The sequence below is a fragment of the Rhodococcus cercidiphylli genome (genome assembly GCF_033042225.1).
GTDB lineage: Bacteria > Actinomycetota > Actinomycetes > Mycobacteriales > Mycobacteriaceae > Rhodococcoides.
Genome location: NZ_JAWLKE010000001.1, coordinates 634388 through 692058, shown reverse-complemented (window position 1 = coordinate 692058; position 57671 = coordinate 634388). Strand labels below are relative to the sequence as shown.

At 65.9% G+C, this 57671-nt stretch carries 50 protein-coding genes (2 of these 50 running past the window's edge); 17 read left to right on the top strand and 33 right to left on the bottom strand.

From position 1 onward, the window contains the following. The 3 genes from R3P95_RS03300 to R3P95_RS03290 all read right to left on the bottom strand — a co-directional run. Nucleotides 1-1020, bottom strand: the 5' portion of a protein-coding gene (locus R3P95_RS03300) for an AAA family ATPase (RefSeq protein WP_262498334.1). 351 nt of this gene lie to the left of the window's left edge; 1020 of the gene's 1371 nt are visible here — the first part of the coding sequence; it begins with the start codon at nucleotides 1018-1020; its stop codon lies off the left edge, out of view. Nucleotides 1021-1141: 121 nt separating this feature from the next. Further along, nucleotides 1142-2671, bottom strand: a complete 1530-nt coding sequence (locus tag R3P95_RS03295) for an NlpC/P60 family protein (protein WP_149405816.1) — start codon at nucleotides 2669-2671, stop codon at nucleotides 1142-1144. A 439-nt stretch (nucleotides 2672-3110) separates the two neighbouring features. After that, nucleotides 3111-3653 carry an Rv1476 family membrane protein gene (locus R3P95_RS03290; RefSeq protein ID WP_149405817.1) on the bottom strand — a complete coding sequence of 181 codons (543 nt, stop codon included), beginning with the start codon at nucleotides 3651-3653 and terminating at the stop codon, nucleotides 3111-3113. Nucleotides 3654-4001: 348 nt separating this feature from the next. Between R3P95_RS03290 and R3P95_RS03285 the strand changes: the two genes are divergently transcribed. Both R3P95_RS03285 and R3P95_RS03280 read left to right on the top strand, forming a co-directional pair. After that, nucleotides 4002-6812, top strand: coding sequence for an aconitate hydratase (locus tag R3P95_RS03285; RefSeq protein WP_149405818.1), 2811 nt, complete (start codon nucleotides 4002-4004; stop codon nucleotides 6810-6812). A gap of 113 nt (nucleotides 6813-6925) precedes the next feature. Further along, entirely contained in the window at nucleotides 6926-7501 is a 576-nt protein-coding gene (locus tag R3P95_RS03280) for a TetR/AcrR family transcriptional regulator (RefSeq protein ID WP_068282405.1), read from the top strand. Nucleotides 7502-7515: 14 nt separating this feature from the next. Here the strand turns inward: R3P95_RS03280 and R3P95_RS03275 are convergent, their stop codons facing one another. Continuing rightward, nucleotides 7516-9147, bottom strand: a complete 1632-nt coding sequence (locus R3P95_RS03275) for an ABC-F family ATP-binding cassette domain-containing protein (protein ID WP_068050503.1) — start codon at nucleotides 9145-9147, stop codon at nucleotides 7516-7518. A 155-nt stretch (nucleotides 9148-9302) separates the two neighbouring features. Between R3P95_RS03275 and R3P95_RS03270 the strand changes: the two genes are divergently transcribed. From R3P95_RS03270 to ku, 3 genes are read left to right on the top strand one after another with little or no spacing between them, the layout of a single operon-like run. Then, nucleotides 9303-10091 carry an SDR family oxidoreductase gene (locus tag R3P95_RS03270; protein WP_068050504.1) on the top strand — a complete coding sequence of 263 codons (789 nt, stop codon included), beginning with the start codon at nucleotides 9303-9305 and terminating at the stop codon, nucleotides 10089-10091. Next, nucleotides 10088-11233, top strand: coding sequence for a lycopene cyclase family protein (locus tag R3P95_RS03265; protein WP_149405819.1), 1146 nt, complete (start codon nucleotides 10088-10090; stop codon nucleotides 11231-11233). Before R3P95_RS03270 ends, R3P95_RS03265 begins: the two co-directional genes overlap by 4 nt. Nucleotides 11234-11284: 51 nt before the next feature. Further along, complete coding sequence (gene ku / locus R3P95_RS03260) at nucleotides 11285-12223, top strand: non-homologous end joining protein Ku (RefSeq protein WP_149405820.1); 939 nt, start codon at nucleotides 11285-11287, stop codon at nucleotides 12221-12223. A 21-nt stretch (nucleotides 12224-12244) separates the two neighbouring features. Here the strand turns inward: ku and R3P95_RS03255 are convergent, their stop codons facing one another. Genes R3P95_RS03255 through R3P95_RS03225 form a run of 7 tightly spaced genes read right to left on the bottom strand, consistent with a single transcriptional unit; the run spans nucleotide 12245 to nucleotide 18650 of the window. Continuing rightward, nucleotides 12245-12631 carry a metal-sulfur cluster assembly factor gene (locus R3P95_RS03255; RefSeq protein WP_068050507.1) on the bottom strand — a complete coding sequence of 129 codons (387 nt, stop codon included), beginning with the start codon at nucleotides 12629-12631 and terminating at the stop codon, nucleotides 12245-12247. Then, complete coding sequence (gene sufU, locus R3P95_RS03250) at nucleotides 12628-13125, bottom strand: Fe-S cluster assembly sulfur transfer protein SufU (protein ID WP_094641859.1); 498 nt, start codon at nucleotides 13123-13125, stop codon at nucleotides 12628-12630. Before sufU ends, R3P95_RS03255 begins: the two co-directional genes overlap by 4 nt. Continuing rightward, nucleotides 13126-14427: a cysteine desulfurase gene (locus R3P95_RS03245; protein WP_149405821.1), complete on the bottom strand. Its 1302-nt coding sequence runs from the start codon at nucleotides 14425-14427 to the stop codon at nucleotides 13126-13128. Between the two features lie 2 nt (nucleotides 14428-14429). Continuing rightward, complete coding sequence (sufC, locus tag R3P95_RS03240) at nucleotides 14430-15206, bottom strand: Fe-S cluster assembly ATPase SufC (protein ID WP_094641863.1); 777 nt, start codon at nucleotides 15204-15206, stop codon at nucleotides 14430-14432. 40 nt (nucleotides 15207-15246) lie between these two features. Then, entirely contained in the window at nucleotides 15247-16437 is a 1191-nt protein-coding gene (gene sufD, locus R3P95_RS03235; RefSeq protein ID WP_094642369.1) for a Fe-S cluster assembly protein SufD, read from the bottom strand. Between the two features lie 24 nt (nucleotides 16438-16461). After that, nucleotides 16462-17907, bottom strand: a complete 1446-nt coding sequence (gene sufB, locus R3P95_RS03230) for a Fe-S cluster assembly protein SufB (protein ID WP_032377835.1) — start codon at nucleotides 17905-17907, stop codon at nucleotides 16462-16464. Next, on the bottom strand, nucleotides 17904-18650 hold the full coding sequence (locus tag R3P95_RS03225; protein ID WP_317810418.1) for a helix-turn-helix transcriptional regulator: 747 nt from the start codon (nucleotides 18648-18650) through the stop codon (nucleotides 17904-17906). The genes sufB and R3P95_RS03225 overlap by 4 nt, the downstream gene beginning before the upstream one ends. Nucleotides 18651-18867: 217 nt before the next feature. Between R3P95_RS03225 and mptB the strand changes: the two genes are divergently transcribed. From mptB to R3P95_RS03205, 4 genes are read left to right on the top strand one after another with little or no spacing between them, the layout of a single operon-like run. Further along, nucleotides 18868-20640 (top strand): polyprenol phosphomannose-dependent alpha 1,6 mannosyltransferase MptB, encoded by a 1773-nt coding sequence (gene mptB, locus R3P95_RS03220; RefSeq protein ID WP_149405822.1) that lies wholly within the window; start codon nucleotides 18868-18870, stop codon nucleotides 20638-20640. Continuing rightward, nucleotides 20637-21581, top strand: coding sequence for an ABC transporter ATP-binding protein (locus R3P95_RS03215; RefSeq protein ID WP_176460513.1), 945 nt, complete (start codon nucleotides 20637-20639; stop codon nucleotides 21579-21581). Before mptB ends, R3P95_RS03215 begins: the two co-directional genes overlap by 4 nt. 2 nt (nucleotides 21582-21583) lie before the next feature. After that, complete coding sequence (locus R3P95_RS03210; RefSeq protein ID WP_373557666.1) at nucleotides 21584-22378, top strand: ABC transporter permease; 795 nt, start codon at nucleotides 21584-21586, stop codon at nucleotides 22376-22378. A gap of 55 nt (nucleotides 22379-22433) precedes the next feature. Continuing rightward, the gene (locus tag R3P95_RS03205; protein ID WP_149405823.1) at nucleotides 22434-23438 is read left to right on the top strand and encodes a COX15/CtaA family protein; all 1005 of its coding nucleotides are present in this window, start codon (nucleotides 22434-22436) and stop codon (nucleotides 23436-23438) included. A 139-nt stretch (nucleotides 23439-23577) separates the two neighbouring features. Here R3P95_RS03205 and R3P95_RS03200 read toward each other — a convergent pair whose 3' ends face one another. Further along, nucleotides 23578-23949, bottom strand: coding sequence for a hypothetical protein (locus R3P95_RS03200; protein WP_149405824.1), 372 nt, complete (start codon nucleotides 23947-23949; stop codon nucleotides 23578-23580). A gap of 136 nt (nucleotides 23950-24085) precedes the next feature. Here R3P95_RS03200 and R3P95_RS03195 point away from each other — a divergent pair, with 136 nt between their 5' ends. Continuing rightward, nucleotides 24086-25051 carry a quinone oxidoreductase family protein gene (locus tag R3P95_RS03195; RefSeq protein ID WP_149405825.1) on the top strand — a complete coding sequence of 322 codons (966 nt, stop codon included), beginning with the start codon at nucleotides 24086-24088 and terminating at the stop codon, nucleotides 25049-25051. A gap of 24 nt (nucleotides 25052-25075) precedes the next feature. On the opposite strand, the gene R3P95_RS03190 is transcribed toward R3P95_RS03195, so the two are convergent. Next, a complete protein-coding gene (locus R3P95_RS03190) occupies nucleotides 25076-26083 on the bottom strand; it encodes a heme o synthase (protein WP_149405826.1) in 1008 nt (335 codons plus the stop codon). A 411-nt stretch (nucleotides 26084-26494) separates the two neighbouring features. Here R3P95_RS03190 and tkt point away from each other — a divergent pair, with 411 nt between their 5' ends. The 5 genes from tkt to pgl are packed head-to-tail and all read left to right on the top strand — an operon-like array spanning nucleotide 26495 to nucleotide 32929. Further along, nucleotides 26495-28594, top strand: coding sequence for a transketolase (gene tkt / locus R3P95_RS03185; protein ID WP_149405827.1), 2100 nt, complete (start codon nucleotides 26495-26497; stop codon nucleotides 28592-28594). Between the two features lie 3 nt (nucleotides 28595-28597). Then, the gene (gene tal / locus R3P95_RS03180) at nucleotides 28598-29722 is read left to right on the top strand and encodes a transaldolase (RefSeq protein ID WP_149405828.1); all 1125 of its coding nucleotides are present in this window, start codon (nucleotides 28598-28600) and stop codon (nucleotides 29720-29722) included. Between the two features lie 6 nt (nucleotides 29723-29728). Then, nucleotides 29729-31285 (top strand): glucose-6-phosphate dehydrogenase, encoded by a 1557-nt coding sequence (gene zwf / locus R3P95_RS03175; protein ID WP_149405829.1) that lies wholly within the window; start codon nucleotides 29729-29731, stop codon nucleotides 31283-31285. Then, nucleotides 31282-32190, top strand: a complete 909-nt coding sequence (gene opcA / locus R3P95_RS03170; RefSeq protein WP_170946023.1) for a glucose-6-phosphate dehydrogenase assembly protein OpcA — start codon at nucleotides 31282-31284, stop codon at nucleotides 32188-32190. Before zwf ends, opcA begins: the two co-directional genes overlap by 4 nt. Then, complete coding sequence (gene pgl, locus R3P95_RS03165) at nucleotides 32183-32929, top strand: 6-phosphogluconolactonase (RefSeq protein WP_149405830.1); 747 nt, start codon at nucleotides 32183-32185, stop codon at nucleotides 32927-32929. The genes opcA and pgl overlap by 8 nt, the downstream gene beginning before the upstream one ends. 224 nt (nucleotides 32930-33153) lie before the next feature. Here pgl and ppc read toward each other — a convergent pair whose 3' ends face one another. The 15 genes from ppc to rpe form a co-directional block, all read right to left on the bottom strand. Further along, the gene (ppc, locus tag R3P95_RS03160; protein ID WP_149405831.1) at nucleotides 33154-35985 is read right to left on the bottom strand and encodes a phosphoenolpyruvate carboxylase; all 2832 of its coding nucleotides are present in this window, start codon (nucleotides 35983-35985) and stop codon (nucleotides 33154-33156) included. A 51-nt stretch (nucleotides 35986-36036) separates the two neighbouring features. Next, nucleotides 36037-36270, bottom strand: a complete 234-nt coding sequence (gene secG / locus R3P95_RS03155; protein WP_068050526.1) for a preprotein translocase subunit SecG — start codon at nucleotides 36268-36270, stop codon at nucleotides 36037-36039. Nucleotides 36271-36389: 119 nt separating this feature from the next. Further along, nucleotides 36390-37175 (bottom strand): triose-phosphate isomerase, encoded by a 786-nt coding sequence (gene tpiA, locus R3P95_RS03150; RefSeq protein WP_068050527.1) that lies wholly within the window; start codon nucleotides 37173-37175, stop codon nucleotides 36390-36392. A 3-nt stretch (nucleotides 37176-37178) separates the two neighbouring features. Next, nucleotides 37179-38390, bottom strand: coding sequence for a phosphoglycerate kinase (locus R3P95_RS03145; RefSeq protein WP_032377823.1), 1212 nt, complete (start codon nucleotides 38388-38390; stop codon nucleotides 37179-37181). Nucleotides 38391-38395: 5 nt separating this feature from the next. Next, nucleotides 38396-39415: a type I glyceraldehyde-3-phosphate dehydrogenase gene (gene gap / locus R3P95_RS03140; protein WP_032365753.1), complete on the bottom strand. Its 1020-nt coding sequence runs from the start codon at nucleotides 39413-39415 to the stop codon at nucleotides 38396-38398. 120 nt (nucleotides 39416-39535) lie between these two features. Further along, entirely contained in the window at nucleotides 39536-40519 is a 984-nt protein-coding gene (gene whiA, locus R3P95_RS03135) for a DNA-binding protein WhiA (protein WP_068050529.1), read from the bottom strand. Then, nucleotides 40510-41535 carry a gluconeogenesis factor YvcK family protein gene (locus R3P95_RS03130; RefSeq protein ID WP_149405832.1) on the bottom strand — a complete coding sequence of 342 codons (1026 nt, stop codon included), beginning with the start codon at nucleotides 41533-41535 and terminating at the stop codon, nucleotides 40510-40512. The genes whiA and R3P95_RS03130 overlap by 10 nt, the downstream gene beginning before the upstream one ends. Further along, entirely contained in the window at nucleotides 41532-42425 is an 894-nt protein-coding gene (rapZ, locus tag R3P95_RS03125; RefSeq protein ID WP_094642373.1) for an RNase adapter RapZ, read from the bottom strand. The genes R3P95_RS03130 and rapZ overlap by 4 nt, the downstream gene beginning before the upstream one ends. Before the next feature lie 56 nt (nucleotides 42426-42481). Continuing rightward, nucleotides 42482-44572, bottom strand: a complete 2091-nt coding sequence (uvrC, locus tag R3P95_RS03120; RefSeq protein WP_149405833.1) for an excinuclease ABC subunit UvrC — start codon at nucleotides 44570-44572, stop codon at nucleotides 42482-42484. A 71-nt stretch (nucleotides 44573-44643) separates the two neighbouring features. After that, entirely contained in the window at nucleotides 44644-45102 is a 459-nt protein-coding gene (locus R3P95_RS03115) for a PH domain-containing protein (RefSeq protein WP_068050542.1), read from the bottom strand. Between the two features lie 29 nt (nucleotides 45103-45131). After that, nucleotides 45132-45629, bottom strand: a complete 498-nt coding sequence (gene ribH / locus R3P95_RS03110) for a 6,7-dimethyl-8-ribityllumazine synthase (protein ID WP_032398003.1) — start codon at nucleotides 45627-45629, stop codon at nucleotides 45132-45134. Beyond that, a complete protein-coding gene (locus R3P95_RS03105) occupies nucleotides 45626-46879 on the bottom strand; it encodes a bifunctional 3,4-dihydroxy-2-butanone-4-phosphate synthase/GTP cyclohydrolase II (RefSeq protein WP_149405834.1) in 1254 nt (417 codons plus the stop codon). The genes ribH and R3P95_RS03105 overlap by 4 nt, the downstream gene beginning before the upstream one ends. Nucleotides 46880-46965: 86 nt before the next feature. Further along, nucleotides 46966-47577: a riboflavin synthase gene (locus R3P95_RS03100; protein WP_300524378.1), complete on the bottom strand. Its 612-nt coding sequence runs from the start codon at nucleotides 47575-47577 to the stop codon at nucleotides 46966-46968. Next, nucleotides 47578-48609 (bottom strand): bifunctional diaminohydroxyphosphoribosylaminopyrimidine deaminase/5-amino-6-(5-phosphoribosylamino)uracil reductase RibD, encoded by a 1032-nt coding sequence (gene ribD, locus R3P95_RS03095; RefSeq protein WP_149405836.1) that lies wholly within the window; start codon nucleotides 48607-48609, stop codon nucleotides 47578-47580. It lies immediately after the preceding gene. Further along, complete coding sequence (gene rpe / locus R3P95_RS03090) at nucleotides 48609-49283, bottom strand: ribulose-phosphate 3-epimerase (protein ID WP_300521304.1); 675 nt, start codon at nucleotides 49281-49283, stop codon at nucleotides 48609-48611. Before rpe ends, ribD begins: the two co-directional genes overlap by 1 nt. 36 nt (nucleotides 49284-49319) lie before the next feature. Here rpe and R3P95_RS03085 point away from each other — a divergent pair, with 36 nt between their 5' ends. Beyond that, nucleotides 49320-49709 (top strand): MmcQ/YjbR family DNA-binding protein, encoded by a 390-nt coding sequence (locus R3P95_RS03085; protein ID WP_283346936.1) that lies wholly within the window; start codon nucleotides 49320-49322, stop codon nucleotides 49707-49709. Nucleotides 49710-49726: 17 nt separating this feature from the next. Here the strand turns inward: R3P95_RS03085 and R3P95_RS03080 are convergent, their stop codons facing one another. From R3P95_RS03080 to R3P95_RS03070, 3 genes are all read right to left on the bottom strand, one after another. Continuing rightward, entirely contained in the window at nucleotides 49727-51196 is a 1470-nt protein-coding gene (locus tag R3P95_RS03080) for an RsmB/NOP family class I SAM-dependent RNA methyltransferase (protein WP_317547273.1), read from the bottom strand. Continuing rightward, nucleotides 51193-52116, bottom strand: a complete 924-nt coding sequence (fmt, locus tag R3P95_RS03075; RefSeq protein WP_269594161.1) for a methionyl-tRNA formyltransferase — start codon at nucleotides 52114-52116, stop codon at nucleotides 51193-51195. The genes R3P95_RS03080 and fmt overlap by 4 nt, the downstream gene beginning before the upstream one ends. An 87-nt stretch (nucleotides 52117-52203) precedes the next feature. Further along, nucleotides 52204-52926 (bottom strand): PadR family transcriptional regulator, encoded by a 723-nt coding sequence (locus R3P95_RS03070; RefSeq protein WP_269594239.1) that lies wholly within the window; start codon nucleotides 52924-52926, stop codon nucleotides 52204-52206. 191 nt (nucleotides 52927-53117) lie between these two features. Here R3P95_RS03070 and R3P95_RS03065 point away from each other — a divergent pair, with 191 nt between their 5' ends. Continuing rightward, nucleotides 53118-54950, top strand: a complete 1833-nt coding sequence (locus R3P95_RS03065; RefSeq protein WP_283346937.1) for a diguanylate cyclase domain-containing protein — start codon at nucleotides 53118-53120, stop codon at nucleotides 54948-54950. On the opposite strand, the gene R3P95_RS03060 is transcribed toward R3P95_RS03065, so the two are convergent. After that, nucleotides 54866-55717 (bottom strand): cyclase family protein, encoded by an 852-nt coding sequence (locus R3P95_RS03060; RefSeq protein ID WP_283346938.1) that lies wholly within the window; start codon nucleotides 55715-55717, stop codon nucleotides 54866-54868. The genes R3P95_RS03065 and R3P95_RS03060 overlap by 85 nt on opposite strands. A gap of 79 nt (nucleotides 55718-55796) precedes the next feature. Beyond that, nucleotides 55797-57671 carry the 3' portion of a primosomal protein N' gene (locus R3P95_RS03055; RefSeq protein ID WP_283347154.1) on the bottom strand. It continues 93 nt past the right edge of the window, so 1875 of the gene's 1968 nt are visible here — the last part of the coding sequence; its start codon lies off the right edge, out of view; it ends in the stop codon at nucleotides 55797-55799.

The window sequence follows — 57671 nt, the reverse complement described above, 5'->3', positions numbered from 1 at the left end:
CTCCGGGGTCACCTCGTCGGCCAGAGCGTCGTAGGACAGCACGAGACGGTGCCGGAGCACGTCGGGGATGACCTCGAGAACGTCCTGGGGAACGACGTAGTCGCGACCACGGAGCAGAGCCAGTGCGCGAGAGGCGGCGATGATGCCGAGCGTCGCACGCGGCGATGCACCGTAGGCGATCCAGCTGGCCACGTCGTCCATGCCGAACTGCTCGGGAGTTCGAGTAGCAGAGATGACCCGCACCACGTAGTCGACGAGCGCATGGTGCACGAACACCGAGCTGGCCAGATTCTGCAGGCGAACCAACTCGACCGGGTCCAGGATCTGCTTGGGCTCGGGGGCTTTGATTCCCATGCGGTAGACGATCTCGCGCTCTTCCTCGACCGTCGGGTAGTCGACCACGATCTTGAACAGGAATCGGTCTCGCTGCGCTTCGGGAAGGGGGTAGACACCCTCGTTCTCGATGGGGTTCTGCGTTGCCATCACCAGGAACGGATCCGGCATCGGGAACGTCTTGCCGCCGATGGTCACGTGTCGTTCTGCCATGACCTCGAGCAGAGCGGACTGAACCTTGGCCGGTGCACGGTTGATCTCGTCGGCCAGCACGAAGTTGGCCACGACGGGTCCGAGTTCGGTGTCGAACTCCTCACGACCCTGACGGTAGATGCGAGTGCCGACGAGGTCGGTGGGAACAAGGTCGGGCGTGAACTGAACTCGCGAGAACGAGCCACCGACCACACGTGCGAACGTCTCGACGGCAAGGGTCTTCGCGACGCCGGGAACACCCTCGAGCAACACGTGTCCGCGGGCGAGCAACCCCACCAGAATGCGCTCTACCAGCCGATCCTGACCGACGATCACGCGCTTGACCTCGTACACGGCTTTCTCGAGAAGCTGGACGTCCTCGGCCAAGGCCGGACTGTCCACCCGCTTCGGCTCCACACCCGGTGGATTCGACGTCTCGGACTCGACTCGCGTCGACCCCTCGTCGTTCGAAATCCGGCCGTCACGTGATGTCACCAAGAATTCACCGCTTTCAGTCGATCGTCGTCGGGCACGTTTCATACCGCCGCAATCAACTATTCCAGGTGTTCGGCACGCGCGCCGAAAGGCACCCCCGACGCGCGCGCCGGATCCGCGCTCAGGACACCATGCGCACGGCGTACGGCGTCATTCCGCTGTATCGCACGTCGGACACCTTGACCACCGAACCCGACTGCGGAGCTTCGAGCATCTTGCCGTCGCCGAGGTAGAGCGCGACGTGTTGGCTGGCGTTGGGTCCGTAGAAGATCATGTCGCCCCGCTTCATCTCCGAGGACGGCACCTGCTTACCCGCTGTGTACTGGTAACCGGTGTAGTGCGGCAGCGAGATCCCCAGGCCCGCGAAGGCGTAGATCATCAGCCCCGAGCAATCGAAGCCGACCTTGTTGTAGTCGCCGTAGCTGTCCGCGACTCCGCCGTCCCTGATGCCTTTGGTCGGTCCGTTCTCGTCGCCGCCACCCCACGAGTACGGCACGCCGAGTTGACTCATGCCGCGGTCGATCGCCAATTCGACGGCTGCGCTTCCGGTCACCGACGGGGTCGTGGACGTCTTCGGTTTGGCGGGCGTCTTCGGCGTGGTGGGAGTGCTCGGCGTGGTCGGGGTGGTCGCGGTGGAACTGTCCGAGTCGGTCGATGCGCTCGAATCCTCGTCCACGTCCACGTGTGAACGCTGGCCCTCGGCGATGGCCGCCGCGCGTTGCTGCGCCGCCAGGTTGGCCGATACTCGCGCCGCTGCCTGCACGGCAGCTTCCTTCGCTGCGGCCGTGGCGGCGGCGATGGCCGCGTCCTCGGCCGCCTTCTGCGCCTCCCAGGTGCCGTACGCCGCACGCTGATCCTGCAGACCGGCGACGTTGCTGCGGGCGGCGTCGAGTTCGGACTGCGCCGAGTCGCGCTGTGATTCGATCGTGGCCTTACGATCGGCCTCTGCCTGCAGCGCTGCCTGCGCCTCGGCGATGGCCTGTTCGGCCTCTGCTTTCTTGGCCTCGGCTTCCGAGGCGGCCGCGTCGGCCTGCTGCTTGGATTCACGCGCCGCCGAATCGCGGTTCGCCTGCTCGGTACGGGCCCGTTGCAAGCCGTCGAGTACCGCGTTCTGGCTGTTGGAGAGCACCTTGAGGACCTGGGCGCGGTCCAGGACATCGTCGGGTCCGCTGGATCCGAGGAACGATGCCATCGAGGCAACCCCGGAGCCCTGGGTGTAGCTGGATTTGGCGAACTCGTCGAACTTCTTCTGGGCTGCCTGGATCTGGGTGCCCGCATCGGCAAGAGCCTGCTGCGCGGCACCGACGACGGCCGCAGCGACATCGGCCGCGTCACGCGCATTCTGCAGATCGACGAGGGCCTTGTTGACGCCTTCCCGCTTCGACGCCACCTCGTCGTCGAGTTGGGCGAGTTGCTGGTTGGCCGACGCGATCGCGTCGATCAGCTGACCCACCTGGCCGAGGCTCGAATCGACGGCGCTGCCTGCGGCGGCGAGATCGGTGTCCGAGGGGTTGGGCGGTGGCGGAGGTACCGCGGCGGCAACCCCGGGAAGGGTCGCCGTCAACGCGAGAACGAGGCCTACGCCCACCAGCACGAATCGGGTACGGACGAGTGCACGGCGGTGAGTTCCGCGGACTTGACGTCGGCTCACAAATGTCTCCCTCGGGTCCGGCACTCACTCGGGTTCGCGTCGAACCGTCGTGCCGTCGAGGTGCTCTCCGTCCTCCACCCCGATCGCAGGTGACGGTGAGCGTTCTCGCCGGGCAGGAAAGAAACACGCAGCGATACGACAGGTGCGAACCACGTCAGTCACACCCGAAGCAGTGGCCTCCCGAGTTCCCCACGGATGACAACCGCCTTCTGCGACACTCCTTCCCCAGCAGTGCCAATGGCACCGTACGACACTTCGCACCCTAAGGAAACTCCAGTCACAAATGACACATTGGTAATTCCACCAGGCACAACGCCGTGAACTCGGGGTTTACCGGAAACAATTTTTCCGACTTTTTCGGACGACCTCACGGTCATGATCGCGACCGGGTCCGACAGTGCGGGTGTCGGTCACTCGAACGACACGCGCAGGAGAGCGCTCAGTCGCTGACGGACTCGCTGTGAGCGTGATCCTTCGACTCCGAACGAGAGCGGTATCTGCGGACCTTGACGGCAGCGGTCAGGGTCGCAACCGCGGCGACAACGATGACCAGGCCGCCGGTGAGCAGGCCCCACGGCGTCTGGTCCTCGACGAGGGTGTCGACGAAGTTGTCCGCGGCGACGACGTGGTTGCCGGTGTAGGTACGGTCCTGGCCTGCTTCGAGGGTCACCCGACTGATCGAGTCGCTGAACGTGCCCACCTGACCGGGACTGAGCACGAGAACCGTGCCACCCTCACGCGCTCCGACAGCGGTGGCGAGGTCGCGAAGTTGCGAGTCGTGACGAGGTTCGGTCGGCACGATCACGATGCTCAGGTCGATGCCGTGGTCCTCGGCGCGCGCAACGGCCGCAGACAACCCTGCTTCTTCGTCGGCGGGGGCACTGACACCGGACTCGCGGACCGTGGCGACGATGCTGTCGACGTCCAGACCTGCCGGTATGTCGGTGGCAAGTGGGGAAACGGCGTGAATCGGCTCAGGCATCTCTCGTCCAGTCGGTAGGAACCAGTCGGATCGAACCCTACGTCACCGCCGCGCCCGTACCTGGTAGGCCCGCAGGTCCGACGCAACTACTGAGGTCGCCCTTCATTGCGCAGCCGGGAGCACTACGTGAGGATCGTCCTGTGGATCGGTCTCGCGACACCCACCGAGGACCGGACCGCAGGTTTTCACAGGACAAGCGTACTGTTAGACTTCCATCGAGACACCGACTGTGCGTCCGCCTCGAACTCTCGTTACCGAGATTCGAGGCCGAGGCCCGCAGCCGGAGCCTCGCTTCAACCGTCGACACAGCCCCGTCGGCGGTGTGCCTCATAGACGAGTGGAGCTGAAGTGACCGCAAGTAAAGATTCATTCGGTGCAAAGGGCACCCTCGAAGTCGGCGAGAACTCGTACGAGATCTTCCGACTGTCGGCTTTGCCCGGTGCCGAGAAGTTGCCCTACGCACTGAAGGTCCTCGCGGAGAACCTCCTTCGCACCGAGGACGGTGCGAACATCACCGCCGACCACATTCGTTCGATTGCCTCGTGGGATCCGTCCGCAGAGCCGAGCTTCGAAATCCAGTTCACCCCTGCACGCGTCATCATGCAGGACTTCACCGGTGTTCCGTGCATCGTCGACCTCGCCACCATGCGTGAAGCCGTCACCACTCTGGGCGGCGACCCCAACAAGGTCAACCCCCTCTCCCCCGCCGACATGGTCATCGACCACTCGGTCATCCTCGACGTCTTCGGCCGCGCCGATGCTCTCGAGCGCAACGTCGACCTCGAGTACGAGCGCAACGGTGAGCGCTACCAGTTCCTGCGTTGGGGACAGGGCGCATTCGACGACTTCAAGGTCGTCCCCCCGGGCATGGGCATCGTGCACCAGGTCAACATCGAGTACCTCGCACCGACGATCATGACCCGCAAGGGCCAGGCCTACCCCGACACCTGCGTCGGCACCGACTCGCACACCACGATGGTCAACGGCCTCGGCGTGTTGGGCTGGGGCGTCGGCGGCATCGAAGCAGAGGCGGCCATGCTCGGTCAGCCCGTCTCGATGCTCATCCCCCGCGTCGTCGGCTTCAAGCTCTCCGGTGAGATCCAGCCCGGCGTCACCGCGACCGACGTGGTGCTGACCGCAACCGAGATGCTGCGCAAGCACGGCGTCGTCGGCAAGTTCGTGGAGTTCTACGGCGAAGGCGTGGCCGAGGTTCCGCTGGCGAACCGCGCCACCCTGGGCAACATGAGCCCCGAGTTCGGTTCCACCGCAGCGATCTTCCCGATCGACGAGGAAACCATCAACTACCTGCGCCTGACCGGCCGCAGCGACGAGCAGCTCGCTCTCGTCGAGGCGTACGCCAAGGAACAGGGCATGTGGCACGACCCGAAGAACGAGGCCGTGTACTCCGAGTACATCGAACTCGACCTCAACACGGTCGTTCCGTCCATCGCAGGCCCGAAGCGCCCGCAGGACCGAATCCTGTTGTCCGAGTCCAAGGTTGCGTTCCGCAAGGACATCCACAACTACGTCGAGGAGAACCACCCCAAGCACGAGGGTGACAGCAAGCTCGACGAGGCCCTCGACGAATCCTTCCCGGCCAGCGACTCCGCTTCGCTGAGCTTCGCCGAAGAGGATTCCGTCGACGTTCGTTCTGCCGCATACGGTTCCGAAGGGCGCCCGAGCAAGCCGGTCCGCGTCACCACCGACGAGGCAGGCGAATTCGTGCTCGATCACGGTGCCGTCGTGGTCGCGGGCATCACCTCCTGCACCAACACCTCGAACCCGTCGGTCATGCTCGGTGCCGCACTGCTCGCCCGCAACGCCGTCGAGAAGGGCCTGTCCACCAAGCCCTGGGTCAAGACCAACATGGCACCCGGCTCGCAGGTCGTCACCGACTACTACGAGAAGGCCGGCCTCTGGCCGTACCTCGAGAAGCTCGGCTACTACCTGGGCGGTTACGGCTGCACCACGTGCATCGGCAACACCGGTCCCTTGCTCGAGCCGATCTCGAAGGCGATCAACGACAACGACCTCTCGGTCACCGCTGTGCTGTCGGGTAACCGCAACTTCGAGGGCCGCATCTCCCCCGACGTCAAGATGAACTACCTGGCCTCACCGCCGCTGGTCATCGCGTACGGCCTCGCGGGCACGATGGACTTCGACTTCGAGACCGACGCCCTCGGTGAGGATCACGATGGCAACCCGGTGTTCCTGAAGGACATCTGGCCGTCCACGCAGGAGATCGAAGAGACCATCCAGTCCTCGATCAGCCGGGACATGTTCACCAAGTCCTACGACACCATCTTCGCCGGCGACAGCCGTTGGCAGAACCTGTCGACCCCCGAGGGCGACACGTTCGAGTGGGATCCCAACTCCACGTACGTACGCAAGCCTCCGTACTTCGACGGCATGACGATGGATCCGGCTCCGGTCGAGGACATCAAGGGTGCACGCGTGCTGGCCCTGCTCGGCGATTCGGTCACCACCGACCACATCAGCCCGGCAGGCCCCATCAAGGCAGGCACGCCTGCTGCGCAGTACCTCGATTCGCACGGTGTCGAGCGCAAGGACTACAACTCGCTCGGTTCGCGTCGCGGAAACCACGAGGTCATGATTCGCGGAACGTTCGCGAACATTCGCCTGAAGAACCAGCTCCTCGACGACGTCTCGGGCGGTTACACCCGTGACTTCACGCAGGACGGTGGACCGCAGTCCTTCATCTACGACGCGTCGCAGAACTACCAGAAGGCCGGCATCCCGCTGGTCGTGCTGGGCGGCAAGGAGTACGGCAGCGGCTCCTCGCGCGACTGGGCGGCCAAGGGCACCTCGCTCCTCGGAGTCAAGGCCGTCATCACCGAGTCGTTCGAGCGCATCCACCGCTCCAACCTCATCGGCATGGGCGTCGTTCCCCTGCAGTTCCCGGCCGGTGAGAGCGCAGCGTCGCTCAAGCTGGACGGCACCGAGACGTTCGACATCGTCGGCGTCGCGAAGCTGAACGAAGGCACCACCCCGAAGACGATGACCGTCATCGCCACCAAGGAAGACGGCACGAAGGTCGAATTCGAGGCCGTGGTTCGCATCGACACCCCGGGTGAAGCGGACTACTACCGCAACGGCGGCATCCTGCAGTACGTGCTGCGCAACATGATCAGAGGCTGAGTGCGCGTCGTCTGACGTATGCCTCGAACGGCGATGGGCCCGGAACCGACAACGTGTTTCCGGGCCCATCGCCGTATCGGTCGAGGCCCTCATCGAAAGTAGGAAACCCACACGTGCCCAAGGTCAGCGAAGACCACCTGGCCGCCCGTCGAAGCGAAATTCTCGACGGCGCGCGCAAGTGCTTCGGCGAGTTCGGTTACGAGGGCGCGACGGTACGGCGCCTCGAAGAGGCCACCGGCCTGTCGCGCGGAGCGATCTTCCACCACTTCAAGGACAAGGACGGTCTCTTCCTCGCGCTGGCGCAGGAAGATGCCCGACGCATGGCCGAGGTCGCGTCCACCCAGGGTCTGGTGCAGGTGATGCGAGACATGCTGGCGCAACCCGAACAATTCGAGTGGCTCGGAACGCGGCTCGAGATCACCCGACGACTACGCACGGACGCGGACTTCCGGAGCAGCTGGGCCGAACGGTCTGCAGAGCTGACCGACGCGACGCTGGGGCGACTAGAGCGTCAGAAGACCGCAGGAAGACTGCGCGACGACATACCCAACGACGTCCTCGCCGACTACCTGGATCTCGTGCTGGACGGCCTGGTGGCGCGCATCGCGTCGGGCCACGGTAGGTCCAACCTCTCGGCGATCCTGGACCTGGTCGAGGAGTCGGTTCGCAGGCAAGACCGATCGGAATGACCCTGGCGAGCGGGTCAGGCCAGCTGGATCAGTTCCAGGTACTCCTGCGACCAGTGGTCCTCGGTACCGTCGGGAAGCAGAATCACCCGCTCGGGTGAGAGCGCTTCGGCGGCACCGGGATCGTGGGTGACCAGTACGACGGCACCCTTGTAGCTGCGGAGCGCGTCGAGGACCTGCTCGCGTGAGATCGGGTCGAGGTTGTTGGTCGGTTCATCGAGCAGCAGCACGTTCGCCGCCGAGGACACCAATCCGGCGAGTGCCAGGCGGGTCTTCTCACCGCCCGACAGTGTCCCTGCAGGCTGGTCGAGCTGGGGACCGGTGAACATGAAGGCTCCCAGGAGCGACCGCAGTTCCTGCTCGCCGGTGTCCGGTGCGGCGTGCCGGATGTTCTCCCAGACCGACGCGTGGTCGTCGAGGGTGTCATGTTCCTGTGCGAAGTACCCGACGCGCATGCCGTGGCCCGGCTCGATCTCGCCGGTGTCGGCCTTCTCGGTTCCGGCCAGGATTCGGAGCAGCGTCGTCTTGCCCGCACCGTTGAGCCCGAGCACCACAACGCGGCTGCCTCGGTCGATCGCGAGATCGACGCCCGCGAAAATTTCCAGCGATCCGTACATCTTGGTCAGGTTCTTCGCCATCAGCGGCGTCTTGCCGCACGGTGCGGGCTCGGGGAAACGAATGTGGGCGACCTTGTCGGACACCCGTTCGGCGTCGAGGTTGGCGAGCAGCTTGTCCGCGCGTTTCGCCATGTTCTGTGCCGCAACGGCTTTCGTTGCCTTGGCCCCCATCTTGGCGGCCTGCACCCGTAGCGCGCCGGCTTTCTTCTCCGCGTTGGCGCGCTCACGGCGGCGGCGTTGCTCGTCCGTGGCGCGGGCGTCGAGGTACTTCTTCCAGTTCATGTTGTAGATGTCGGCTTCGCCGCGTACTGCGTCGAGGAACCACACCCGATTCACCACGTCTCCGAGCAGTTCGACATCGTGACTGATCACGATGAGTCCGCCCTCGTGGCTCTGCAGGAATCCGCGCAACCAGGTGATGGAGTCGGCGTCGAGGTGGTTGGTGGGCTCGTCGAGCAGCAATGTGGTGTTCGAGCGTCCGCCACTGCCGTCGGACGCGGCGAACAGAATTCGAGCCAGTTCGACGCGTCGGCGCTGACCACCGGAGAGGGTCCGCAGCGGCTGACCGAGGATGCGGTCGGCCAGACCGAGGCTGTTGCAGATTCGGGCCGCCTCGCTCTCGGCCTCGTAGCCGCCGAGGGATGCGAACCGCTCTTCGAGTTCGCCGTACTTGCGCACGGCCTTGTCGAGCAGCGCCTCGTCGGCCACCTCGGCCATCAGTGCCTGCTGCTTCTCCATGCTGTGCAGGAGGGTGTCCAGGCCCCGGGCCGAGAGCACTCGATCCTTGGCCAGCACGTCGAGGTCGCCTTCTTTGGGATCCTGCGGAAGGTAGCCGAGCTCTCCGGTACGCACGACCTCGCCCGCGTACGGCTCTCCCTCACCTGCCAGGATGCGCAGCGTGGTGGTCTTGCCTGCACCGTTGCGGCCCACCAACCCGATGCGGTCGCCTGCCTGTACGCGGAGCGCGGGCCCCTCGGTGGACAGAAGGGTCCGCACACCGGCACGAACTTCCAGGTCGGTGGCGGTGATCACGCGTGCGCTCCTAGCGATTGCCGAACAAGACCGTTGCCCGTCGACCGACGGGCGAACTCAGGTGTGCCGTCGAACGGCACAGCAAACCCCCATTTTAGCTCAGCATTCACGTGCCCTCACCCAGGAACGACGGTGACACCGGTAACGTCTGATCGATGACCGACGCCCCCGAAACCGTCAGCCCGTCCAGCGCGCCGATCCCCGACCTGGCCGGGCGCACCGCACTCGTCACCGGCGGCAGCCGAGGCATCGGCAAGGCCATCGCCGCGGAACTGCTCGCTCGCGGCGCGAACGTCGCCATCACCGCCCGCAAGCGCGAACCACTCGTTGCGGCGGCAGCAGAGCTCGGCGATTCCGTGCTCGCGATCGACGGCAACGCAGGCGACCCGGAGCACCGACGCACCGCGGTGGCGAGCACGGTGGAGACCTTCGGTTCGCTGGACATCCTGGTCAACAACACCGGTATCAATCCCGTCTACGGCTCGCTGATGGATGCCGACCTGGCGGGCGTGAGCAAGATCTTCGACACGAACGTGGTGGGGACTCTCGGCTTCGTCCAGCAGGCCTTCCATGCCTGGATGGGCGAGCACGGCGGCGCGGTCGTCAACATCGCGAGCGTGGCCGGCATCCGCTCGACCGGGGTGATCGCCGCGTACGGCGCATCCAAGGCCGCTCTGATCCGCCTCACCGAGGAGCTCGCCTGGCAGCTCGGTCCGAAAATTCGCGTCAATGCCGTGGCACCGGGCGTGGTGAAGACCAAATTCGCCGAGGCCCTCGTCGCCAACGGAGAAGACGCGGCAGCGGCCGGCTACCCGATGAAGCGTCTGGGAAACCCGGAGGACGTGGCTGCGTTGGTGGCCTTCCTGGTCTCGGACGCCTCCTCCTGGATCACCGGCGAGACCGTGCGCGTGGACGGTGGTTTGCTCGCCACCGGCGGAATGTGAACGATTTCTCGGCCGACGTCGCGGTCGTCGGACTCGGTCCAGCCGGGCGGGCGGTCGCCCATCGATGTGCCGAGGCCGGACTCGATGTGATCGCAGTCGATCCACACCCGTCGCGCACGTGGACACCGACGTACTCCGCCTGGGCCGACGAGTTGCCGTCGTGGTTGCCCGAGACCGCGGTCGCCTCGACTGCGCGCAAACCCGCGGTGTGGACCGATCACCAGCGGATCATCGACCGGACATACTGCGTGCTGGACACACCTGCACTGCAAGCGGCCTTGTCTGTCGACCGCGTGCGGGTGCTGGCCGCGACGGCTGTCGACGTCACCGGTTCCCGGGTGACGACCGCCGACGGCTCGATCGTCGATGCCCGTCACGTCGTCGACGCCCGTGGCACCCTCGACTCGCGCGACCTCGCCCAGCAGACCGCCTACGGGATCGTCGTCGAACGCGACCGCGCCGAACCGATCCTCGAAGGGGCCGACGCGTGGTTCATGGACTGGCGCACCGACAACGGGGCTCGGCACGGTGAAGCCCCGAGTTTTCTGTACGCCGTGGCACTCGACGACGATCGAATCCTGCTCGAAGAGACATGCTTGGTGGGCCGACCCCCGCTGGAACTCGCAGTTCTTCGATCGCGGCTGCACCACCGTCTGACCCATCGCAATCTGGAACCGACCGGCCACGAGGATGTCGAACGAGTCCGCTTCTCGGTCGAACCGCCGCCTCGGTCCCGACTGCACACCGGCCGAGGCGGCCCGGTGCTGTTCGGCTCTCGCTCGAATCTGATGCATCCCGCCACCGGGTACAGCGTCGCGGCGTCGCTGGCGGCGGCGGATCACCTCGTCGAGCGATTCCGAGGTGGCGGTCGGTCGCGCCCGATCCGCCCGGTGCACGTCTGGACGGTCCAGAAGCTTCGTAACCTCGGACTGCGCACGGCACTGGCTCTCGAACCCGAGATGGTCCCCCAGTTCTTCTCCAGCTTCTTCTCGCTCCCGGTCGAACTGCAACGCTCGTACCTGTCCGGCCACGACGACGCATTCGGGACGATGACCGCGATGCTGAAGATGTTTCCGACGCTTCCGGCGTCGGCCAGGCTCGCGATCGCGCGCACGATAGTGCGCACGCCGGGCCGCGGCTGAGTTTCTCGCCAACGGTCGACACGCGGGCGCCCGGTCGGCGATCATGGACAGATGCGCAGCATTTGGAAGGGCTCGATCGCCTTCGGACTGGTCAATGTTCCGGTGAAGGTCTACTCGGCCACCGAGCAGCACGACATTCGGTTCCATCAGGTGCATGCGAAGGACGGCGGTCGTATCAAGTACGACCGGATCTGTCAGGAATGCGGCAAGTCGGTACAGTTCGCAGATATCGACAAGGCCTACGACTCCCCCGACGGTGAACGCGTCATTCTCACGGACGAGGACTTCGACAAGCTGCCTGCGGCGGAGAAACACGAGATTCCGGTTCTGGAATTCGTGCCGACCGAGCAGATCGATCCGATACTGTACGACAAGAGCTACTTCCTCGAGCCGGACTCTGCCTCACCGAAGGCCTATGTGCTGCTGCGCGAGACTCTCGAAGAAACAGAGCGCACCGCGTTGGTGCATTTCACTCTGCGACAGAAGACCCGCCTGGCCGCACTGCGCGTGCGCGACGACGTCCTGGTGATCCAGACACTGCTGTGGCCGGACGAAGTCAGGGCCGCTGAATTTCCTTCGCTCGAGGACGCACCGTCCGCGCGCCCGCAGGAAGTGAAAATGGCGACGTCCCTGGTGGAAAGCATGTCCTCGGAATTCGATCCGACCGAGTACACGGACGATTATCAGACCGAACTGCGCAAGCTGATCGACGAGACGCTCGCCAACGGCGGTGAGAAGGTCATCCACACCGAAACGGAAAAAGACGACGACGGCGAGGACGCCGAGGTCGTCGATCTCGTGGCGGCCTTGCAGCGGAGCGTCGAGGCGGCCGGCAAGAACGCGAAGTCCGGGTCGGCCTCATCGGCTCCGGCGAAGAAGGCACCCGCCAAGAAGGCTGCTGCGAAGAAGGCTCCGGCCAAGAAGGCGGCTGCGAAGAAAGCCTCGGCCAAATCCGCCGACTCGAAAGCCGACGAAGCAAAGGGTGCGTGAAGGGGCCGATTCGGCCATGCGTCAGACGGTGAAGCCGAGGGCCCTGAGCTGCTCGCGACCGTCGTCGGTGATCTTGTCCGGGCCCCATGGCGGCATCCAGACCCAGTTGATCTTGAGATCGGCGGCCAGTCCGCTGCGCACGAGCGCGCCGCGCGCCTGATCCTCGATGACGTCCGTCAACGGGCATGCCGCCGAGGTGAGCGTCATGTCGACGGTGACGATGTCGTCGGCGTCGATCTTGATGTCGTACACCAGTCCCAGATCGACGACATTGATTCCGAGCTCCGGATCGACGACGTCGCGCATCGCTTCTTCGAGGTCCTCGAGCACTTTGATCTCGTCGGCAGTCAATTCCACCGGCGTGGTCTCGGCTGTCACTGCCTGCGTCGTCTCTGTTGCTTCGGTCATGATTGCTGTCCTCCGGAAAGTGCCGACCGGGCGGTCTCGCCCGTCGTGGCTGTCGAATCTGCGTCCACTACTTGAACAACCGCGTCCTTGAAAGCCATCCATCCCAGCAATGCGCACTTCACGCGAGCCGGATACTTGGCCACACCGGCGAACGCAATGCCATCGCCGATGACGTCCTCGTCACCCTCGACGGTACCTCTGCTGCCGACCATGTCGCTGAACGCGTCGACCGTCTTCAGCGCGTCGGCCACGCTCAGGCCGACGACCTGATCGGTGAGAACGGACGTCGCTGCCTGACTGATCGAGCAACCCTGGCCGTCGTACGAGACGTCTGCAACGGCGCCATCCTCGATCTGCACGCGCAGGGTGACCTCGTCGCCGCAGGTGGGGTTGACGTGATGTACCTCCGCGCCGAACGGCTCACGCAGTCCGCGGCCGTGCGGGTGCTTGTAGTGATCGAGGATCACTTCCTGATACATCTGTTCCATCCGCATCTAGAGCTGCCCTCCCCCGCCGTGGTCGTCGGAGCGAGCGGTTCCGAAGAATGTTTGCGCGCGGCGAATCGCCTGTGCGAGAACCTGCACTTCCTCGACCGTGTTGTACAGCGCGAACGAGGCACGCGCTGTCGCAGCCACACCGAACCGTCGGTGCAACGGCCACGCGCAGTGATGCCCGACGCGAATGGCGACGCCCTCGTCGTCCAGGATCTGTCCGAGGTCGTGGGCGTGAATGCCGTCGACCACGAACGACACTGCCGAACCGCGGTCGACGTTCTCGGTCGGGCCGATCACGCGAACACCGTCGATTTTCGCGAACTCGGCGAGAGTTGCTGCGACCAAAACCTTTTCGTGCGCGGCGATGACATCGATGCCGATGTTCTCCAGGTACCGCACGGCGGCACCGAGTCCGACGACCTGCGAGGTCATGGGAACCCCGGCCTCGAATCGTTGCGGAGGCGCGGCGAACGTCGTCTTCTCCATGGTGACGGTCTCGATCATCGAACCGCCGGTTATGAACGGAGGCATCGCCGAGAGAAGCGCCGCCTTGCCGTAGAGCACGCCCACTCCCGAGGGACCGAGCATCTTGTGACCCGAGAACGCGGCGTAGTCGACATCGAGCGCGTGAAAATCGACCTTCATGTGTGGCACCGATTGGCATGCGTCGAGGACCACGAGTGCACCGACCGCCCTGGCCCGACGCACCAACTCCTCGACCGGGGCCACCGCGCCGGTCACGTTGGATTGATGCGTGAAGGCGAGAACCTTGACGGCGGAAGACAATTCGAGCGAGTCGAGATCGATGCGCCCGTCGTCGGTCACGCCGTACCAGCGCAGCGTTGCACCGGTTCGAGCAGCAAGCTCTTGCCACGGAACGAGATTGGCGTGGTGCTCGAGTTCGGTGACGACGATCTCGTCGCCGGGACCGAGGTGACGATCGAATCGTTGATCGGCAAGCACGTACGTCACGAGGTTGAGCGACTCGGTCGCGTTCTTGGTGAACACGATCTCGTCGACATCCGCCCCGACGAACGACGCGATGGCCGCGCGCGCACCTTCGTAGGCGTCGGTGGCCTCTTCGGCCAGCTGATGCGCCCCGCGATGCACGGCGGCGTTGCACGTGGTCAGGAACTCACGCTCGGCGTCGAGTACCTGCACGGGCCGCTGCGAGGTGGCACCGGAATCGAGGTACACCAACGGCTTCCCGTCGCGGACGGTGCGCGAGAGGATGGGGAAATCGCGACGAACCGTGGCGACATCGAACGATGTCGCCACCGCCGCAGCTGCGGGTGCAGCCATACTCATGCTCCGGTGGTCGCGGCCTGCGCGTAACCGGCGTATCCGTTGGCTTCGAGCTCGTCGGCCAGCTCTGCACCGCCGGACTTCACGATTTCGCCGTTGACGAAGACGTGGACGAAGTCGGGCTTGATGTAGCGCAGGATGCGGGTGTAGTGCGTGATCAGCAGCACTCCGCCGTCTTCACGCTCCTTGTACTTGTTGACGCCCTCGGACACCACGCGCAGAGCATCGACGTCGAGGCCGGAGTCGGTCTCGTCGAGGATGGCGATCTTCGGCTTGAGCAGTCCCAGCTGAAGAATCTCGTGGCGCTTCTTCTCGCCGCCGGAGAAGCCTTCGTTGACGTTGCGCTCGAGGAAGTTGGCCTCGATCTCCAACTCGCTCATGGCGGTCTTGGCTTCCTTGACCCAGTGCCGAAGCTTGGGGGCCTCACCGCGCACGGCGGTGGCGGCGGTACGCAGGAAGTTCGACATCGAGACGCCGGGCACCTCCACCGGGTACTGCATCGCCAGGAACAGGCCGGCACGGGCGCGCTCGTCGACACTCATCTCGAGCACGTCTTCACCGTCGAGGGTGATGGTGCCGGAGGTCACCGTGTACTTGGGGTGGCCTGCGATGGCGTAGGACAGCGTGGACTTACCGGAACCGTTGGGCCCCATGATCGCGTGCGTCTCACCGGACTTCACGGTGAGGTCGACACCCTTGAGGATGTTGATGGGCTCCGCGGTCGAGTCGGAGTTGGCGACGCTGACGTGCAGATCGCGGATTTCGAGTGTGGACATCACAGTTCCTTTGTGCAGTCGAGAAAGGTTCGGGTGAGACCTACGCGCCGGCGACGGCGAGTTCGGTCTCGATGGCGGCGTCGAGACGCTCGCGTACGGCGGGGACCGGAATCTTGTCGATGATCTCGTGGAAGAAGCCCCGGACGACGAGTCGGCGAGCAACCTCCTCCGAGATGCCACGAGCGCGCAGGTAGAACAGCTGCTCGTCGTCGAACCGGCCGGTGGCGCTGGCGTGGCCTGCTCCGACGATCTCCCCGGTCTCGATCTCGAGGTTCGGCACCGAGTCGGCGCGAGCGCCATCGGTCAGGACCAGGTTCCGGTTGAGCTCGTAGGTCTCGGTGCCCTCGGCCTCGGCTCGGATCAGAACATCTCCGATCCACACGGTGTGCGCGTCGACGGTTCCGGGTCCGGTTTCGCCCTGCAGCGCGCCCTTGTACATCACGTTGGACTTGCAATGCGGTGCCGAGTGGTCGACGAGCAGTCGCTGCTCGAGGTGCTGGCCTGCGTCGGCGAAATACACACCGAGCATGTTCGCGTCGCCGCCGGGTGCGCTGTAGCGCACGGTCGGGCTGATGCGCACCAGATCGCCGCCGAGACTGACGTTGTAGTGCCGCAGCACGGCGTCGCGTCCGAGCATCGCGTGGTGTGCTGCGACGTGCACGGCGTCGGACTGCCAGTCCTGGATGAGTACGACGTGCAACTGCGAGCTGTCTCCGAGAACGAACTCGACGTTCTCGGCGTACGTTCCGCTACCCCGCTGGTCGATCACGACGGTGGCGCGAGCGAACGTGCCGAGTCTGATCTGCACGTGGCCGTAGGCGACGTGGTCGACACCGGGACCGTCGACGGTGATCTCGATCGGATCGGCCACCTCGACCTCGTTCGGCACGGAGACGATCGTGGCCTCGGTGAATGCCGAGAATGCCTGTGCGGCAATACGATCGGCCGGGACACCGGCCTTGCCCAGTCGCTCGTCGTCGCGGCCGACGGTCTCCACGACCACCGACTCCGGGGCACCGACGGTGACCCGAGCGGCCCCGTCGGCGACAGCGGAACCGTCGTGCAATCCGCGCAGCCGACGCAGCGGTGTGAAACGCCACAGCTCGTCACGGCCGGACGGGATCTCGAATGCATTCACATCGTAGGACGTGAACTGAGCGCCCTTGTTCTCGACGAGCTTCGACTTGTCTTCCTTGGCCGACTCTGGATTCTCGGATGCCACAGCACCCATGACTCCGGTGAGGGGGTTGTTCACTTATCCGACCGACCCTTCCATCTGCAGCTCGATGAGCCGGTTGAGCTCGAGCGCGTATTCCATCGGCAGTTCGCGAGCGATCGGCTCGACGAAGCCGCGCACGACCATCGCCATGGCCTCGTCCTCGGTCATGCCGCGGCTCATCAGGTAGAACAACTGATCGTCGCTGACCTTCGAGACGGTGGCCTCGTGGCCCATCGACACGTCGTCCTCGCGGATGTCGACGTACGGGTACGTGTCGGAACGACTGATCGTGTCGACGAGCAATGCGTCGCACTTGACCGTCGAGCGCGAACCGTGTGCACCCTTGTTGATCTGGATCAGACCGCGGTACGACGTCCGGCCACCGCCGCGGGCGACGGACTTGCTGACGATGTTCGAGGACGTGTGCGGTGCCAGGTGCAGCATCTTCGAGCCGGTGTCCTGGTGCTGGTCCGGGCCTGCGAACGCGACCGAGAGAACCTCACCCTTGGCGTACTCACCGGTCATCCAGACGGCCGGGTACTTCATGGTGACCTTGGAGCCGATGTTGCCGTCGACCCACTCCATGGTTGCGCCCGCCTCGGCCTTGGCACGCTTGGTGACGAGGTTGTAGACGTTGTTCGACCAGTTCTGGATGGTCGTGTAGCGGCACCGGCCACCCTTCTTGACGATGATCTCGACCACGGCGGAGTGCAGCGAATCCGACTTGTAGATCGGTGCGGTGCAGCCCTCGACGTAGTGCACGTAGGCACCCTCGTCGACGATGATCAGCGTGCGCTCGAACTGACCCATGTTCTCGGTGTTGATCCGGAAGTAGGCCTGCAGCGGGATGTCCACGTGGACGCCCGGCGGGATGTAGATGAAGGATCCGCCGGACCACACCGCGGTGTTCAGCGCCGAGAACTTGTTGTCGCCTGCGGGGATGACGGTGCCGAAGTACTCCCGGAACAGCTCCGGCTGCTCCTTCAGGGCGGTGTCGGTGTCGAGGAACAACACTCCCTGGGCCTCGAGATCCTCACGGATCGAGTGGTAGACCACCTCGGACTCGTACTGAGCAGCGACGCCGGAGACGAGGCGCTGCTTCTCCGCCTCGGGGATGCCGAGCTTGTCGTACGTGTTCTTGATGTCTTCCGGCAGGTCTTCCCACGTGGCAGCCTGCTTCTCGCTGGAGCGCACGAAGTACTTGATGTTGTCGAAATCGATGCCGTCGAGGTTGGAACCCCAGTTCGGCATCGGCTTGCGCTCGAACGTCTTGAGCGCCTTCAGGCGCGCCTCGAGCATCCACTCGGGCTCGCTCTTCTTCTGCGAGATGTCCCGAACGACGGCCTCGGAAAGACCGCGCTTGGCACTTTCACCGGCTACGTCCGAGTCGGCCCAGCCGTATCCGTAGGTGCCGAGCGAGGCGATGGTCTCGTCCTGGGTCAGCGGCGCGGTGGGTGTCACCTGGTCTGGTGTGACGGTCATGCGGGCTCCTTCCGGAGGCGTGGGCGTTCTCCGACACGGGGCTGCGCGTCGGGAGTCTTCTTGTCGGAACTATCGGTGTTCGAGTACCGCGTCGGTGACAGCGGTACGTGCGTCGTGCAGGCGCAATTGCCGTTTGCGATGGTCGCCAAACGCTGCACGTGCGTGCCGAGGATCTCGGCGAACGCGGTCTGCTCGGCCTCGCACAGCTCCGGAAACTCGGAGGCGACGTGCGACACCGGGCAGTGGTGCTGGCAGATCTGCACACCGTTGCCCACCTGACGGGTGGTGGCAGAAAAGCCCGCCGCGCTGAACGCGTCGGCGATCCGGTCGGCAGCGTCCTCCACGGCATGCGCATCGGAACCCGTGGCCGGCTCCACGTCGGCCACGATGGTGTTGACGCGTTGCCGCGCGAATGTCTCGATGGCCGCGTCCCCGCCGATCTTGCGTAACTGCCGCATGGCGGCACCGGCAAGATCGTCGTAGGTGTGGCCGAGACGGTTACGCCCGGCTGCGGTGAGCTGGAAGTGCTTCGCCGGTCGGCCTCGGCCCCGTTGCCGGGCACCTGCGGGGGTTGTGATGCGGGCCTCGCCCGCGTCGATGAGTGCGTCCAGGTGACGTCGGACACCCGCCGCGCTCAACCCCAGTCGAGTGCCGATGTCGGAGGCGGTGATGGGGCCTTCCTCCAGCAGCAGCGTGACCACAGCGCTCCGCGTCTGCCCCTCGGGCGCCGACGTGGGTCGCACCGACGAAACGCCTGCGCCGGAGGCCGACGACTCGACACTTCCCGGACGCACGAGCGAGCTCTCGGTTGTTTTCACAACACCAGTGTGACGGAATTGCTGTACTCGGTCCAGCAAGGGTGCCCTATGCGGGCTACTCACCCAGCGCGGTGGCCGATGCGCATGTCGTCGGGTGGAGCACCGTGCAGGTGGTGACCGAGTGCCCCGCTACGCTCCCACTGTGCCATCGACCGACAGTGAGCCCAGTTTCGAGAGCTCACCTTCCGCGGGCGGTCCCGGTTCTCCCCCGGAGTCCGGCACATCGAAGTCCGCGCCGGCCGCATTCGTCCACAGGTTCGTCGTGGCCCCGGCACGTCGAGTCATCGGCCTCGAGCCCACGCCTCCGGGCGGGGTGGTGGCCACCCTGCACGGAGACGAGCAGGAGGCACCGGGACTGAATCCGGCGGAGACGAACCAGCTCAGGAACATCCGCCGTTTCGGTGCCGCGGGCGCACTGCTGATGGCGATCGGAGCACTCGGCGCGGGCGCGCAGCCGGTGCTGCAGAACCCGATCGCAGGCGTCCGACTCCTGAGCCTGCCGTCCCGGATGGCGACCACCGCACTGACCGTCACGATGACCGGAACCGTCATCGTGGTGCTCGCGTGGTTGCTGCTGGGAAGATTCGCGTTGGGACGCTTGCGATCGGGAGCGACCCCGCGGCGACTCACCCGCTCCCAGATGGACCGCACGTTGCTGCTGTGGATCCTGCCGTTGTGCGTGGCACCGCCGATGTTCTCGCGCGACGTCTACTCGTACCTGGCTCAGAGCGAGATCACCGCACGCGGACTCGACCCGTACGAGGTCGGTCCGGTCGATGCACTCGGGGCCGACAACGTACTGACCCGAACGGTTCCCAACATCTGGCGGGAGACCCCGGCACCCTACGGCCCGCTGTTCCTGTGGATGGGGCGTGGCATCACGTACCTGACCGGCGAGAACATCGTCGCCGGCATCTTTCTGCATCGCCTGCTCGCATTGGCGGGCGTGGCGTTGATCGTCTGGTCGCTGCCCCGCCTCGCCCGACGCTGCGGGGTTGCGTCGGTGACGGCACTGTGGCTCGGTGCCGCGAATCCGTTGCTGCTCTTCCATCTGGTGGCCGGTATCCACAACGAGGCCCTGATGATCGGGCTGATGCTGGCCGGTACCGAACTGGCGCTTCGCGCGATCGAGCGCTCGGGTCCCCTCCGCAACAGCGATATCGCGTTCCTCGTCGGCGGTGCAGGCTTGATCGCACTGTCGTCTTCGATCAAGATCCCCTCGCTCATCGCGCTCGGCTTCGTGGGAATGGCCCTGTCGAGGAGGTGGGGCGGGACCCTCAGATCCGTGGTGTACGCGGCAATCCTGCTCGGCTCCATAGCCGTCGCGGTCCAAGTCGCGGTGAGCCTGGGCAGTGGGCTCGGCTTCGGCTGGATCAACACTCTGGGGACCGCCGGCGTGGTGCGCAGCTGGATGTCGATTCCCACGATTCTCGGGCTGGGCACCGGATTCGTCGGCGTACTCCTCGGCCTCGGCGACCACACCACCGCTGTGTTGGGCCTCACTCGCCCGATCGCTGCCGTCGTCGCGGGAATCATCGTCGTCCGCATGCTCATCGCCGTTCTGCGCGGCCGTCTGCATCCGGTCGGCGCACTCGGCGTCGCGCTCGGTGCCGTCGTCCTGTTGTTCCCCGTGGTCCAACCCTGGTACCTGCTGTGGGCGGTGATTCCGCTGGCCGCCTGGGCCACCACTTCCTCGTTCCGGCGTCCGGCCATCGCCTTCTCGTCGTTGGTGAGTGTGATCCTGATGCCGAACGGCAGTGAGTACCAGCCGTTCCAGATCGTGCAGGCCGCAGTCATGACCATCCTGACGATCGCAGTGCTCTACCTGTTCACCCGAAACCGGATGCCGTGGCCCACCCGCACCGGACCACCGGCACGCGACCGCAGCGCAGACGAATACGCTGAGTCCTCGTGATCTCCGGGACGTCCGACGCGACGCAACCTGTCGTACAGCTGACCGACGTACGCAAGTCGTACGACGGTGTCAGTGCCGTCGACGGACTCAGCCTGAACATCGGCCCCGGCGAGGTTCTCGCACTGCTGGGCCCCAACGGTGCCGGAAAAACCACCACCGTCGAGATGTGCGAAGGATTCGTCGTACCCGACGGCGGCTCGGTCCGAGTCCTCGGACTCGACCCCGTCGCGCAGTCGGCGCAGCTGCGGCCACGCATCGGCGTCATGCTGCAGGGCGGAGGCGCGTACCCCGGTTCCAAAGCCGGCGAGATGCTCCAACTCGTCGCCTCGTACTCGGCCGACCCCCTCGATCCGGCATGGCTGCTCGACTGCCTCGGCCTGACCTCGGCCGTCCGCACCCCGTACCGGCGGCTCTCCGGTGGGCAGCAGCAGCGGCTCGCCCTGGCGTGCGCCATCGTCGGACGGCCCGAACTGGTGTTCCTGGACGAACCGACCGCCGGGCTCGACGCCCAGGCCCGGCTGCTCGTGTGGGAGCTGATCGACGCCCTGCGCCGTGACGGAGTCGGCGTTCTGCTCACGACGCATCTGATGGACGAGGCCGAGCAGCTCGCAGACCGGCTGACGATCATCGACAACGGTCGCGTCGTCGCCTCGGGCACTCCCTCGGAGCTGACCAAGCAGGGTGCCGAGGGCCAACTGCGCTTCACCGCACCCCCTGGACTCGAACTCTCCATGCTCGACGCGGCTCTTCCCCCGGGGTACGTACCGTCGGAACCGACGCCCGGTTCCTATGTGGTCGCCGGTGTGATCGAGCCGCAGATCCTGGTGATCGTCACGTCCTGGTGTGCACAGCAGGACGTGTTGGCGACCGAACTGCAGGTCGACCAGCGCCGCCTCGAGGACGTGTTCCTCGAACTGACCGGCAGAGAATTGAGGAAGTGACCGTGCGCAGAGAAGCCCGGCTCGCCGACAACCGATTCGAGACAGGTCTGTTCGCGCCTCGCCCGCAGCCCGCGTCGGCTGCACGTATGTTGCTCGCGCAGACCCGCCTCGAGCTGAAGTTGTTGCTGCGCAACGGTGAACAGTTGCTGCTGACGATGTTCATCCCGATCACGTTGCTGATCGGATTGACCCTGCTGCCCTTCGGCGAGCTCGGCGTCGACCGAGTTGCCCGAGTGGTCCCGGCCGTGATGATGGTTGCCATCATGTCGACGGCGTTCACCGGTCAGGCGATCGCCGTCGGCTTCGATCGCCGCTACGGCGCTCTCAAGCGGCTCGGGGCGACACCACTTCCGCGGTGGGGCATCATCGGCGGCAAATCCGCCGCCGTGGTGATCGTGGTGATCCTGCAGTCGATTCTGCTCGGCTCGATCGGAGTCGCTCTCGGATGGCGCCCGAGCGCGACGGGGCTGTTGCTCGGTGCCGTCATCATCGCTCTGGGAACCGTCACCTTCGCGTCCATGGGGTTGCTGCTGGGCGGCACCCTGCGCGCCGAGATCGTGCTGGCGCTGGCGAACATCGCCTGGTTCGTGATGCTGGGCGTCGGAAGCGCGGTGTTCGTCGACGACCAGATCCCCCAGGGACTGCAGAACGTGGCACGCATCGTTCCGTCCGGCGCACTGGGCGAGGCACTGAGCAGGGGTGTGGCGTCGTCGTTCGACGTGTTCGGTGTGGTCGTACTGCTGGTGTGGGCTGCGGTGTGCAGCACGCTCGCCGTCCGCACGTTCAAGTTCACCTGAGTCACGCTCGCTACCCAACGACGCTGTGTAGTTGATCGGCGTTTACCATCGTGGAGTGCCCTACCTCCTACGGAAGCTCTATGGCGTATTCCTGCGCGTCGTCGATCTCCTGCCACTGCCGTCGCTTCGTGTGCAGCGAATTCTGGCTTTCATCGCGATCCTTACGCAGGGTGGCATCGCCGTCACCGGTGCAGTCGTTCGCGTCACCGGATCCGGTCTCGGCTGCCCCACGTGGCCGCAGTGCTTCCCCGGTAGTTTCACTCCCGTCGGGGTGTCCGAGGTACCGATATTGCATCAGGCCGTCGAGTTCGGTAACCGCCTGCTCACGTTCGTCGTCGTTCTCGCGGCCGCCGCTGTCGTGATCGCCGTCACCAGGGCGCGGCGTCGTCGCGGAGTGCTGTTCTTCGCGTGGCTGATGCCACTCGGTACCGTCGTGCAGGCCGTCATCGGTGGATTCACCGTGCTGACCGGACTGCTGTGGTGGACCGTGGCCGTTCACCTCGTCGTCTCGATGGCGATGGTCTGGCTGGCCACGCTGCTGTACGCCAAGGTGGGCGAGAGCGATGCGGCATCGGAGTCGACGCCGACGGTGCCCGGTGCTCTGCGAGCGCTGACGGGACTGTCCGGGATCGCTCTGGCGGGTGTGCTGATCGCGGGCACCATGGTGACCGGAGCAGGTCCGCACGCAGGCGACAAGAGCATCGAGGAACCGGTACCGCGCCTCGGTATCGAGATCGTGACGCTGGTGCACGCGCACTCGCAGTTCCTGGTCGGCTACCTGGCGCTGCTCGTCGGACTGGCCTTCGCCCTGTATGCCGTTCGTGCGCCCAAGACGGTCACGTTTCGACTCAATGTCCTGATCGTTCTGGTGTTGGCACAGTCTCTGATCGGATTGGTCCAGTACTTCACCGGGGTTCCAGCCGTACTCGTCGCCTTCCATGTGGCCGGTGCGGGCGCGTGTACCGCCGCAACCGCTGCCGTCTGGGCGGCCTGCCGAACTCGCGGCCCGGCCGCGGCCGACAAGATCGAGACCACCGAGGACGTCGCAGTTCACTCGTGACGATCGATCGATCTTCGAACAGGGTGGAGGGGCAGCCGACCTCCCCCTCAGATGGCCGACTGCCCCTCCACTGACTTCGACGCACCGGGTGCCCAGATGGTTCCCGCCGAATCGAACAAGTTTTGCGACTTTTTTCCGCTCAGACGATCGCCTGGTTACGCGCCTTCGGAAACTTCTTCTGATGGGCTACCCACCCGGCCATCTTCTCGTGGTGTCCGGGTGCCGGATTGACCGAACTGGTCAACTCGCGGTCCCATTCGGCCTCGGTCAACTGGTCGAGACCGTCGACGATCGCGCGGGCGATGGCGGTACTCGCCACCACCTGGTCCCCCAGAACTCCGTCGGCACCGACCATGGTGAGCCGAGTCCCGGCGCGACCGACCGGCTGAATCACCACGTCGGCAGAGTTGCCGTGGTCGGCGAGGAAGCTCTTCACCGCCGCGAGCGTTCCCTTGGGAACGTCGTTCGACTCGTTCTTCTCGATGCCCGCACTGTCGATTTCGGTAGCCATGCCGACACGATACCGAGGCCGTTCGCAATCCCCGCATCGACCCGTCGAGTCGTTACTCCTCGGTAACTTCGTCCGCGTGCGTGCATCGAGCGGATCCGTGCCACCGGGTGCGAGGTGCCGGTGTAGAACGGTCTTCATGCGTGCCATTCGAATAGACAACACCGGCGGACCCGAGGTCATGAACGTCGTCGATGTTCCGATACCGACGCCAGGACCTGCTCAACTCCTGGTCAGGACGGACGCCATCGGCATCAACTACATCGATACGTACTTTCGGCGCGGCCTGTATCCGCGCGCACTCCCCTACGTTCCCGGCGACGAAGGGTCCGGAGTGATCGATCAGGTCGGGTCGGACGTCACGGACTTTGCTCCGGGAGCTCGCGTCGCCTGGGCCGCAGCACCCGGCAGCTACGCCGAATACGTCCTGGTGGACGCTTCGTCGGCCATCGCGGTTCCCGACGACGTTCCAGCCGATCAGGCCGCCTCTGCGCTGCTCCAGGGCATGACGGCGCATTACCTGATCGAGTCCACCTATCCTGCCCAGCGGGGCGACACAGTGCTGGTACACGCAGGCGCAGGTGGCGTCGGACTGTTGTTGACGCAGATGGCGGTGGCGAAGGGCGTGAACGTGATCACCACGGTCTCCACGGATGACAAGGCCGAGCGGTCGACGCAGGCCGGTGCCGCCCACGTGTTGCGCTACGAGGACGACATCGCCGCCCGCGTGCGTGAGATCACCGACGGTGAGGGTGTCCATGCGGTGTACGACGGCGTGGGCGCCGACACGTTCGAGGCAAGTCTTGCGTCGCTTCGGGTCAGAGGGACTCTGGCTCTGTTCGGTGCCGCGAGCGGTCCCGTCCCGCCCATGGATCCGCAGCGCCTGAACGGCGCGGGCTCCCTGTTCCTGACCCGGCCCACGCTCGCACATCACATCCGAAACCGGGCCGAGCTGGAGTGGCGCGCCGGAGATGTGTTCGCAGCGATGGCCAACGGCGCTCTGACGGTCGAGATCGGTGCGCAGTACGCGCTGGAGGATGCGGCTCAGGCCCACATCGATTTGGAGTCACGCAAGACGATGGGGTCCATCGTGCTGGTTCCCTGACGCTGACCGTGCCGGACGGCTCGCTCAGGAAAGGATCTGAGCGAGCGTCTGCCAGCCCAGAACCGAGTCGACGGCCAAGCCGCAGAACACCAGTGCCAGGTATTCGTTCGAGAGAATGAACAGCTTGAGCGGCTTGACCGGAGTTCCCGCTCGCACGCCTGCGTAGAGACGGTGGGCCACGACGAGGAACCACACTCCCGACGCCACAGCGACGGCTGCGTAGACGATGCCCGAGCCCGGGGCCAACGCGAGCGTTGCGGCAACGGTGGCCCACGCGTAGAGCACGATGTGCTTGGTGACCTTCGTTTCCGAGGCGACAGCAGGCAGCATCGGCACGTTGGCGGCCTGGTAGTCCTCCTTGTAGCGGAGCATGAGGGCCCAGGTGTGCGGCGGTGTCCACAGGAAGATCACCAGGAACATCACCAGCGCCTGCCACCCGATCGTGCCGGTCACGGCGGACCAACCGATCATCACCGGCATACATCCGGCCGCGCCGCCCCACACCACGTTCTGCGAGGTGCGCCGTTTGAGCACGAGCGTGTAGACGAAAATGTAGAAGCAGATCGTCACGACGGCGAGCACGCCGCTGAGCAGATTCGTGGTGGCCCACAGCCAGAAGAACGAGAACACGCCCAGGACGAGCCCGAAGATCAGGGCGTGCGAGACGGGCATGGCACCGCGCGCGAGTGGGCGCTTCTCGGTGCGCTTCATCACCTTGTCGATGTCTGCGTCGACGACCATGTTCAGAGTGTTGGCGCTGGCTGCGGCCAGCATTCCGCCGAAGAGTGTGGTGAGGATCAGCCAGGGATCGACGTTTCCTCGGTCGGCCAGCAGCATCGCCGGAATGGTCGTGACGAGGAGGAGTTCGATGACCCGGGGCTTCGTGAGCGCGACATACGCAAGAAAGAGTGCGAATGCTCTGCGCGGGGCGGACGTCGCCGGCGCGGCCTGCGTGGGCTCACCCTCGTCGTCTGCTCCGAATCCGGGGCCGCCGGCGAAACCGTGTCCGCCCGGCTGCTGCCCAATTCGCACTGCGTCTCCTCGCACGACTGTCGTTCTCTGGCGCTCGGCCACTTGCTCGCATGCCACCGGCACGCGGGTTGACTCTCGATGGCGACACTTCGGCGCCTTCGCGCACGCGCCGACCCCCGCGTTCACTACCGCGGCAGCCGACGAACGTACGCCTACTACGACCGATGGTAGACGGCTGGGTTTGCACCTCCAATTCGCAGGGCACCCAAAGTGAGGAATACGTCGCCTACGAGTAACCCGTGCGCAATCGCCCGGGGGAAGGCACGACAGTAGGGTCGGACGGAACTAGGCTGGTGGGGGACGTCCTTCGGCACCGACTGCGTGCGCGCTCCACCCAGGCGCATCGCATAGGTCGCCGAGCGACGATTCCTCGGAGCCACAACTCGAACGAATGTCAGGAGATTTCTGCTCGTGTCGATCACAGACGATATTGACGTCCTCACCACGGCGCACCACCCGAGCGACTGGACGGACCTGGACACCCGAGCGGTCGACACCGTTCGTGTTCTGGCAGCGGACGCAGTGCAGAAGGTCGGCAACGGCCACCCCGGAACCGCGATGAGCCTGGCCCCTCTCGCTTACACCCTCTTTCAGCGCACCATGCGCCACGATCCCACCGACACGCACTGGATCGGCCGCGACCGATTCGTCCTCTCGTGCGGTCACTCGAGCCTGACGCTGTACCTGCAGCTCTACTTGGGCGGCTTCGGACTCGAGCTCGCCGACATCGAGGCGCTGCGCACCTACAAGTCCAAGACTCCCGGACACCCCGAGTTCCGCCACACCGACGGCGTCGAGATCACCACCGGCCCGCTCGGTCAGGGACTCGCCTCCGCCGTGGGTATGGCCATGGCGGCGCGCCGCGAGCGTGGCCTGTTCGATCCCGAGCCTGCACTCGGCGAGAGTCCGTTCGACCACTTCATCTACGTGATCGCCTCCGACGGCGACATCGAAGAAGGCGTCACGTCCGAGGCGTCGTCGCTGGCCGGTACTCAGCAGCTCGGCAACCTGATCCTGTTCTACGACGACAACAAGATCTCGATCGAGCACTCCACCGACATCGCCCTGTCCGAGAACACGGCCGCGCGCTACGAGGCCTACGGCTGGCACGTGCAGGTGGTCGAGGGCGGCGAGAACGTCACTGCCATCGAAGAGGCCGTCGAGGCTGCCAAGGCCGTCACCGACAAGCCGTCGATCATCGTGCTGCGCACCATCATCGGTTTCCCGGCCCCCACCATGATGAACACCGGTGCTGTTCACGGTGCCGCACTGGGCGACGAGGAGATCGCGAAGGTCAAGCAGGCACTCGATTTCGACCCCGCCAAGACGTTCGAGGTCACCGACGAGGTCATCGGCCACACCCGCAAGCTGCAGGAACGCGGCCGTACGGCCCACGCCGAGTGGACCGTCGAATTCGACGCCTGGGCCGCGCGCGAGCCCGAGCGCAAGAAACTGCTGGACCGCCTGACCCAGGGCACGTTGCCCGAGAACTGGACCGACGTTCTGCCCACCTGGGAGCCCGGCAGCAAGGCCGTCGCGACGCGTGCGGCGTCGGGCGAGGTCCTCAACGCCGTCGGACCTGTCCTCCCGGAGCTGTGGGGCGGTTCCGCCGACCTGGCCGGCAGCAACAACACCACGATCAAGGGTGCGAAGTCCTTCGGCCCCACGTCGATCTCCACCGACGACTGGGACGCCGAGCCGTACGGCCGCACGCTGCACTTCGGCATCCGTGAGCACGCGATGGGTGCCATTCTGTCCGGCATCGTCATGCACGGCCCGACCCGTGCCTACGGCGGAACGTTCATGCAGTTCAGCGACTACATGCGGCCAGCAGTTCGACTCGCGTCGTTGATGGACATCGACCCCATCTACGTGTGGACGCACGACTCCATCGGCCTCGGCGAGGACGGCCCGACGCACCAGCCGGTCGAGCATCTCGCCGCGCTGCGGGCCATCCCCAACCTGTCGGTGGTACGCCCCGGTGACGCCAACGAAACCGCATTCGCATGGCAGGCAGTGTTGGCCAAGTCCAGCAGCAGCGGACCCGTCGGTCTCGCGCTGACGCGTCAGGGCATCCCGATTCTCGAGGGCACCAGCTACGAGGGCGTCTCGAAGGGTGGATACATTCTCGTCGAGTCGTCCAAGGCGACCCCGGACGTCGTCCTGATCGGCACCGGCTCCGAGCTGCAGTACGCCGTGGAGGCGCAGAAGCAGCTCGAGGCGCAGGGCATCGCCGCCCGCGTCGTCTCGATGCCGTGCGTCGAGTGGTTCGAGAGCCAGGATCAGAACTACCGCGACCAGGTGATCCCGCCCACCGTCAAGGCCCGGGTGTCGATCGAGGCCGGCATCGCGATGCCGTGGTGGAAGATCGTCGGCGGCTTCGGCGAGATCATCTCGCTCGAGCACTACGGCGAATCTGCCGACGCTGCAACACTTTTCCGCGAGTTCGGCTTCACGGCCGAGGCCGTCACCGCAGCCGCACAGCGCTCCATCACCAATGTGAAGGGATAATTCATGACCCAGAACAAGAATCTTGCAGAGCTCTCCGCCGCGGGCATCTCGGTATGGCTGGACGACCTGTCCCGCGACCGCATCCGCTCGGGCAACCTCAAGGACCTGATCGACACCAAGAGCGTCGTCGGAGTGACCACCAACCCGTCGATCTTCCAGGCGGCCCTGAGCACGGGCGAGGCCTACGACGAGCAGGTGAACAAGCTCGCCGGTGAAGGTGCCGACGTCGAGACCACGATTCGCACGGTCACCACGGACGACGTCCGAGAAGCATGCGACATCCTGATGCCTCAGTACGAGGCGAGTGCAGGCGTCGACGGCCGGGTGTCGATCGAGGTCGATCCCCGCATGGCCCACGACGCCGACAAGACGTACGAGCAGGCCGTCGAGCTGTGGAAGATCGTCGACCGCCCGAACCTGCTCATCAAGATTCCGGCCACCGAGGCCGGAATTCCCGCTATCGCCAAGGTGATCGGCGAGGGCATCAGCGTCAACGTCACGCTGATCTTCTCCGTCGAGCGCTACGAGCTGGTGATGAACGCATACCTCGAGGGTCTCGAGAAGGCCCGCGCGGCCGGTCACGACCTCGACAAGATCCACTCGGTCGCGTCGTTCTTCGTCTCCCGCGTGGACAGCGAGATCGATTCCCGACTCGATGCGATCGGCACCCCCGATGCCGAGGCACTCAAGGGCAAGGCCGCGCTGGCCAATGCTCGTCTCGCATACGTGGCGTACCAGCAGATCTTCGAGGTCGCTCCTCGGTTCCGCGAGCTCGTCGGCAGTGGCGCACGTCCGCAGCGTCCGCTGTGGGCCTCGACCGGCGTCAAGTCCGACGCCTACCCCGACACCATGTACGTCACCGAGCTCGTCTCGCCGAACACGGTGAACACGATGCCGGAGAAGACCATGGACGCGGTTGCCGATCACGGCGAGATCGTCGGCGACACGGTCTCGGGCAAGGGACCGGAATCGCAGGAGATCTTCGACCGCATCTCGGCGCTCGGTATCGACATCTCCGATGTCTTCCTGACGTTGGAGAACGAAGGCGTCCAGAAGTTCGAGGCTGCCTGGAACGAGTTGCTCGAGGCCACCGGCGAGCAGCTTCGCCAAGCAGGTCAGAAGAGCTGACCGACTGTGCCCACCGCAGAAACCGAACCTCTCCACTCCGCGGACTGGCTCAACCCTCTCCGCGACGCCCGAGACAAGCGGCTCCCCCGTATCGCGGGACCGTGCAGCATGGTCATCTTCGGGGTGACCGGCGATCTCGCGCGTAAGAAGCTCATGCCTGCGGTGTACGACCTGGCGAACCGGGGGCTTCTACCCCCCGGTTTCGCCCTGGTCGGATTTGCCCGGCGGGAATGGCAGAACCAGGACTTCGCCAAGATCGTGCACGATTCCGTGCGCGATCACGCGCGAACACCGTTCAGCGAGGAGGTGTGGAACACCCTCGCCGAAGGATTCCGGTTCGTCCAAGGCTCCTTCGACGACGACGCTGCGTTCGACGAGCTGTCACGGACGCTGACCGAACTCGACGAGACCCGCGGCACCGGCGGGAATCACGCCTTCTATCTGTCCATCCCGCCCAGCGCGTTCCCGGTCGTCCTCGAGCAGCTGTCGCGCTCGGGCCTGGCGCAGAGCAAGGACGGCAACTGGCGACGCGTCGTCATCGAGAAGCCGTTCGGGCACGATCTGCAGAGCGCGAAAGAGCTCAACGCGGTCGTGAACCGAGTGTTCCCCGAGGACACCGTGTTTCGCATCGACCACTATCTCGGCAAGGAGACGGTGCAGAACATCCTGGCACTGCGCTTCGCCAACCAGCTGTTCGATCCGATCTGGAATGCGCATTACGTCGACCACGTCCAGATCACGATGGCCGAGGACATCGGATTGGGCGGTCGCGCAGGGTATTACGACGGAATCGGTGCCGCCCGCGACGTCATCCAGAACCACCTTCTGCAGCTTCTCGCCATCACAGCGATGGAGGAGCCGGTCAGCTTCAACCCCAAGGAGCTGCAATCGGAGAAGATCAAGGTGCTCTCGGCCACCAAACTCGCCGAGCCACTCGATCGAACCTCGGCGCGCGGTCAGTATTCCGCGGGGTGGCAGGGCAGCCAGAAAGTGAAGGGCCTCAAGGAGGAAGAGGGCTTCGACTCCGAGTCGAACACCGAAACCTACGCCGCCATCACCCTGGAGGTGGATACGCGACGCTGGGGTGGGGTGCCGTTCTACCTTCGGACCGGCAAGGCACTCGGGCGTCGAGTCACCGAGATCGCGATGGTGTTCAAGCGCGCTCCGCACCTACCGTTCGACGCCACGATGACCGAAGAACTCGGTCAGAACGCGTTGGTGATCCGAGTCCAGCCCGACGAGGGCGTGACGATGCGGTTCGGCTCCAAGGTGCCGGGCTCGAGCATGCAGGTGCGCGACGTCAGCATGGACTTCAGCTACGGCCAGGCGTTCACCGAATCCTCGCCCGAGGCGTACGAACGCCTCATCCTCGACGTGCTGCTCGGTGAGCCGTCGCTGTTCCCGGTCAATGCCGAAGTGGAACTGTCGTGGAAGATCCTCGATCCCATTCTGGAATTCTGGGCTTCCGGCGGCACCGCGGAACCGTACGAAGCCGGTACCTGGGGGCCTTCCTCGGGTGACGAGATGATGCACCGCACCGGACGCGAATGGAGAAGACCGTGATTGTCGACATCCCCGCCACGACGACGGCCGAGGTCGGCAAGAAGTTGGTGGAGGTGCGCGAAGCAGGCGGTGCGGTGACCATCGGCCGGGTGCTGACACTGATCGTCGCCAGCCGTGATCCGGCCAAGGCCGAACGGGCGATCGACGCAGCGAACGAGGCCAGCCGCGAGCATCCGTGCCGCGTCATCGTGCTCATCCACGGAGACCGATCCGCCGAATCGAGCCTCGACGCACAGATCCGTGTGGGCGGAGACGCCGGTGCATCGGAGGTCGTGGTGTTGCGCCTGAACGGCGAACTCGCCGATCACGAGCACAGTGTGGTGATCCCGTTCCTGCTGCCCGATACCCCGATCGTGGCGTGGTGGCCGGACGAGGCACCGACCGTTCCGGCGAAGGATCCGCTGGGGCGCTTGGCAATTCGCCGGATCACCGATGCCACGAACTCACCCGACACCACGGCGACGATCAAGGGTCGGCTCAGCAGCTACACCGAGGGCGACACCGATCTATCCTGGAGTCGCATCACGTACTGGCGCGGCCTGTTGGCCACCGCGCTCGACCAGGCTCCGTTCGAGGCGGTCGTCTCGGCCACGGTGTCCGGACTGGCCGAAGAACCCGCACTCGACATCCTGGCGGGTTGGCTGGCCGCCAAACTCGACGTGCCGGTCCACCGCCGTGCGGGTGAGCTGAAGGTGGAGCTGATCAGAGAGAACAGCAGCATCTCGCTGACGCGTCCGCAGACCGGCAAGACCGCAACCCTGCGACGCACCGGTCAGCCCGACGCCGAGGTCGCACTGGCGCGTCGCAACACTCGCGAGTGCCTCGCCGAGGAACTGCGCAGACTCGACACGGACGAGATCTACGAACTCGCCCTGCACGGACTGTCGAAAGTGAGCTATGAGTAAGACATCGGTACTTCAGTACTTGGACGCGCAGGCCCTGGTCGACGCTGCACGATCTCGCTTCGTCGACGTGGTCACGGCCGCGCAGGCCGAGCGCGGCTCCGCATCGGTGGTGCTCACCGGCGGCGGCACCGGAATCGCGCTGTTGGAGGCGCTACGTGAGGACTCCGGATCGATCGACTGGGGCAACGTCGACATCTACTTCGGCGACGAACGCTTCCTGCCCTGGGGTGATCCCGAACGCAACGAGGTCCAGGCCTCGGAGGCGCTGCTCGATCACGTCGATGTTCACCCGGATCGGGTGTTCCGGATGGCCGCATCCGACGGACCACACGGCAGCGACCCCGAGGTGGCCGCCGCAACGTACGCACAGATCCTGCATTCCGGATCGGAGGGTGAGCCGACGCCCCGGTTCGACGTACATCTCCTCGGAATGGGCGGGGAAGGCCATATCAATTCACTCTTCCCCCACACCGATGCAGTGCGTGAGCAGCACCGCTTCGTCGTGGCGGTCGAGGACTCCCCCAAGCCCCCGCCGGTGCGCATCACACTGACGCTGCCTGCGGTTCGCCGCGCACAGCACGTGTGGTTGCTCGTCTCGGGAGCGAACAAAGCCGACGCCGTCGCCGCTGCGGTGGGCGGAGCCGATTCCGACGACGTCCCGTCGGCAGGCGCGCTCGGCACCGAATCGACGGTCTGGTTCGTCGATGCAGGCGCTGCGTCCAAGCTGGACACCGTCTGATCCCACCCGACTAATCGGGGTCGGCAGCGTCGGGGTCACATCCGGGCCGCTCGCAGTCGTAGTCGCCGACGCTCCGGGCATATCCTGACATCGAACGACCGATCCGCCTACTGCTGATGCGGTAGGCGGATCCGTCTCTCCAGGTATCGATCGAACTGCTGCACTGCGTCATACCTCGTTGGACGCGATCGACCGACAACCGGTTCCTCGCCCCTCGTGAGTGGCTAACCGCTGTTGCGCAGCGCCGTCGCGAGACCGTTCATCGTCAGCAGAATTCCTCGCTTGACCCGTTCGTCGTCGTCACCGTTGCGGTATCGACGCAGCATCTCGACCTGCATCTGATTCAGTGGCTCGAGGTACGGGAAGCGATTGTGCACCGAGCGCTCGAGCGACGGGTTGTCTTCGAGCAGGCGACTGTGACCGGTGATCTTCAGGTACATCCGCACCGTCGTGGCATGTTCGGCTTCGATCATCCCGAAGATCCGCGCGCGCAGGTCCGCGTCGGGAACCAACTCCGCGTACCGAGCCGCGATGCCCAGATCCGATTTCGCCATGACCTGCGCGAGGTTGGACAGAACGGTCTGGAAGAACGGCCACTTTCGGTACAGCTCGGTCAGCACCTCGAGTTTGGAATCGTCGTCGCCGACCCACTCCTCGAATGCCGAACCGGTGCCGTACCAGCCGGGCAGCATCACGCGGCACTGACTCCACGACATCACCCACGGAATCGCACGCAGGTCGTACACCGAGTTTGTCGGCTTTCTCGATGCCGGACGGGAGCCGATGTTCAGCTCGCCGACCTCGGCTACCGGCGTCGACGTTCGGAAGTACTCGACGAAACCGGGCTCCTCGTGCACCAGCCGGCCGTAGGCCGCACGCGCCTTCGCGGCGAGGTCGTCCAGGATGTCGTATGCGGCTTCTGCGCCGTCTCCGAGACCCTCCACATCCAGCAGAGTCGATTCGAGGGTTCCCGCAACCAGAGACTCGAGGTTTCGGCGCGCCATGGACGGCTCGGCGTATTTCGCCGCGATGATCTCGCCCTGCTCGGTGAGCCGCAACGATCCCTGTACCACTCCGGGCGGCTGCGCCAGGATCGCGTCGTAGCTGGGACCGCCGCCGCGGCCGACCGTACCGCCGCGACCATGGAAGAGCCGCAAGCGAATACCCGTCTTGCGTGAGGCCTCGAGCAGATCCAACTCGGCGCGGTACAGCGCCCAGTTCGCCGCGAGGTATCCACCGTCCTTGTTCGAGTCCGAATACCCCAGCATGACTTCCTGGTTCATGCCGCGCCCAGCGACCAGCGCGCGATAGATCGGAACGTCGAGCGTGGCGAGCAGGGTCGCGGCGCCCTGCTGCAGATCCTCGATGGTCTCGAACAGTGGCACGACACCCACCGTCGACGTGGGTGCCGAGCCGTCGGTGCCGGGGTCGAAGATGCCCGCTTCCTTGAGCAGCAACGCCGCTTCGAGCATGTCACTGACCGACTGACACATGCTGATGATGTAGTTCTGGATGGTGTCGGGGCCCAGGTGGTCGATGGCCTCCTTGGCGGCCCTGACGATGCCCAGTTCCTTGGTGGCGAGCTCACTCAGTTGCGCGTTGGGGCCGACCAGCGGCCGCCTGGTCGCAAGTTCCTGCGACAGAACCGAGACCCGCTCGTCCTCCCCGAGGGACATGTAATCGGAGTGGACACCGGCCCAGGCCAACAGCTCGGCGACCACCTCTTCGTGTGTCTCGGAGTTCTGCCTCATGTCCAACGCCTGCAGATGGAATCCGAACGTCTCGACCGACTGCCGAAGCCGGAGCAGACGATCATCGGCGATCAATGCATCCCCGTCGGCCCGCAGAGCCCGATCGATGACGTCGAGGTCGTCGAGAACGTCTTGCGGACCGGCGTACTTCTGCGCACCGAGGTCGATACCGGAGACCGGCACCGCGTCGAGCACAGCCCGGGCGGTGGCCGTGAGCCGCGCCCGGATACCGGCGACGGCGACACGGTACGGCTCGTCCGATCGACGGTCGTCCGGCTCGGTCGATGCTCCGGCCAGCGCCTTCAGATCCTCGGTGACATCCACCAGACGCGCGGACATCGACAGTTCCTTCTCCAGCGCGACCAATTCGTCGAGGTAATGCTCGAACGCCACGTATCCCGCTTGATGGGTCGCGGTGTGGACCACCTCTGCGGTCACGTTCGGATTGCCGTCGCGGTCGCCGCCGATCCAGGAACCGGGCCGGAGAATGGGGCGAGGCAGTAGATCGTCCTCGGGCCACCGTGCCCGCAGCGCTGCCCGCACGTCGGCGTTCAACGCCGGCATGACGTCGAACAGGGAGGACTCGAAGTACCGGAGGCCGACTTCGATTTCGTCCTGAATCCTCAACCGCGACAACCGAATCAGAGCCGTCTCCCACAGGGTCAGTACTTGCCTGCGGATCTGCACGTCGATGGCGGCCAGTTCCTTCGCCGCAGTGGCGGCCTTGCCCTCACGTGCCGCAGCGGCGACATCGCGGCGCCGCATCAGCTCGGTGATCTTCGACTGCACATCGAACACGGTGCGTCGACGTGTTTCGGTGGGGTGCGCGGTGATCACCGGCGCGACCAACGCATCCGTCAGGGCCGCGGCCACCTGCTCACGCGACGGTGCTGCGGCATCGATCTTGAGCCAGGTGGCGTCGAGACTGCTGTCCTGTGGCGGGTCCTCGCGGTCGAGGTGAATCGCTCGACGACGTTCGCGGTGCAGGTCCTCGGCAAGATTGGCCAGCAGCGAGAAGTGACTGAACGCGCGAATCAGTGGAACTGCCTGTGCCACTTCGACGTCGGTGTAGCGACCGACGGAATCGTCGCGTTCTATCTCCGACCTGCGTACCGCGAAGGATTCGACGCGAGCCGACTCGATCAGCTCGAAGACGTCGTCGCCCTCGTGCTCGCGAATGATCTCACCCAGGATGCCGCCGAGATAGCGGATGTCCTCACGGAGAGGCTCTGTCAACTCCCGACCCTGAGCTGTCGGTGGGACGAAGGCTGGGGAACCGACTGACTCGTAGGAGGATTCGCTCATCCACCCAGTATCGTCGCTCCGTCACCAACTCGCACTCGGAGCCGAATCCGATCAGGTGTACTTGATCTCCAGACCGATACCGAGGATGGCGATGAGCCAGATGATGCCGGTGAAGACCGTGAGGCGATCGAGGTTCTTCTCGACAACGGTGGAACCGGAGAGGCTGGACTGCACTCCGCCACCGAACAGGCTGGACAATCCGCCGCCCTTGCCGCGATGCAGCAGGATCAGCAAGATCAGTGCCAGGCTGGTGACGACCAGCAGAATATCCAGAAACAGATCCATGTCCACCTCAAACTCGATTCGATGCCTTCAGCAGCCTACCTGGCCCCGCGAACGGCTTCGGACACCCCGCCGAAGCGAGGTGTCCGAAAACCGTTCGGTACAGCGTTGCCGATGGCCGATCAGGGCAGGGGTCCCCCTGCGGCGATGGCCGACAACGTGGCGAACTCGTCCGCCTTGAGCGAAGCGCCACCGACGAGTGCGCCGTCGACGTCGGGCTGTCCTACGATCTCGCCGACGTTCTTCGCGTTGACCGAGCCGCCGTAGAGCACTCGCACGCCCGCAGCAACCTCGTCCGAGGACAGCGCCTTCAGTTCCTCACGAATGGCACCGCACACTTCCTGAGCGTCCGACGCCGACGCGACCCGGCCGGTACCGATGGCCCACACCGGCTCGTAGGCGATGACGACCTTGGAGATGTCGTCGGCCGACAGTCCTTCGAGTGACCCGCGCAGCTGTGCGACGTTGTAGGCCACGTGCTCGCCGGCCTCACGGATGTTCAGACCCTCGCCGATGCACACGATCGGGGTGAGCCCGTTCTTCAGGGCCGCCTTCGTCTTGGCGAGCACGACGGCGTCGTCCTCGCTGTGCAGCGTGCGTCGCTCGGAGTGACCGACGACGACGAAGGTGCACCCCAGCTTGGCCAGCATCGATCCGCTGATCTCACCGGTGAAGGCACCCTTGTCCTCGGACGAGACGTCCTGTGCACCGTAGGTGAGCAGGAGTTTGTCGCCCTCGACCAGGGTCTGCACGCTGCGGATGTCGGTGAACGGCGGGATCACCGTCACGTCGACCTTGTCGAAGTACTTCTCGGGCAACGAGAATGCTATCTTCTGCACCAGCGAGATGGCCTCGAGGTGGTTGAGGTTCATCTTCCAGTTGCCCGCGATGAGCGGCTTACGTGCCATGCGTTACGCCTCCAGGACGGATAGGCCGGGGAGCTGCTTGCCTTCGAGGTATTCGAGGGATGCACCGCCGCCGGTGGAGATGTGCGAGAAGCCGTCGTCGGGCAGTCCGAGGGTGCGTACCGCAGCGGCCGAGTCGCCGCCACCGACGACGCTGAACGCGCCCTTCTCGGTGGCTCCGATGATCGCTTCGGCGATGCCCTTGGTGCCGGCCGAGAACTTGTCGAACTCGAACACTCCGGCCGGTCCGTTCCAGAAGACGGTCTTGGCATTCGAGAGGACGACGGCGAAACGGCTGACCGAATCGGGTCCGATGTCCAGACCCATCCAGCCGTCCGGAATCTCGGATGCCTTCACGGTCTTCGCCTCGGCGTCCGCCGCGAACTTGTCTCCGACGACGATGTCGACGGGCAGGTGGATCACGTCGCCGAAACGCTCGAGCAGGTCCTTGCAGACCCCGATCTGATCCTCCTGCAACAGCGAGTTGCCGACCGAATACCCTTGCGCGGCAAGGAAAGTGAACGCCATACCGCCGCCGATGACGAGGGTGTCGACCTTGGGGGCCAACGCCTCGATGACGCCGAGCTTGTCCGAGACCTTGGAGCCGCCGAGCACCACCGCGTACGGACGCGCAGCGTCCTCGGTGAGCTTGGCCAGTACCTCGACCTCGGCAGCGACGAGGGTGCCCGCGTAGTGGGGCAGCAACTGCGCCACGTCGTAGACCGACGCCTGCTTACGGTGCACGACGCCGAATCCGTCGGAGACGAACGCTGCGTCGTCGCCGGCCAGAGCAACGAGCTCACGAGCCAGAGCAGCTCGCTCGGACTCGTCCTTGCTGGTCTCGCGCGGATCGAAGCGAATGTTCTCGAGCAGCAGCACGTCGCCGTCGGTAAGACCCTCGGCCCGAGCCTCGGCGTCCTGACCCACCACGTCGCCCGCGAGCTGAACGTGGCGGCCCAGCAGTTCGCCGAGCTTCGCTGCGACCGGAGCCAGGCTGTACTTCGCGTCCGGCTTGCCGTCGGGACGACCGAGGTGCGCGGTCACGATGACCTTGGCACCCGCCTCGACCAGTGCCCGAAGAGTCGGGATCGACGCCTGGATGCGGCCGGGGTCGGTGATCGTGCCGTCCTCGAGCGGGACATTGAAGTCCGATCGCACGAGGACGCCACGGCCTTCGACACCGGCATCGAGCAGATCCTGCAGTGTCTTGACAGCCATCGGTGTCAGAGGGACTTGCCGACGAGACCGATGAGGTCGGCGAGGCGGTTGGAGTAGCCCCACTCGTTGTCGTACCAGGAGACGATCTTGACCTGGTCGTCGATGACCTTCGTCAGCGGCGCGTCGAAGATCGACGAGTGCGGGTCGGTGACGATGTCCGAGGAGACGATCGGATCGGTGTTGTACTTCAGGATGCCCTTGAGGGGGCCCTCGGCTGCGGCCTTCATGGCGGCGTTGATGTCGTCGGCGCTGGCCTTCTTCTTCAACAGCGCAGTCAGGTCGGTGACCGAGCCGGTGGGGATCGGTACCCGAAGCGCGTAGCCGTCGAGCTTGCCGAGCAGCTGCGGGAGAACCAGGCCGATGGCCTTGGCCGCGCCGGTGCCGGTCGGCACCACGTTCAGGGCTGCGGCGCGGGCGCGACGCAGATCGCTGTGCGGCCCGTCCTGCAGGTTCTGGTCCTGCGTGTACGCGTGAATGGTGGTCATCAGACCCGAGACGATGCCGAACTCGTCGTCGAGAACCTTGGCGATGGGGCCGAGGCAGTTGGTGGTGCACGACGCGTTGGAGATGATGTTCTGGCTGCCGTCGTACTTGTCGTCGTTGACGCCCATCACGATGGTGATGTCCTCGCCCTTGGCGGGCGCGGAGATGATGACCTTCTTGGCACCGGCGTCGATGTGGCCCTGTGCCTTCGCAGCGTCGGTGAAGATGCCGGTGGACTCGACGACGACGTCGACACCCAGGTCACCCCACGGAAGTGCGGACGGGCCCTCACGCAGCGACAGCGCCTTGATCTTCTGGCCACCGACGACGATGGTGTCCTCGCCCTCGAGCGAGACATCGTGCGGCAAGCGACCCAGGATCGAGTCGTACTTGAGCAGGTGTGCGAGCGATGCGTTGTCGGTCAGGTCGTTGACAGCAACGATTTCGATGTCGGTGGTACCGAGCGCCTTCTGCGCATCGACAGCCCTGAAGAAGTTACGCCCGATGCGGCCGAAGCCGTTGACGCCTACCCGGATCGTCACTGTTCGCTCCTAAAAGTTGTGAAAACAGATGTCTGATTGTGCCTGCGTGCGGGGTGCCACACGCGGTTCCCACCCTAGTGTGCGCGCAGGCAGAGCGCGCGCATCACGTGATCGGGCCGGTCATGCCTCGTCGAGCAACTCGGCGGTGACGGCGGACTCGGTGTCCGGAATTCCGGTTTCCTTCGCCTTGCGGTCGGCCATGGACAGCAGGCGTCGAATTCGGCCTGCCACGGCGTCCTTGGTCATCGGCGGGTCGGCCAACTGGCCGAGTTCCTCGAGCGACGCCTGCCGATGCTGTACCCGGAGCGAGCCCGCGGCGGCCAGATGATCCGGCACGTCCTCGCCGAGGATGTGCAGGGCCCGCTCGACGCGCGCTGCGGCGGCGACGGCGGCCCTGGCCGAGCGGCGCAGGTTGGCGTCGTCGAAGTTGGCGAGCCGGTTCGCGGTGGCCCTGACCTCGCGTCGCATCCGTCGTTCTTCCCAGATGAGCCGGGTGTCCTGTGCGCCCATGCGGGTGAGCAGTGCCCCGATCGCCTCGCCGTCGCGGACGACCACTCGATCGGTGCCGCGGACCTCGCGTGCCTTGGCGGCCACGCCGAGGCGTCGAGCGGCTCCGACGAGCGCGAGAGCTGCCTCGGGTCCCGGGCAGCTGATCTCCAGAGCCGAGGACCGACCCGGTTCGGTGAGTGAACCGTGCGCCAGGAATGCGCCCCGCCATGCCGCCTCGGAGTCCCCCACCGTGCCGCCGACCACCTGGGCGGGCAGCCCGCGAACCGGGCGACCGCGCAGGTCCAACAGGCCGGTCTGCCGCGCCAGTGCCTCGCCGTCCTTGGCCACGCGCACCACGTAGCGAGAGGTCTTGCGGAGCCCGCCCGCTCCGAGCATGTGCACGTCGGAGGAGTAGCCGTACAGCTCGAAGATCTCCCGGCGCAGCCGTCTCGCAATGGACCCGAGGTCCACCTCTGCCTCGACCACCACTCGGCCTGCCACGATGTGCAATCCGCCGGCGAATCGCAGGAGTGCGGACACCTCGGCCTTGCGGCAACTGACCTGACTGACGGTGAGCCTGCTCAGCTCGTCCTTGACCTCCGCTGTCATGGCCACGAAGTGATCCCCTCTCTGCGTGCGGTAGTCGGTGCGGTGCCGTCGGTGGACGACACGATGGAACCGAGAGCCGCAGCAAGCTTGCCGTAATGATGTGCGTGGGTGCCGTTTTCGGCAACGTCGACGTAAACGACCTCGGCACCGAGCCGGGCCGCTGCCCGCGCCACGTGCTCGCGGTTGCTGCCTTCCGGGACCGAGGCGGAATCGACCAACACGTAGTCGATTCCCAAATCCGGTGCGTGTTGGGAGAGTACGTGGACATGGCGCTCGGCGGAGAATCCGGTGGTCTCCCCCAGCTCCGGTGCGAGGTTCAACACCAGTACCTTCGGCGCGCTCGTGCGAGCGAGCGCGGCGAGCTGATCGGGCACCAACACGTGCGGGATGACGCTGGAGAACCACGATCCCGGTCCGAGCACCACGAGGTCGGCCTTCTCGATCGCAGCGAGTGCATCCGCCGAGGCAGGCGGTTCGGGTGGCAACAGTCGAACGCGGCGAACCTTGCCCGGAGTCGTCGCCACCGCAACCTGTCCGCGAATGACGCGGCTCACGCGTGGGTCGTCCTCCAGACCGGAGACATCGGCCTCGATGTCGAGTGCGATCGGCGACATCGGAAGCACCCGTCCGTCGATTCCGAGCATCCGCACCATCTCGTCGAGTGCGGCGATCGGATCGCCCAGTACCTCGGTGAGGCCGGCGAGGATGAGGTTGCCCACCGAATGTCCGGCCAGAGCGCCCGTGCCGCCGAAGCGGTGCTGCAGGACGTCCGTCCAGAGCTGCGTCCTCTCGTCCGATCGTGCCAGCGCAGCCAGTGCCATGCGCAGGTCTCCGGGCGGAATGACGCCGAGCTCGGCCCGCAGACGCCCCGAGGATCCCCCGTCGTCGGCGACCGTGACGATGGCGGTGACGTCGGGACCGAGCAGCCGGGCCGCCGACAGCGTGGCGTACAGGCCGTGCCCGCCGCCGAGCGCGACGATCCTGGGGCCCGCTGCCGGTACTTCGGTGTCGACCTCGCTCATTCGCGACCCAGATCCCGATGCAGCACGCGCACCGACACATCACCCTGGTCGGCGAGTATTGCCGCCAGTGCCTCGGTCATCGCGACACTTCGATGCTTTCCTCCGGTGCAGCCAACGGCCACCGTCATGTACCTCTTGCCTTCCCGCACGTATCCCTCGATGGTCAGATTCAGCAGGTGCGTGTACGTCTGCAGGTAGTCGCGTGCCCCGTCCTGCCCCAACACGTAATCGCGAACGTCCGCGTCCTGGCCGGTGTGTTCGCGCAGCTCGGGCACCCAGTGTGGGTTGGGCAGAAAGCGCACGTCGCAGACCAGGTCGGCGTCCATCGGCAGGCCGTACTTGAAGCCGAACGACTGCACGGTGACGCCCACTCCTGTGGTCTCGGCCGCACCGAACACCGTCTCGATCTTGCGCCGGAGTTGATGCACGGACAGGGACGTGGTGTCCACCGTGAGATCCGCAGCTGCCTTGACCTGAGCGAGTCGCAACCGTTCGGCGGTGATGCCCTCGGTCAGCGTTCCGTCCTGACCGTCGTTCTGCAGGGGATGGCTACGCCGGTTGGACTCGAATCGACGGATCAGCACGGCGTCGGACGCGTCGAGGAAGAGCACTCTGTTGCGCACGCCCTTGGAGTCGAGTTCTTTCACCACCCAGCCCAGATCGCCGGTGAACAGGCGGCTTCGAACGTCCATCACCAGTGCCAGACGCTCGATTCTGGGCTTGGACTCGCGTCCGAGATCGACCATCTTGGAGATGAGCTCCGGCGGTAGGTTGTCGGCGACGTACCAGCCGAGATCCTCGAGAATCTTGGCCGCAGTGCGCAATCCTGCGCCGGACACCCCGGTGACCAACGCCACCTCGATCTCGTCGTGCTGCGACTCCCCCTCGATGGACTGCTCGAGGTGTTCTTCGGACGGTGGATGTCTCTGTGCCTGGTGTTCGCTCACTACGAAGCCTGTCCCGCCGATTCCACACGCGGTGCGATCGCATGTTCCGCCGTGTTCTCGCCCGATGTCGTTGCACTTGCGTTGCCATCATCGCCTACATCGGCGTCGTCCGTGTCGGAACCCAGCGCGGCCAGCACCGACTTGGCCGTGGTCTCTCCGATTCCCGGAACCTCGACGATCTCTGCGACCGTCGCACGCTTGAGGTTGGCGACCGAACCGAAGTGTGCCACCAACGCTGTTCGACGCGACTCACCGAGTCCGCGAACCGAATCGAGGGCCGACGCCGTCATTCGCCGTGATCGCTTGCTGCGATGGAACGTGATCGCAAACCGGTGCGCTTCGTCTCGGACCCGTTGCAGCAGATAGAGCGATTCGCTCGTGCGCGGCAGGATCACCGGATCCTCCTCCCCCGGAACCCAGACCTCCTCGAGACGCTTCGCCAGACCGACCACAGCGACGTCGGTCACGCCGAGCTCGTCCAGTACCGCTGCGGCGGCGGCCACCTGAGGGGCACCGCCGTCGACGACGAACAGGTTGGGTGGATACGCGAACTTTCGTGGTCTGCCGGTCTGCGGATCCAAGGCCGCTTCGGGGGCCAGATCGCCCCCTGTCCCCTCGGCCGTACCGTCGGCCGCATGTCGCAGGAATCGACGACGAGTCACCTCGGCGATGCTCGCCACGTCGTCGGAATGCCCGTCGCCTGCCGCTTCCTTGATCGCGTAGTGGCGGTAGTCGCTCTTGCGGGGCAGTCCGTCCTCGAAGACGACGAGCGAGGCCACCACGTCGGTTCCCTGCACGTGGGAGATGTCGATGCACTCGATGCGCAGTGGTGCGGAATCCAGATCCAGTGCCTCCTGAATGCCCTGCAGCGCAGCCGATCTGGACGTGAAGTCGCCCGCACGCTTGAGCTTGTGCTGCTGCAGGGCCTCCTTGGCGTTGCGTTCGACGGTCTCGGCCAACGCCTTCTTGTCGCCGCGTTGAGGAACGCGCAAGGTCACGTTCGAGCCCCGGAGTTCACTGAGCCAGACCTGAACCTCGTCGGCGTTGTCCGGCAGGACCGGAACCAGTACTTCCCTCGGGACGGCATTGGATCCGCCGTCGTCGCCGCCCGGTGCCTGTGCGGACAGGGCGGCCTGCTCGCCGTAGAACTGCGTCAGGAACTGTTCGACCAGAGCGGGCAGATCGGCCTCGTCCTGGCGTTCGATCACCTCGCCTGCCTTCTCCACCACCCAGCCGCGTTGCCCTCGCACACGGCCGCCGCGGACGTGGAATACCTGAACTGCCGCTTCCAGGGCATCGGTGGCGAAGGCGACGAGATCGGCGTCTGTGCCGTCGCCGAGCACCACCGCCTGCTTCTCCAATGCTCGACGCAGCGCACCGACGTCGTCTCGCAGACGCGCGGCGGTCTCGAAATCCAGGTCCTCGGATGCGGCCTGCATCTTCTTCTCGAGCTGACGGACGAGCTTGTCCGTCTTACCGGCCAGGAAGTCACAGAAGTCCTCGACGGTGCGCCGATGCTCGTCGGCGCTGACTCGGCCTACGCACGGTGCCGAGCACTTGTCGATGTATCCCAGCAGGCAGGGTCTGCCGATCTGATTGTGGCGCTTCAACACTCCGGTCGAGCACGTGCGCGCGGGGAACACCCGCAACAGAAGATCCAGCGTCTCCCGAATGGCCCAAGCGTGCGCGTAGGGGCCGAAATACCGCACGCCCTTGCGCCTCGGTCCGCGGTAGACGAACAACCGGGGGTATTCCTCGTTCATCGTCACCGCGAGCATCGGATAGCTCTTGTCGTCGCGGTAGCGGACGTTGAACCGCGGATCGAATTCCTTGATCCAGTTGTACTCGAGCTGCAGGGCCTCGACTTCGGTGGTCACCACGGTCCACTCCACCGAAGCCGCGGTGGTGACCATCTGGCGGGTGCGAGGATGCAGCGAGGCGATGTCTGCGAAGTAGGAATTGAGCCGACTGCGGAGGCTTTTGGCCTTTCCTACGTAGACGACGCGGCCGTGCGGATCGCGGAATTTGTACACCCCCGGCTCCACCGGGATGGTTCCGGTGGCCGGGCGGTAGGTAGCGGGGTCGGACACGGCAACCACGTTAGCCGTCGGGTCCGACGTTCTCCGCATCCGCAGCTCAGCTGTGGTGCGGAGGTCCGACGTCAGTCCCGATCGACCTCGATGTCCGGAACGGAGGCGGCGGGCGCGTACTTGCGTTCGAGGGTGCGGAACTGTCTCACCGCCGCGACCGCGTGGTCACGATCGTTGGACTGGATGGCCATCACGTTGATGAACTCGTCGTCGGGAATGTCGACTCTGGCCCACATGGCTCCGTCCGGGAAAGACAGGCCACGCACCAGATCCCATTCGATGAGACGCTCCGACAACAGGTTCCGTACCGCGACACCGGCCGGCCCGACGCGAATGCGCGGGCGCGTCAGCACCAGCGCCAAGCCTCCCAGAAGGACTCCGATTCCCGCCATCGCGAGCTGGTCGGCGGTCCTGAAGTACACCCCGGTCGGCGACACTCGCAGCAGGACGGCGACGGTCGAGTGAGCCACCACGAGCAGTACCGCGGTCGCGATGGCGTAGCGGGCCGACTTACGCGACTTCACCACCATGTCCCACTCGGCGGACGGTGCGCTGCCGGTCACGTGAACTCCTGATTCGTCCAGGGTTGGCGGAGGTGCTTGAGAGTCAGTGCCGTGTCGATCGCGGCCGCCGTGGCCTGAGCACCCTTGTCCTCGAAGGAACCGGGCAGTCCGGCCCGATCGAGCGCCTGTTGCTCGTCGTTGGTGGTGAGGACGCCGTTGGTGACCGGAGTGCCCTCGTCGAGCGAGACACGCGTCAGCCCGGCCGTCACGGCGTCGCACACGTACTCGAAATGTGGTGTGCCCCCGCGGATGACGACGCCGAGAGCGACGACGGCGTCGTGGTTGCGGGCCAGCGCCTGCGCGACGACGGGCAGTTCGATGGCTCCGGCGACACGGATGACCGTGACGTCCTCGATCCCCGCCGACTCGGCTTTGCGAAGTGCACCGTCGAGCAGCGCCTGGGAGATCTTCTGGTGCCACTGACCGGCCACGATCGCCAGCTTGAGATCACTCGCGCCTGCCAGCTGCAGGGTGGGTTCGCCTTCGCCGCTCATGAGGTGGTCCCATTTTCGAAGTCGTCGAGCCCGGTGAGGTCGTGGCCCATGCGGTCGCGCTTGGTGCGCAGGTAGGTGAGGTTCTCGGCGTTGGCGCGCAACGGCATCGGCACTCGCTCGGTCACGTGCAGCCCGTAGCCGTCGAGTCCCACTCGTTTGGCGGGGTTGTTGGTCAGCAGCCGCATCGAGGACACGCCGAGGTCGACGAGGATCTGGGCACCGATTCCGTAGTCTCGCGAGTCGGCGGGGAGTCCGAGCTGCAGGTTGGCGTCGACGGTGTCGGAGCCTGCGTCCTGGAGTTGGTAGGCCTGGAGCTTGTGCAGCAGACCGATGCCGCGACCTTCGTGTCCGCGCATGTACAGCACGATGCCGCGGTCCTCGGCGGCGACCATTTCCAGGGCCGCGTCCAGCTGTGGTCCGCAGTCGCAGCGCAGTGATCCGAACACGTCGCCGGTGAGGCATTCGGAGTGCACTCGAACGAGCACGTCGTTGCCGTCTCCGTCGGGGCCCGCGATGTCGCCGCGGACGAGCGCGACGTGTTCGACCTCGTCGTAGATGCTCTGGTAGCCGACGGCGCGGAACGTGCCGTGGCTGGTGGGGATTCGGGCGTCGGCGACGCGGACGACGTGCTTCTCGTGCTTGCGACGCCAGGCGATGAGGTCGGCAATGGAGATGAGAGCGAGGTCGTGTTCGTCGGCGAAGACGCGCAGTTCGTCGGTCTGGGCCATCGCGCCCTCGTCCTTCTGGCTGACGATTTCACAGATGACGCCTGCAGGCCTCAGGTCTGCCATGCGCGCGAGGTCGACGGCCGCCTCGGTGTGGCCGGGGCGACGCAGCACTCCGCCGTCCTTGGCGCGCAGGGGGACGACGTGGCCCGGCCGGGTGAAGTCGTTGGCACCGGTGTCGGGATCGGCGAGCAGTCGCATCGTGGCCGCCCGGTCGGAGGCCGAGATTCCGGTGCCGATGCCTTCGCGGGCGTCGACGGTGACGGTGTACGCGGTGCCGTGCTTGTCCTGATTGGTGGCGAACATCGGTGGCAGGCCGAGCCGGTCGCAGTCCTCACCGGAGAGCGGAACGCACAGGTAACCGGAGGTGTAGCGGACCATGAAGGCGACCAGTTCGGGGGTGGCCTTCTCGGCGGCGAAGATGAGGTCGCCTTCGTTCTCGCGGTCCTCGTCGTCGACGACCACCACTGCTTTGCCCGCAGCGATGTCCGCAACTGCGCGCTCGATACTGTCGAACCTGGTCACCACGGTGTGCTCCATACGTCTCGGGCCTGGCTCAGCGCCCTGGAAATTCTCCGATGCACCATCGATTGCGTGCACGTCAACAGTACTTACTGTGCGTCGATCGTCTGCAGCCGCTCCACGTACTTGGCGATGACGTCGACTTCGAGGTTGACCGGCGTTCCGGCCTCGGCCGTGCCGAGAGTGGTCAGGTCGAGGGTGGTGGGGATCAGGGAGATCTCGAACCAGTGCGCACCGTCGTCGGCGCCGAGTCCGGAGACGGTGAGCGAGACGCCGTCGACGGTGATCGAGCCCTTCTCGACGACGTAGCGTGCGACCGAGGTGGGCAACGCGATGCGTACGACCGTCCAGTTCTCCGACGGGGACCGGCCGATGATGGTCCCGGTGCCGTCCACATGGCCTTGCACCAGGTGCCCACCGAGACGGCTGCCGAGCGCGGCTGCCCGTTCGAGGTTGACGCGGCTGCCCACGTCGAGGGCACCGAGGCTCGAGCGGTTCAGCGTTTCCTGCATGACGTCGGCGGTGAATCCGCCGTCCGGCAGCACCTCGACGACGGTCAGGCAGACGCCGTTCACGGCGATGGAGTCGCCGTGGCCTGCATCCGAGGTCACCACCGGTCCGCGGACGGTGAACCGCGCGGCGTCGGGAAGTTCGTCCTTGGCCACGATCTCGCCGAGCTCTTCGACAATTCCGGTGAACATCTACTTCGCTCCTTCGGGCACGACGCCGATCAGAATGTCGTTGCCGATCATGGTGACTGTCTCCGTGCGGAACCGAATTGCGTCGGCAATTGTTCCGATACCCGCATTCTCCACCGCTGCGGGCCCGCTGCCCAACACGGCCGGCGCGACGTACGCCACGACGCGGTCCACCAGCCCGGCGGCGAGGAACGCTCCGGCCAACGTCGGACCGCCTTCGAGCTGGATGTCGGTGTGCTCGTGCAGAGCGTCGATCACGGCGGCGGGATCGTGTGTGTCCAGGAACACGGTGGGTGCGTCGGATCCACGGATTGCCGCGGTCGACGGAATCGGCCGCGATCCGACGACGACGCGCACCGGTTGGTGGGGTGCAAGGGTGCCGTCGGGACGTCGTGCGGTCAGGCGCGGGTCGTCGGCCAAGACGGTCCCGGTACCGACGACGATCGCGTCGAGCTTGGCCCGTTCGGCGTGGACGTGCGCCCGGGACTGCGGTCCGGTGATCCACTGGCTCGTGCCGTCCGCCGCCGCGCTACGTCCGTCGAGGGTGGCGGCATATTTCCACGTCACGTGCGGCCGCCCGGTGCGTTGCTTGTGCAACCAGGCGCGCAGCGGCCCCTGCCGCACCTCGGTCTCGCCGGTCCCCTGTTCGACGCGAATGCCCGCCGCTCGCAGGGCTGCCCCGCCGCCCGATGCGAGCGGATTCGGATCTGCGACGGCGTGCACGACCGCGGCGATGCCTGCAGCGATCAGGGCCTGTGAGCACGGTCCGGTGCGGCCGGTGTGGTTGCAGGGTTCGAGGGTCACCACCGCGGTACCGCCGCGAGCTCGGTCCCCGGCCTCGGCCAGCGCGACGATCTCGGCGTGTGGCCCGCCGGGCGGGCGAGTCGAACCGATGCCGACGACGATGCCGTCGGCATCGAGGATCACCGCGCCGACCGGGGGGTTGGGACTGCTGATGCCCCGGGCGGCTTCGGATGCCTCGACGGCGAGGGCCATGGCGTCCGCGACGGACAGTGCTGCGCCCCGGCCGTTCATTACGACAGGTGGTGTGATGCGCGGGCGGCGCGGGCACGGAGGTCGCGCACGGCGACCGCGGGGTCGGCGGTGTTGTAGACGGCAGATCCGGCCACGAAACAGTCGATTCCGGCCTCCGCGGCCTGCTCGATCGTGTCGGAGTTGATGCCGCCGTCGATTTCCACTATCAGACGGAGATCACCGGAATCGACAAGTGCCCGAACAGCTTTCGCCTTGGAGAGCACCTCGGGCATGAACGACTGTCCGCCGAAGCCCGGCTCCACACTCATCACCAGCAGGGTGTCGAAGTCGCGCAGGATCTCCAGGTACGGCTCGATGGGTGTTCCGGGCTTGACGGACAGGCCCGCTTTCGCACCCGCGGCGCGGATATCGCGTGCCACGGCTGACGGGTCGTCGGTTGCCTCGGCGTGAAAAGTGACGTTGTACGCCCCGGCCTCGGCGTAGGGCGGAGCCCAGCGGGCCGGGTCCTCGATCATCAGGTGGCAGTCGAGGGGGATGTCAGTCGCCTTCAGCAAGCTCTCCACTACCGGCAGACCCAGGGTGAGGTTCGGCACGAAGTGCGCGTCCATGACGTCGACGTGCAGCCAGTCGGCTCCGGCCACCGCCTCGGCTTCGGCAGCCAGACGAGCGAAATCAGCGGACAGGATCGAGGGGGCAATCATCGGGGAAACCACGATTGACGAGCCTAGCCCAGCCGGTATCGTTCGCCCATGACCACCATGGATTACGCGGCGACGGTGATCGCCGAGTTGCCCGAGGTCACCGAGGGTGTTCGGTACGGCCATCCGGCGTGGTCGGTGGGCAAGAACGTGTTCGCATGGATTCGGCCGTTCAGCAAGGCCGATCTGAAGCGATTCGGCAGCCAGATCCCGCCCAGCGGGCCGATCCTCGCCGTCCGCACCGCTGATCCGAACGAAAAGGAAGCCATCCTCGCAGCCCACCCGCGGACGTGCTTCACCATCCCGCACTTCGACGGGTTCGCCGCCGTTCTGGTCGACATCGACAACACCGGCGACGACGAACTGCGAGAACTGATCGTCGACGGGTGGCTCGTCTACGCCCCGAGAACCGTGGCCGAGACGTTCCTGGCCGGCGACTGATCACATCGGCATGCTGGTCACATCGGTTTACGCAGCGCCGCCATGAACATCGCGTCCGTACCGTGTCGGTGCGGCCACAGTTGCACGGACGTACCGTCACCGAGTTGTGGCACGCCCGGCACCAGCTCACGGGTATCGAGCGGCTCGACGCCGTAACGGCGGATCGCGTCAGCGACGACGGCCGTGGTTTCGGACAGATGCGGCGAGCAGGTCGAGTACAGCACCACTCCACCGGGGCGAACCAGCTCTATTGCCGCTGCCAGCAGTTCTTTCTGCAGTGTGACGAGTGCCGCCACGTCGGAAGGTTGTCGACGCCAGCGTGCTTCGGGCCTGCGGCGCAGGGCACCGAGTCCGGTGCACGGCGCATCGACGAGCACTCGGTCGTAGCCGCCGTCGAGTCCGGACGCTCGACCGTCGACGGTGTGCACCGTCACCGGGAGATCCTTCGTCGTCTTCGACACCAGATCGGCTCGGTGCGGGGTCGGTTCGACGGCGTCGACCGTGGCACCGTCGATTTCGGCGATGGCACCGATCAGGGCAGCTTTACCGCCCGGTCCGGCGCACAGGTCCAGCCACCGGCCACCGTCCTCGCCGACGAGCGGCGCCAGGGTGAGCGCCCGGCCGACGAGTTGACTGCCTTCGTCCTGCACTCCGGCCAACCCGTCACGGACGGCGTCGATCTTGCCGGGATCACCGCCGTCGAGGTGCACGGCGTACGGCGAATAGGGCCCCTCTTCTCCCCCGGTGATCAGCGCCAGTTCTTCGGCGGAGATCTCACCGGGCCGGGCGACCAGATGCACCGAGGGGCGCGCGTCGTCGGCCTCGAGGACAGCGGCGAGTTCACCGGCGTCGGCACCGAGTGCATCGGCGAAGGCCTGCGCGATCCACTTGGGATGCGCGTACTCGAACGCCAGGTGACCGACGGGATCGGCCCCCGCCTCGGGCGCAAGTTCGTCGACCCACTGCGCCGCCGTGCGTTCGGACACGCGCCGCAATACGGCGTTGACGAAACCTGCTTTGCCGGAACCGAATTCGGACCGAGCCAGGTCGACCGACGTGGCGACGGCGGCGTGAGGAGCCACCCGGGTACGCAGCAGTTGGTACGAGCCGAGCCGCAGAATGTCGAGTAGTGGTCCGTCGATCTCGGCGGCGGGCCGACCGGCGGCGTGGGCGATCACGGCGTCGAGCACACCACGCGCTCGGGACGCGCCGTACGCGAGTTCGGTGGCCAGTGCCGCGTCGCGTGAGTCCAGCTTGCGCTCTCGCAGCAAACCGGGCAGCACGAGGTTGGCGTAGGCATCCCGCTCGCGAACGGCCTTCAGCACGTCCCTGGCCGCGCGACGGGCCGGATCTATCGCGTCGACGGCACGAGGTCCCCCGCCCTGCGGGGGCCGGTTTCCCTTCGGACCACGCGCACCGGGCGACTTCTTGGTGGTCTTTCGGGCCGGACTCGACTCGCGCTTTCGAGGCCTGTCGGGTTCTGTCATCGCGCTACCGCCGTATCGTCCAGCCGAGCGCCGCGCGCCCAGTCGAGTGCCTTCATGAGCTTCTTGCCCTGCGGTTGAACTTCGCCGAGAACCACTGCCGTCGTACCTGTTCCGACGTGCACGCCGGACTTGCGCACCTCGATCGAACCTGGCGCGAGCGTGTCCTCGGAGTGCTGAACCGGTGAGATCTTGACGCGGAGTTCACCGATCGTCGTCCATGCGCCAGGTGCGGGGGTGACCGATCTGATGTGCCGATCGACGAATGCAGCAGACCGCGTCCAGTCGATGCGTGCGGCGTCGACGCTGACCTTGCTCGCGTAGGAGATCCCGTCCTCGGGCTGCGGATGCGCCGATGCCGTCCCGTCCTCGATCGCGTCGAGGGTGGCAGCGAGTAGGTCCGCTCCGCTCGACGCCAGCCGGGTGAGCAGGTCCCCTGTCGTGTCGGTTGCGCGTACCCGCTCGGTGACGACGCCGAGTACCGGGCCGGTGTCCATTCCCGCGTCGAGCAGGAAGGTGGAGGCACCGGTGATCTCGTCGCCTGCGGCGATGGCGGCCTGTACCGGCGCGGCACCTCGCCATGCGGGCAGCAACGAGAAGTGCAGATTGATCCAGCCGAAGCGAGGGATGTCCAGCACCGGCTGCGGCAGCAGTGCCCCGTAAGCGACCACCGGACACACGTCGGGTGCGAGTTCGGTGAGCTGTGAGACGAAATCCGGATCCGAGGGCTTCGCGGGCGTGAACACAGGGATTTCGTGCTCGTCGGCCAGCTGCCCGACCGGTGACCGCATCGTCTTGCGACCTCTACCGGCAGCGGCGTCGGGCCGAGTCACCACGGCGATCACCTCGTGGCGTTCGGACTCGAGCAGTGCCCGCAGCGACGGGACCGCGGGCTCCGGTGTACCGGCAAAGACGACGCGCACTCGAGCAACTCCCTGGGATGGACGAAAGGATCTCGGGTGTCCATCCTAGGGAGTCGCGAGCACTGCGGACGATTCCGCACCTGCCGGTCACGGCGCGTCGGGGGCGTCGACCGTGTCGTCGGGATCTCGATCGGTCGAACCGTCCTCGGCAAGTATCCGATACAGCGCCCTGCGGGCTTGAGTGAGAATCTCGGCGGCCTGCTCCACCTGTTTCGGTGTGCCCACTCCGGCAACCTGACCGGCTGCGCCCATCAACTGGCCGATCAGCGCCCGCAGATCCCGGGCGTCGACTCCGACGGACTCTGCCACGTCGTCCCACGGGCTGCCCAGGTCGGCACGATGGGCCTCGATGTGCGTTCGACCCTCGTCGGTCAGTGCAGCGGTCTTGCGGCCGGCCACCTTGTCGATGAGAACCAGGCCCTCGTCTTCGAGTTGCGACAGGGCCGGGTAGATGGAGCCAGGACTCGGCTTCCAGGTGCCGTTGCTCTTCTCGGCGATCTGCTGGATCAGTTCGTATCCGTGCATCGGACGTTCCTCGAGCAGCAGGAGGATTGCAGCGCGCACGTCCCCGCGACGCCCTCGCCCTCCCCGACCGCGACCTCGACCGAAATCTGCGTTCGGCCCGAAACCACCGGGACCGAAACCGGGGCGCATGCCTTCCGGTCCCCGTCCGAACGGCCCACCGGCACCGTGCCTGCTCCGTTCACCGTGACCTCTCCTGCCGCGGCCGCGCTCTCGTGGACCGTGATCGTCCGACGGGCCGCGGTCCTCACTCTGCGCGACCCACATCTGGAACGGCGCGCCACGCATGTGTCGACGTGCTCCTGCGCGACGTCCGAATTCGTGTGCGAATCCTTCGATTGCGTAATTCATGTCTTGCTCCTTCGTATCGATTGACATGTCGACGATATATCGACAATAGATCTTTGGCAAGGTCCAGAGGCAACCTCCACGTTTCCCGACTGCGAGGAACGCGCCCCGGACGGCTCACGCTCGCTAGGATGACGCGGTCGGTACGAGCTCTCGTCCAACAGACCGAAACAGCGGCCGGCTCTACCGCGCTCGCGCAACCGCGCTCGCGCACCAACGAGGGAGGCCGTGTGGCCGGATCGACGAGGCGACGCGTGACCGTCGTGCTCGGATGCGTCCTCGTCATCGTCCTGCTCGCCGGCTCCAACGTTCTCGGCCAACGAACCTCCGTACTGATCGACGACATCGCACAGCTCGCGGGAGGTATCACGGCGACGATCGTCTGCTGGCGGACGGCGTCGAGAAGAACGGGCACCGAACGGCAGTGGCGCGTTCTGATGGCCGCCGGAATGGCCTGCTGGAGTGCAGGCATGGCGGTCTGGGCCTTCTATCGATCCGTTCTCGGCATGCCGCTGCCGACCGCGTCCGTCGCCGACGTCGGATTCTTTCTCTTCCCGATCCTCGCCGTGCCTGCCCTGCTGGCCTTCGTCGGCCCGTCGCCCTGGCGGGCTGCCTCGAGTGCACGCCATGTCTGGGTGATGTCGTTGCTCGACGGGGCCGTCGTCGTCGGGTCGCTCTTCGTTCTCTCCTGGGCAACCGTGCTCGGCGCGGTCGTGCATTCGTCGGAATCCGAATCGATCGAGTTCCTGGTGGCGATCATGTACCCCATCACCGACCTGGTACTCGTGGCCATGATCGTGCTGCTCGCCGTGATCCCGAGGATCGCCGCGCGATATCGGACGCAGCTCACCCTGCTCGGCGCCGGAATCCTGATGATGGCGATATCCGACAGCATCTATGCGTATCTCGTCGCCACCGGTGCGGACTTCATGCCGGTTCTGACCGACGGCGGATTCATCGCAGGCACAGCGCTCATCGCCCTCGCGGCCGCTGCCCCGAGGACCGTGGACGACAACCCGGCACCGCGTGACTCGTCGACACACGGCTCGTCGCTGTACGGATCGCAGCCCACCGAGTCGGACTGCACCGAGGCCGTCACCGGCGCGAGAACGCAATTGCTGTTGCCGTACGCACTCATGGGTGCGATCGGGATCGTGTTGGCGATACTGCGTGTGCAGACCGGGGAGCTGGACTCGACCGTGGTGGTACTCGGGGTTGCAGTGGTGTTGCTCTCACTCGTTCGCCAGGTGATCACCCTGGTTCAGAACGACAATCTGCTGCGCAGCCTGACTCGGGCGCAGGCCGAGTTGACGTACCGCGCGCATCACGACGGGCTGACCGGATTGCTCAACCGGTCGTCGTTCGACGAGCACCTTCGAGCGGCGGTGCACGACGCCCGAGCGGGCCGGGGCCGCGCCGTCCTGCTCCTGATCGACCTCGACGACTTCAAGAGCGTCAACGACAGATTCGGACATGGTGGCGGCGACCGACTACTGATCGAACTTGCACGCCGCCTCGACCGATGCGTCGTGGACGGAGTAGTGGCGCGCTTCGGCGGCGACGAGTTCACCGCCCTGGTGTACGCCGACCTCGATGCCGGTCGCGCGACGGCGGTCCGCATCGCCGAGACGATGCGGACCGCCCACGAGATCGACGGCCATTCGGTGTCGGTCGGCGTGTGCGTGGGCGTGGTGCAGATCGGTCAGCTCGACCGCACACCCCACGACACCACGACCGTGGCCGGCTCCGACACCGCCGACGAGGACGAGCTGATGCGGCTGGCCGATCGAGCGATGTACGAGGCCAAACGCGAGGGCAAGGCCGGCATCTACGCCTACGACACCGCGGGTGCACTCACCGCGGTGCCGAGCACCTCCGATCAGGCGACCCTGGGGACCAGGCCGAAAATGGTTGCAGGTGAACCGGATCCGGCTCGGTTGATCGGGCCGCCGACCAGAACGTAGGCACCCGTGGTCGGAATCGACTCCAGATTGGTCAGGTTCTCCAGGCTGATCCGACGCCGGTCGTAGAGCTTGACCGACACCGGATAGGTGTCGTCGTTGCCCAGATCGGGCCCGAAGGTGTCGGTGCCGAGGGCACCTCTTTCGGCTAGCCTGCCCGTGTCGATCAACCACTGTGCTGCCTCCGGAGAGAACCCGGGTTGGTGCGTCACACCGTCCGCGTCCGCGTTGGCGTACGCATCGGTCCCCCAGCGTGACGCCCATCCGGTCCACAGAACGACAGCCGCCCCTGGTGGAATGGCACCGTTGACTGCTTCCCAGTTCTGCAGGTCGGCCACGGTTACGGCGTAGTCGGCGTCGGCCGCCGCCCGATCACGAATGTCGATCTTCACCGCGGGCAGAAACAGATCCTCCGGATCGAGCTGGTCGGCGGTCAGGCCACCTTCCTGGAAGTGCGCGGGTGCGCCCCAGTGCGTGCCGGTGTGCTCGCCCTCCTTGACGTACTGGAGGTAGAAGCCGTCGTCTGCGACGGTGAACGCCGTCTCTAGCGAGAATTCGGGATCGCCGGGAAAGATAGGGGTGAGCGCCGGATCGTTGATGTGCGACAGGGACACGATTCGTAGCAGTCGATCCAACGGAACGACCGGTGTCGGTGGCTGCGCCGAGCCGGTACCGGGCAGGGCGTCGGCGGTGGCAGGTGCGGCCAGACGGGCACCGATCACCACTGCCAAACCTGTTGTCGCACGGCGAAAGAGCTGCCTTCTCTTCATGTCCCCGACCCACCTTTCATCGGCGCCCCGTGCGCCGCCCCGAGGCAACCCTAGGCCACGTCGAGCCGGGACGGCGGAATCAGCCGATTCGAATCGGGTCTATCTGGACCCGCACTCCGCCGCCGAGTTTCTTGGCACTGCGCGATGCCTGCGCGGTGGCCAGTGCCCGCGCCAACGCCGCCCCGGTGCTGCGCGGCACGCGTATCAACAACCGCTGCACATCACCGGGAAGTGCGTCCTCACCACCGCCCGCCGGTGCCCGTTGGCCGTCCGGCAGATCGACCGGACCGAGTATTTCCACCGACTCGGGCAGATCTGCGCTCTCGACCAGCGCGGAGATCGCATCGGTGGTTCCGTCGACGGCCGCAACGTGCACGGCGGGCGGGAACCGTACCTCCACTCGTTCGTCCAACTGACTTCTGGCGTGCCACAGCGGGTCCCAGCGAACCAGTGCCTGCACAGTGGGTATCTCGGACTCGGCGACGACGACCACTCGGCCGCCTGCCGTGCCCGGCCGAACCAAAGCGGCGGCGGTCATCCACCGACGCAGTGTCTCCTCGGCCGCGCGCAGGTCTGCCCGGCCGAGCAGGGCCCAGCCGTCCAGCAAGAGAGCCGCACCGTATCCACCGTCGACCGTCGGCTCGGCACCGACGGTGGACACGACGAGACCGGCACCGGGTCGGACGGCGTCGAGCACGGCGGCGCCTCCCGAGTTGTGAACCGGTACACCGGGAAATGCCCGTCCGAGTTCCTCGGCGGTGCGGCCCGCGCCGATCACGACCGCACGCAGGTTGCGCGATCCGCATACCGTGCACCGATGCGCGGTGTCTGCGATGCCGCACCACGAGCACGTCGGACTCCCTGCTCCGTCGCTCCCCGGGGCCGACGGCAGCGCCAACGGACCGTTGCACCGGCGACACCGAGCCGGATGTCGACACTTCGCGCACGCCAGTGACGGCACATAGCCCCCGCGCGGAACCTGAACCAGCACAGGCGAATCGGCCTTCAGCGCGGCCCGCGCCGCCTCGAACGCGATCGCGGGCAACCGGGCGACACGGGCTGCCGGATCCCGCGCGAGCGCATGGTCCGAGTCGGCCAAGGCCACCACGTGGGGTTGACGCTCACGGACAAGCTCACGTGGAGCCACCAGGTCGTGTGCCCAACCGGAATCCACGAGAGCTTCCGCCTCCGCAGTCCGCGCATGTCCGCCGATGACCACCGCGGCTGCGGAGACGTGCGCTCGCAGCAACGCCACTTCTCGGGCATGCGGATACGGCGAACGGGGCTCGGCGAAACTGTCGTCACCGTCGTCCCAGATGGCGATCATGCCGAGAGTAAACACCGGAGCGAACACGGCGCTTCGTGTCCCCACCACGACGACCGGGCCCGATCGCAGACCACGCAACCATTGCCGATACCGCTTCGCCGGGCCCAAACCGGCCGACAGCGCCACCACCCGGTCGGCACCGAGCAGAGCCGTACAGGCCGTCTCCAGACGATCGAGGTCTCGCTGATCGGGCACCACGACCACCGCAGACCGACCGCCGGCCACGGTCACGGCGGCGGCCTCCGCCAACCGCATCGGCCACAGCTCACCGGGCAACGCCTGCCATACCGCGCGCGGTACGCGTCCCGACGCCAACGCCTCGAGGAAGTTCGAGCCGTGGGTGTAGGCCGACCAGGCTGCCCGGTCGATGTCCGGCTCGGCCGGGGGCTCGACGGCGGGTGTCTGTTCCGCCTCGACTCGGGCGTGGCGAGCCGGGATCGCCAGCCGCAGCACGTCCGCCCTGGTCCCGGCGTATCGATCGGCCACCGCCGCGGCCAGTTCAGCGATCTCCGGAGTCAGAACCTGCTCCGCGGACACCACCCGATCGAGCCAGCCGAGCTTGCCGGAATGCTCGGTCTCGGCCAGTCTGGCCAGCACGAAACCGTCGACCAGCCGGCCCGCGAACCG

What these genes read in the sequence shown, in the direction of transcription:
- R3P95_RS03290 (WP_149405817.1), bottom strand. Translation starts at nt 3,653, where the DNA reads ATGCCTGAGCCGATTCACGCCGTTTCCCCACTTGCCACCGACATACCG.
- R3P95_RS03270 (WP_068050504.1), top strand. Translation starts at nt 9,303, where the DNA reads ATGACCGACGCCCCCGAAACCGTCAGCCCGTCCAGCGCGCCGATCCCC.
- ku (WP_149405820.1), top strand. Translation starts at nt 11,285, where the DNA reads ATGCGCAGCATTTGGAAGGGCTCGATCGCCTTCGGACTGGTCAATGTT.
- R3P95_RS03255 (WP_068050507.1), bottom strand. Translation starts at nt 12,631, where the DNA reads ATGACCGAAGCAACAGAGACGACGCAGGCAGTGACAGCCGAGACCACG.
- sufU (WP_094641859.1), bottom strand. Translation starts at nt 13,125, where the DNA reads ATGCGGATGGAACAGATGTATCAGGAAGTGATCCTCGATCACTACAAG.
- R3P95_RS03245 (WP_149405821.1), bottom strand. Translation starts at nt 14,427, where the DNA reads ATGGCTGCACCCGCAGCTGCGGCGGTGGCGACATCGTTCGATGTCGCC.
- sufC (WP_094641863.1), bottom strand. Translation starts at nt 15,206, where the DNA reads ATGTCCACACTCGAAATCCGCGATCTGCACGTCAGCGTCGCCAACTCC.
- sufD (WP_094642369.1), bottom strand. Translation starts at nt 16,437, where the DNA reads ATGGGTGCTGTGGCATCCGAGAATCCAGAGTCGGCCAAGGAAGACAAG.
- sufB (WP_032377835.1), bottom strand. Translation starts at nt 17,907, where the DNA reads ATGACCGTCACACCAGACCAGGTGACACCCACCGCGCCGCTGACCCAG.
- R3P95_RS03200 (WP_149405824.1), bottom strand. Translation starts at nt 23,949, where the DNA reads ATGGCTACCGAAATCGACAGTGCGGGCATCGAGAAGAACGAGTCGAAC.
- R3P95_RS03195 (WP_149405825.1), top strand. Translation starts at nt 24,086, where the DNA reads ATGCGTGCCATTCGAATAGACAACACCGGCGGACCCGAGGTCATGAAC.
- tal (WP_149405828.1), top strand. Translation starts at nt 28,598, where the DNA reads ATGACCCAGAACAAGAATCTTGCAGAGCTCTCCGCCGCGGGCATCTCG.
- pgl (WP_149405830.1), top strand. Translation starts at nt 32,183, where the DNA reads ATGAGTAAGACATCGGTACTTCAGTACTTGGACGCGCAGGCCCTGGTC.
- ppc (WP_149405831.1), bottom strand. Translation starts at nt 35,985, where the DNA reads ATGAGCGAATCCTCCTACGAGTCAGTCGGTTCCCCAGCCTTCGTCCCA.
- secG (WP_068050526.1), bottom strand. Translation starts at nt 36,270, where the DNA reads ATGGATCTGTTTCTGGATATTCTGCTGGTCGTCACCAGCCTGGCACTG.
- tpiA (WP_068050527.1), bottom strand. Translation starts at nt 37,175, where the DNA reads ATGGCACGTAAGCCGCTCATCGCGGGCAACTGGAAGATGAACCTCAAC.
- R3P95_RS03145 (WP_032377823.1), bottom strand. Translation starts at nt 38,390, where the DNA reads ATGGCTGTCAAGACACTGCAGGATCTGCTCGATGCCGGTGTCGAAGGC.
- R3P95_RS03130 (WP_149405832.1), bottom strand. Translation starts at nt 41,535, where the DNA reads ATGAGCGAGGTCGACACCGAAGTACCGGCAGCGGGCCCCAGGATCGTC.
- R3P95_RS03115 (WP_068050542.1), bottom strand. Translation starts at nt 45,102, where the DNA reads ATGGTGGTGAAGTCGCGTAAGTCGGCCCGCTACGCCATCGCGACCGCG.
- ribH (WP_032398003.1), bottom strand. Translation starts at nt 45,629, where the DNA reads ATGAGCGGCGAAGGCGAACCCACCCTGCAGCTGGCAGGCGCGAGTGAT.
- R3P95_RS03100 (WP_300524378.1), bottom strand. Translation starts at nt 47,577, where the DNA reads ATGTTCACCGGAATTGTCGAAGAGCTCGGCGAGATCGTGGCCAAGGAC.
- ribD (WP_149405836.1), bottom strand. Translation starts at nt 48,609, where the DNA reads ATGAACGGCCGGGGCGCAGCACTGTCCGTCGCGGACGCCATGGCCCTC.
- R3P95_RS03085 (WP_283346936.1), top strand. Translation starts at nt 49,320, where the DNA reads ATGACCACCATGGATTACGCGGCGACGGTGATCGCCGAGTTGCCCGAG.
- R3P95_RS03080 (WP_317547273.1), bottom strand. Translation starts at nt 51,196, where the DNA reads ATGACAGAACCCGACAGGCCTCGAAAGCGCGAGTCGAGTCCGGCCCGA.
- R3P95_RS03070 (WP_269594239.1), bottom strand. Translation starts at nt 52,926, where the DNA reads ATGCGTGGCGCGCCGTTCCAGATGTGGGTCGCGCAGAGTGAGGACCGC.
- R3P95_RS03065 (WP_283346937.1), top strand. Translation starts at nt 53,118, where the DNA reads ATGACGCGGTCGGTACGAGCTCTCGTCCAACAGACCGAAACAGCGGCC.
- R3P95_RS03060 (WP_283346938.1), bottom strand. Translation starts at nt 55,717, where the DNA reads ATGAAGAGAAGGCAGCTCTTTCGCCGTGCGACAACAGGTTTGGCAGTG.